Source organism: Desulfoplanes formicivorans, assembly GCF_001748225.1.
Classification (GTDB): Bacteria; Desulfobacterota; Desulfovibrionia; order Desulfovibrionales; family Desulfomicrobiaceae; genus Desulfoplanes; species Desulfoplanes formicivorans.
Window position 1 is genome coordinate 57,672 of the sequence record NZ_BDFE01000004.1, and the last position, 55,827, is coordinate 113,498.

Genomic DNA, 55,827 nt, shown 5'->3' on the forward strand with positions numbered 1-55,827 from the left:
TGCACAAGATTCCTGGCGCTCTCCTCTTTCTGGACCAGCGCCTCGTGCTTGCTGGCCAGGGTCGCCACCCATTTCTTGTTCCCCACAAGGGGGCGCAACTCCTGATCAGCAGCATCCAGGGACATATCTGGACGAACGCTCTTGAGATGCGCTCTGGCCTCATTGCGCAAAAGCCGTTGCTGGGCGGCCAGACCAGGTCGGTCTTCATGAATTTTTTCCACGGCACCCATGGCCTTGAACAGGCGGACAATCTCGGCTTCATGATCCAGCAGATCCTGCCGGACATGAAACGACCTGACCTCCTGTTCAAGCTGATCCAGTTTGGCCAGGGCCTTGTTGCGATCCTTTTCTCCGGTGCTCAGATCTTTTCTGGCCAGGGCGCAGTCTTCTTCAAAATGTTCCGGCAACAGGGGAACATCCCTGAGCTCTTGAAGACGTTGCATAACGGTTCGACGTTCGGCCAGGGCCCCCTTGACCCGGAGAAGACGTTCCAGTCGGCTCTTTTCCTCGCTCAAACCGCGGATAACCTCTTCAACCTCCCGGATCTGCCCAAGGGTTTCATCCCATTGCGCATGCAGCCGTTTCCACTCGGCCACAGGAAACGTGGCCTCCCTGAGCTGCTTTCGAGCCTCCTTGTAGCGGATCAGGGCCTGGTTGATCACCTTGGTCGAAGCCCTGGGCTTGAACAGGTCTTCAGCTTCGGCCCGCAGGTCGGCAACCACCTTTTTGAGTCCTGCCGTGCCTGCAGCAGCACTGAAAAGCGCCTGGCCCACATCCCCCGACTGATCCAAAAGTTCCCGACCTCCGGCAACGAGCCGATCATGATCAATGCCATACAGGTTCTTGAACAGGGTCTCATCAATGCCCTGGGGCAAAAAAGAGGCAAGAAGGCCCTCATCCAGGGCCTCACCACTTGCGGGATCGAGCATGGTTCCCTTGTTGCCCTTCCTGCGCACGAATTCCAGAATCCGGCCATTGGTCAACCGAAGCCGGCCCCCGATACGCAATTGGGCGTTGGAATGGTTAAAATTATCCCTGGTGCGGGCAGGGATACCAAACAACCAGGCAACCAGGGCCCGAAGAGAGGTGCTTTTTCCCGCCTCGTTGTCCCCGTAGATAAGATGGAGTCCCTGCTCGCCCCCGGAGAGATCCAGGGAGGTATCCGAGAATCTGCCAAAGGCGATCAGGTCCAGCCGATCGATCCTCATCCTTTTCCTCCCATGTTCATCAATCGTCCCACAAGGAGCTGCTTGGCCTCATCCACCAGCCGGTGCACGGTTTCGGGATCATGAACATCACATCCCGAATCAGGGTCAACAGCCTCCACGGGAAGTTTCTGCACCAATTCGTCTACAACAGCAGCCACCCCGGGAATGGCTTCAAAATCACAGGGCGTGGCTTCGATTTCATTGAGCATATGCGCGAAACCGGAATCTTCGTCCCGGCGGGTCTCCCGATCGGGTTGCTCAGAAGTTGCCAGTTGCATCCGCTCCACCCAGATATCGCCGTCTCCGATCTCCGCCCCGAGCATCCGGATCCGCTGCAGCCACGTATGGGATCGCGCGGCCAGTTCCTCGGCCATCCGGGTAGCGCCCTGCAAGCAAACCCGCACGGCCAGGGGTCGTCCTTGGGCATGGCGCTGTTCTTCCTGAAGGGCCGTACGAATGCGCTGGCTTATCTCGTTTGCATCATGGGCCTCGTTTAAATCAACAGGGCATACCGCCCAGCGAAAGACGTCCAGGGCAACAGGTTCAACCCCGATAACGGTTGTATCTTCCACCGTGACCAGCATGCACCCCTTGTCGCCGGTTTCCCGTATATGCCGTCCCTGAATGCATCCGGAAAACACCACCCAGGGATCATTGCTCACTATTTCCCGCTTGTGCACGTGTCCCAGTGCCCAGTATTGGTACCCCCTGGCCCGCAGGTCATCCAGGGAACAGGGCGCATACACGCCATGCCCTTCACGCCCATCCAGGCTGGTATGCACAAGGCCGATGTTGAACATGCCGGGCCGGGCAGCGGGATAGTCGCGCACCAGATTGTCCTGAACATGCCGGTCCTTGAAACTCTGGCCGTGGATGGCCACATTGCACTCATCCAACACAACCGTTTGGGGTTTGCGGGAAGCAAGCAGGGTCATGTTGGCCGGAGCGGCCAGGGCCCTGGTCATGGTATTGGCCGCATCATGATTGCCGGCCACACCAATGACCCGGATACCCTTCCGGTCAAGACGCCCCATCTGACGGCTGAAAAAAATGCCCGTGCTGTAGTCCTTCCAATCCCCATCATACAGATCCCCGGCCAGAAGCACGAAAGCAACCTGTTCCTCAATGGCCAGATCAACCAGATTTTCCAATGCCCTTCGACAGGCATTGCGAATGGAGGCAACAGGAGCCGACTCATATCTGGACAGACCTCGAAGAGGGCTGTCCAGATGGATGTCTGCGGCATGAATGAATTTCAACATGATGACCTCATCACCTGCATACTGTTTTCAGGACATGGGGGTTCTTTTCCCTTCAGGCAGCCGTATCGCCACTCGGTGCAACTTGGTCCCAAAAGGATTTTTTTGCAAGACATGCCAGGATGATCCCCTGCACCATTCATGAAGAGCACCTCCCGACCATGACCCGAAAATGCTCCGGAAAGTCAGTGCTCATCTGATTGTGTACGGTCTGTTTGACAAAAGGCGGCCTTTTCGGAGAACCTCTCTTCATGTAATGAGGCACATTCATTGTCCAACAACGGGCCTCACAGATTTTTTGGCATGAAACCAGCTTGGAGCTGCCCATGAGTCGGTCTTTTGTCTTCAAACTCGCATCCATCCTGCAGTATCGTCTCCAGCAGGAAGAGCAGGCCCAGCTGGCCTTTTCCCAAGCCAAGACTCGCTATGAACATCAGGGCCGACTGGTCAGGCAGCTTATGGCCCAACAGCAGACCTGTGATGCCCAGTTCATGCAGCAGCAAAGCATGACCCAGGCCGAATTGTGGCTGTGGGGCAACTACAAGAAACGCATTGAGCAAGACCGTGCACAGGCAGAGACACTTCTGGGGGAATATGCCCGGGACGTGGAAAAAAAACGATCGCACCTCATCGCCTGCGCCAGAGACCGCAAGCTTCTTGAAAAACTCAAAACAAACCAGGCCAGAGAACATGCAAACAAGGAACGAGCCCTTGAACAAAAGGAATTCGACGAAACAGCCACCCTCCGCTTCGACAAAGCGGGTCCCCAGACTGTTTGAAGCGTTGATTGCCGTAGGCCTGATCAAGCTTTTCCTGTTGGGTTGTTACGGGATGAACCACTGGTTCGCCCCCAGCGGATCGTTTCTGCCCCGGATCCAGGCGACCCGGGTGGTGGAGGCCCAGGCGGCCCAGCCCCCCCAGACAACCCAACCGGGCAGCACGGCTTCGTCCAGCAACACGGATTCCAAGTCCGGCAGCCAGCCTGAGACCACCAAGCCAGGCTCAGCCCAGCAGGAAGATCTTGGCAGTGCCCTGCAGAAATGGACGGAACTGCGTGAAAAACAACAGGCCCTCGACCGCAAGGAAGAAGAATTGCGCCGTCTGGAAAAAATCCTGGACGCCAAACTGCGCAAGGCCCAGGAGATTCAGGACAGTATTCGCAAGATGCTTGACGAGGCTGACGTCATGAAAAACAAGAAAATCAAGCACTTGATAGATGTCTATTCCAACATGAAAGCCAAGCAGGCCGCTTTGGTCCTGGAATCCCTTGAAGAAGACATTGCCGTCAAAATTTTGTCGGGCATGCGCGGCCGCAAGGCTGGCGAAATCCTTTCCTATGTCACTCCCAAAAAAGCGGCATTGCTCTCGGAACGGTTGACGGATCTGCGGATTCCCTTTGCCGAGTAGTCAACCTGCCGTACTGGCAGACCAGCACAAACGCCGGGTTGAATGCACACAACAGCATTCAACCCGGCGTTTTCACTGGCACCGGTCACCAAGGTACAAATAAAAGGGGTTATTCCTTTTCCAGAACAAACCCCTTTTGCCGAAAAAGTCGCAAACACGCGGCTGCTGCGTCACGATCATATAACCGCCCTGCATTGGCCTCGATCTCTCCCAGGGCGATATCAAGGCCCAACCCCGCCCGATAGGGCCTGTGGGAGGACATGGCCTCCACCACATCGGCAACAGCTATGATCCTGGCCTCAAGGAGAATCTCATCCCCCTTCAGGCCGTTGGGATACCCGCCGCCATCAAGGCGCTCATGATGCTGCAACACGATGTTGGCAACCGGTTTCAGAAAATCCACCGTTGAAATAATATCATATCCAAGCTGGGGATGATCCTTGATCAGGGCAAATTCAGTGGGCCGCAACCGTGTTGGCTTGGCCAGGATATCCGAAGGAATGGCGATCTTGCCAAGATCATGGATCATTCCGGCAAGACGGATGGTCTCCACCTTTTCATAGGGCAGACCCATTTCCCGGCCAATGGCTGTGGCCAATTCCGACACCCGCTGCTGATGGCCGGCCGTATAGGCATCCTTCATCTCCCCGGTGAGGGAGATGACATGAACGATGTCGTCAAAGGCCCGCCTGAGATCGCTTAGGGTCTTGTTGAGCTTGCGCGTGCGCTCGGCAACCTGGTCCTGCAAGATTTTCTGATGACGCAGGCTTTGCTGCTCAAGGCTTCTTCGCCGCAAGGCATTGCTTACGTTGATCAGCACCTCGTTGACCCGCACCGGCTTGACCAGATATCCATAGGCTCCAAAATCAAGGGCAGTCTCGGCCAAACCGGAATCATCAAGACCCGTGACCATGATAATGGCCGTGTCCGGATAGCTGCTCCGCAGGCTTCTCGCCAACTCCATGCCATTGTCGCCCTTGAGATCAATGTCACACAGAACCAGATCAAAGGCCCTGTGATCACATGCGGCCACGGCTTCATCGGCATTGCTTGCAGCAACGCAGTTATAATGGAATGACTCGAGCAAATCCTTCATGAATGTGCGGATTTGCGGATCATCATCCACCACGAGGATATGCACCAGGGACGGATCCGTTGGCTTCATGTCTAGCTCCTTTTGATTCAATAAACACCGGCTTGGAACACGAGAAGTCAAGGCGGGCCATGAAAATGGCGACCATGCCTGCCAGACATGATGCACTGCCGGGCAGGCACCTCCGACCGGGAAAGCCAGCGCTGATCCTGCCCTGATTGCGTGCTTCCGCCCTTCATCGCGAAAGCCCCTGGAGGTCACGTTCTGCTATCTCTAAGGGGATCACGCAACGCGCTATCATCCCCGCCGTACGTTACGACGTATAGACCCACTCAAGAATGGCCTTTTGCATGTGCAACCGGTTCTCGGCCTGATCCCAGACAAGGGACTGCGGACCTTCGAGAACCTCTTCGATGATCTCTTCCCCGCGATGGGCAGGCAGACAGTGAAGGACCTTGCATGACGCATCTGCCAGGGCAAGCATGTCCCCATTGACCTGAAAACCGGCAAAGGCCTTTTCCCGTTTTTTCTGCTCCTCTTCCTGTCCCATGGACGCCCAGACATCGGTGTTGATGTAATGGGCTCCCTCAACGGCTTCCCTGGGATCATGGGTGATCCAGATCTTGGCTCCCATTTCCGAGGCCCGTTCAAAAATCGCCTGATCGGGCTCGTATCCCTTGGGCACGGCAATGTTCAGCTGAAAGGGAAAGTACACGGCTGCGTTGATCCAGGAATGAGCCATGTTGTTGCCATCTCCCACCCAGGCAACCACCAGGTCGGCAAAATCAGGAGTCCGCTCGTACATGGTCAGCAGATCACTCATGATCTGGCAGGGATGATATTCGTCGGTCAGGGCATTGATCACCGGAATGGAGCCGTATTGCACAAACTCCTCCAGTTTTTCCTGACCAAAGGTCCGGATGACCAGGCCGTCCACAAAACGGGAAAGGACCCGGGCCGTATCCTTGAGAGGTTCGCTGCGACCAAGCTGACTGTCGCGCGGCGTCATGAACATGGTCTGCCCGCCAAGATGGCGGATGGCCACTTCAAAGGAGGTGCGGGTTCGGGTGGAGGCCTTTTCAAAAATGAGGGCCAGGGTCTTGCCGGCCAAAAGATCGCTCCGGAATCCGGATGTTTTCATCTCATGGGCACGGCGAACCAATGCCACAGCCTCGGACTGTTTGAGGTCCCTGATACTTAAAAAATGATTCATAATTAATGGGGTAGACGTAGAAATGTTGAAAAAACAGAAACATGCACAACGACAAAAAGCCAAGAAATGGCCATATACGAGAGCATGGGATATTGTAAAGCAAAGAACTCCTGGTTTCCTGACTCGCCCGGGAACGCACCGGCAAGCACGTTGAGGGGGTTACCCGTGAGCACCTGACGCATGGCCCGAAGATGTCGGAGAGGGCCTTCCCAAACCATGCAGCATCCCCGTGGACTCAGGACCGGACCAGGCTGGATCGGAAGTCCAGGCCTTGAGCAACCGACCCAGATCCTTGGCCAGGGTTTCGACAACCAGATATTCCGGGGCCTGGGGCATGCGGGTCTTGCTGGTCAGCACCATGTAGTCCCGGTCAGGATGGCCTTCCACCCGTCCGGCCAGGGCCACGGACCAGAGGAGCATACCGGTTTCTGCCTCGTACATTCTGAACGTGAAACCCAGGGACGTTGTTCCGGTCGCCCCTCCCTGCATGAACCGGGTGATCTCTCCCATGGCCACAAGATCAACGCCCTGGGCCCGGGCCTGTTCACAGGCATGAGCAACTCCGGTCCAGGGGGATTGCCCATACACCATGAGTCCGAAAACCTGCTGGCCAACGAGATGATCCCAAACCACCCGGCCCAGCTCGGCACCAATACGCCGGGAATTGTCAATTTCTTGTCGGACCTCAAAGGGATAGCAGATGCACCCGAGGGGTCGCGCCGGAGGATTCAGGGGCGCCACCATGACCCGTGGTTCCGCCCGCTCCACCAGGGGATCCACATAAACAATCTGGGGACCCACAACAGGTTCCCAGGCAATGCAACCGCTCATGACCACCAGGAGTGCCAGTGCAACAGCAAAACGTTTCATGGTCTGATCTCCATTCCTGAAATGAAAAAAATGTGTGTACCAGCGAAACAAGCGGAAATCATTGCATACAACCGCTGGCCGACAGGACTCATGCAAAAAAACAACCAACATGTACCACAAACAGATTTTGAGTCCAGCCGGGATTTCTGCTATGCATGGCCTTTATCGAACACTTGTTGTCGAATCTGCCAAAAGGTGCCGCGAACATCATGCCCAAAATCCACTACATTCTCAGTCACGTCCTCAGTCACGCCAGCGTGGCCCTGTTTGCTCCCCGCCCCCTCAAGGAACCGGATACCCAAGAGCTCATGACCCTGCTGGGCCAGCGCCCCCAAGACAGCTTTCTCCATGCGTTTGCGGTCAGGAAACTTTTGCCCCTTTCCCGGAAAGAGATCCTTGCCCTGCACAAAGATTTTGCAGATGACCAGATGGTCATGTCCCTCATGTTCACCGTGAGCCTTCTGAGGACCGATCTAAGCGATCTTCTGGAGACGATACCCAGGGACACCCGCCAGGAACTTGCCCGGCTCTCTCCTCTCAACTACAGCCGCGTTCTTATGCAGGAGGACCACCCGCAGCACCAGATCCTGGTTCAAGCCTTTCGCACAAACATTGACAACCACGTGCCCCTGGATGCCCTTGACATCCAGGCCACAGCCAAAGACCTGGCCCTGGAGTCCAGGGAACCACCACAGGCCCCCTCCATTGCCACCATCAGACAGAGCCTGGACAAGGTCACGCCGATCCCCCCGCCCCCGCGCATGCAGGTTTTCAGGGACGCCATGCACAAACTCTATTCCATCGGGGCCATCTCCGGACAGGAGATGCGACACCAGGCATCCTTGAGTCCCTGGGCCATCCAGCGCAACTGGACCCTGGACGTGAGCACGGCCAGCGGTGCCAACCATTTCCGGCTGTCAGGTCCGCAGACAAGCTACGGCCGGGGGCTGGACCTTGAAGGGGCACGGGTTTCCTGTGCCATGGAAATCGTGGAACGGTTTTCGTCCTACGCAACCGTCAGCGACGGCGTGATCACCGGGTGTGCCCGACGCTATCCCCTTGTACGAGGAAGCTACAAGGAGCTGCGCGACCAGGGCAAACATCCCCTTGATCCGGGCAAGCTCTGTCTTGAAGCGCCCTACGCGGGAGAATCCCTGTACTGGATGGAGGGCCACTCCCACGCCGGACAGGATCACGAAACCGTTCATATTCCTGTCCAATGCGCCTTTTTGTTTTCCAACCTGGACGAACCCGATCTGTTCAGCGGTCTGAGCTCCACAGGCCTGGCCTCGGGAACGGATATGGACCAGGCCAAGACCAATGCCATTGTCGAGGTGATCGAACGGGACTGCAAGGGAACCCAGCTCTTCGATCCTTCCAGGTGTTTCAGGATCACCTCGGACGAACCCGAATTGAACAGACTGCTCAAACGGTACGCCAATCTGGGCATTGAAATCCAGTTCCAGGATATCACCGGCCACCTGGGTGTGCCCTGCTACCGATGCTATGTCATCGCACCGGACGGGCAGATCATCATGGGCACGGCCGCCCATCTTGATGGCAACAAGGCCTTGGTGGCAGCCATGACAGAGACCCCCTACCCCTTCCCGGGCGGACCAGCATCCCGGCGTGATCCCAGGGACCTGCCCGTCAGAAGGGTCGAGGACCTGCCAAGATATTCCACCGGATCACCCACAGGCGACAGGGTACTTCTGGAAACCCTGCTGGAACACCATGGTCTCAAGGCCTATTATGCGGATCTCACCTGCCGCCGACTGGGCTTTCCCGTGGTCCGTGCCATCATCCCCGGCCTTGAAATCATGACCGATTTTGATGATTTCTCAAGGGTCAGCCCACGTCTGTACAATCAGTACCTGCACCTGACCCCAAACCGGTAACAGCCAGATCCCCCCAAAAACCATCAGCCCACCGTCCGCCAGCGACATTGCATTCTGGCAGACGGTGGGCTGTTTTCAGATCGGGTCGGCCTATTTGTCAGGGGAACAGCCGGAACCAGCCGAACCCGCACAGGGGCCATTCCTGTCCCGAACAGATCAGAACCTCGACTCAATCAGCAGGGTTGCAAACGTCCGCAACAACCATTTCCGTGAGGGAATACATGGTTTCCCCGTGATCGTAGCCGGCCAGATGGAGGATACCGTGGGCAAGAAGACGAACAAGATGCTCTCGTGGATCCTGACCATAGAGATGGATTTCCCGGGTCAGGGTATCAATGGACAGGGCAAGCTCGCCGAGAACGGTTGCGCTGTCTTCGGGAGAAACGGGAAAACTGAGGATATTGGTGGGACCGGTACAGCCCAGAAAGGCTTTGTTCAGGGCAGCTATGCGGCGATCATCAACACACTGGAGCACCAAGTCCCGGTCCTGCAGACCAAGGCATGTGAGAATCGAGGTCAGCAGCGGCAACAATTCCGAACGGCAAAGAGGAAGGGTCGGGTTCAACCGTGCTTGGGTTTCAAGATGGATCATGTTCTGGCTCCTCCGGGTCGGTGCGGGCAAACCGGTCGTAGGCATGAACGATGCGGCCTACCAGGGGATGCCGGATGACATCGTCGTCCTTGAAACGGACGAATCCGATGCCTTCTATGCCCTGCAGGATCCTGGCCGCTTGGACCAACCCCGAGGGGGCACGGCCCGGGAGGTCGATCTGGGTCACATCTCCGGTGACAACGGCCCTGGCCCCAAAGCCCATTCTCGTCAGAAACATCTTCATCTGTTCGGGCGTGGTATTCTGGGCCTCGTCAAGGATGATGAATGCGTTGTTCAGGGTTCTCCCACGCATGAAGGCCAGGGGCGCCACCTCGATGAGCCCGGTCTCGAGCATTTCCTGAACCTTGCTCACCTCAAGCATGTCGTGCAAGGCATCGTACAGGGGGCGCAGATACGGAGTGATCTTTTCCACCAGATCCCCGGGCAGATACCCGAGTTTTTCGCCCGCTTCCACGGCCGGGCGGGTCAGAATGACCCGTTTGACCTCCTTCTTCAGAAACGCGGACACGGCCAGGGCAACGGCCAGATAGGTCTTGCCCGTTCCGGCCGGGCCAATGCCGAAGGTCAGATCGTTTGTCCTGATGGAAGCGAGATAATCCCGCTGGGTCACGGTGCGGGGACTGATGGTCTTTTTGGGAGAAACCACAAACAGATTCTTCCGGAAAAACTCCCCAAGGGAGGTGTCAGGTTCCCTGGCCAGGATGCGCATTGCGCAATCCACATCCTGGGTATGGATGCGATGCCCCGTCCGGGCCAGTTCGTACAACTGGATCAGGGTGGAACGGACCAGTTCGCCCTGATCCCTGTCGGTGAACGCGAGGAACACGGATGTCGACCGTGTTTGAATATCCACGCCGGTTTTGTCCCGAAGATAGCGGATATTCTTGTCCCTGGGGCCAAAAAGTTCCCGGGCGCTCTGGGCGTCCTCGAAATGAAGGGTAAAGGATGCTTCCATGAGATCACGTGGTTGAGTTGAGAACAGACAGCAAATACCGCTCAGGTCGCCTTGCTGACCCGTGCCTGGGACGCTGTCTATCCGGTTTGTGCCCACCCGTCCAATGGTCAAATCAATGCTGGCAAGTGCAGATCAAATCCGCTACGAGGACGTTCAATGCGACGTAAACAAGACGCAACCCTTCAAACCTCGACAACCGCTCAATGGATCTCAAACTCTTTCTGACCACATTCCTGACCCTCTTTATCGCAGAAATCGGCGACAAGACCCAGCTGGCCTGCATTTGTCTGGCAGCCAAAACCCACAAACCGTGGACCGTCTGGCTGGGCGCATCAGCTGCACTCATTCTGGTCAGCCTGATAGGCGTACTTCTGGCACAGGTCATCACCGAGTACGTTCCGGAAAACATTGTCAAGAAGGTGGCAGCGACCATGTTCGTGGGTATCGGGTTGCTCATGTTTGCGGACAAGATCTAACCTCCCACTCCTTCCGCATACCACCAGTCAGAGGGAACTCTCCACATGGATATTTACGACATATTTTTTTATCTTTCCCTAGGTGGAGGCTTTCTCATGGCCTTCAATCTTGGCGCCAATGATGTGGCCAATTCCATGGCCTCTGCCGTGGGCGCCAAGGCCATCTCGGTCAGGCAGGCCGTGCTCATCGCGGGCGTTCTCAATTTTGTCGGAGCTGTTTTTCTGGGTTCCCATGTCACGGCCACGGTGAGCAAGGGCATCATCAACCCGGCACAGATCGCCGATCCCAAACTGATCATGATCGGGATGTTCTCGGCCCTGCTTGCGGCCGGGATATGGGTACTCATCGCCACCCTGACGGCATTGCCGGTCTCGTCCACCCACTCCATTGTGGGAGCCATCATGGGATTCGGGCTCGTGGCCGGTGGTCCCGACGTGATCAACTGGCTCAAGATGGGTGGAGTCGTGCTCTCGTGGATCATCTCTCCCTTTGCCGCGGCAACCATCGCCTTTCTCATCTTCAGCCATATCAGACGAACCATTTTTTTCAGCCGGCGATTCATCCACCAGGCCAAGAAATGGGGACCCATATGGATGGGCTTCACCGTGTCCCTGGTAGTCCTTTCCTTTTTGTACAAGACGCCGGTGGGCAAAAAAATGGCCCTTCCCGTTTTCGTGGGCCTGACCATTACCGCCATCGTGACCCTGGGCGTCTGGGCATTGGGCAGGATCTGGGTCAACCGGATCGTGCGCGACGAAAGCGAAGGGGCCGAAGGCGTGGAGCGGATCTTCCGCAAACTCCAGGTAGGCACGTCCTGTTATGTGGCCCTGTCACAGGGGGCCAACGACGTGGCCAATGCCATCGGTCCGGTGGCGGCCATCTATCTCATCGCACGTGAACACCAGCTTCTGGCCATGGCCCAGATACCCATGCCCGTGCTTGTTCTGGGCGGATTCGGCATCGCCACGGGCATTGCCGTACTCGGGCATCGGGTCATGTCCACGGTAGGGGACAAGATCACCCGTTTGACCAATACCCGCGGATTTGCTGTTGATTTTGGAGCGGCCAGCACCGTACTGGCCGCCTCCAACATGGGCCTTCCGGTTTCCACAACCCATGCAACGGTTGGCGCGGTTGTCGGTGTGGGACTGGCCAGAGGATTTTCTGCTGTTGATTTCGGCGTGCTGGGCAGAATTGTTATCTACTGGCTGCTGACCGTTCCCATTGCCGCGTTCACTTCGATCATCATATTCCAGATGCTTCGTTGGACCATTTATTGATAGAGAATCGAGACCTTTTTCCAGCAAGGAGTACAACATATGTCCAAGCTTCCCTTTTTCGGCCTGTTGTCCCCCAAATCCCCCATGGAAGGGCTGGTCGAGCACTACGACAAGATTGCAGAATGCATCTATGTCATCAGCGAATCCCTGGAATGCTACGTTTCCGGCGTGGGCGCCTGCCGTGAATTCACCGAATTAACGAGGGAAATCGACGCCATTGAGAATCATGCCGATTTGATCAAAAGGAATATTCGCAACCACCTTCCCCGACGCCTGTTCATGGCCGTCGACAAGACCCTGTTCCTCAACTACACCAAAAGTCAGGACAATATCCTGGATTCGGCCCAGGAAGCCCTGCAATGGCTTGGCATGCGCCAGGTGGCCATTCCTGAAGGAACCTTCCAGAAAATGCTCATTGACCTTCTGGAAGAAGTCAAAAACACCACCGAACTTTTGGGACCGGCCCTGCGGGACACCATTGGTTTTGTTCACGGCGAAACCGTGGACAGGATGGCCATCAAGCAAAAATTCCAGGCCGTACGCAGGCAGCACCACGATGTGCAAAAACTGAGCAGAAAGCTGACCTCGGCCATCTACAACTCGACCATGGACTTCAAGGACATCTACCAGCTTATCCATTTCGTGGATTGCCTGGTGACCATGAGCCACGACAGCGAAAATTGCGCCGATATCCTGCGGACCATGATAGCTAGGTAAAAGGGAAGACAGAACCAGCAGGGGATTGAGGCGTCTGCCTTACCCCTGGAGCGAGCACAAGATCCTGTCACCCGTGTGTTTCAGGGCCTAATCCTCAAACGTTCTTCCAGGGACGCGTCCATGTCCACCATCAGGCTTTCTTCGACCTGGTCGACAAGGACCTGACCCAGAGCAGCCCCCTTGATCTTGCGAACGTTCTTCACCAGGGCGCACATGACCTGCGCCTTGGCGGCGTTTTTTTGCCAGCTGGACAGGGCCGCGATGATGGCGGCCTGCTCCAGGCTGGTTCGGGGCACTTCCTGGGTACTGAAATCCCGCTTCAGGATGACATGGGCTCCAGGACCATCCTGGGCGTGAAACCATAAATCCTGGGAACCGGCCAGCTGGCTGAGCAGGTGATGATTGGCCTTCTGGTTCCTGCCCCGTATGAGCAAGAAGCCGTCGCTGGTTCTGTAGAGATTGACCGCCAGGGAACGATATTTTTTGGGGATGCCGGGAGCCGGACCCGCAACACGCTGGGCCGCCGGTCGGGCGCTCTCCCCGGTCATGCTGGCAGTCCTTTGCACCTGTTCCATTTCGCGAACCAGCACCTGTTTGCGGGCCTCGACAAGGGGCAGCCCCCGTTCCCCCTTTCTGGCCCGGGTGAAAAACCGGGTCATGTTTTCGCGCACCGTCAGGGAGGGATCAAGATCTAGCCTCACGGTCTTGCCGTTCCCGTCGTCCAGACAGACAGTGTCCAGCCGGGCCGAACCGTCCACATGATACAGATGGGCCTGCAACAGACGCCCCAACTCCTTGCCGGCCACCATTGCTTCAAGCCTAGCCCGATCACGCTGGATCCGTCCCAGGGCCTTTTTGAGATGCCGGAGTCGCTTGGTCACAATCCGCTTCTGCTCCCGGTCTCCATTGATCATCCCGGCAACAACATACGTACCATAGCTCTCGGCCGCAGCAAGGGCGGTCTTGAACGCCCTGCCCTTTGGGAAACCATCGGGCCAGAGACTGAGGCGAGCCGTCTTGGGATCGCCCAGAATCCAATAGGAGGAGGGAGGCACGGCCTTGCGCAGCCGCTCAAGGAACTCCCGGGCATCCTTGTTACCCATATGCTGCAGGCGATGACGAACAGGAGGCGTTATCTGAGGGTACGTCTCCCAGATGCGCTCATGGGATCCGATGGCCTCCACGTCCGGCCAATCAGGCTCCTGCCCAAAATGCGGATCCAGTTCGCTGACCAGCGAGACCCCCTTGCGCAGATCAAGGAGCAGGTACATGGACGGCCGACTGCCCAAAAGCCAGGCCATCCTGCGGGAAGGCCAGTCAACAAGAACCTGTCTGATGCGCCGGGAACGGGTCCGCTTGCGCAGCCACATGACCTGGCCGGAAGGCTGCTGTTTGTTATCGGGTTTGGTCGACGAGAGAAAAAAAAATCCCCGTGAAGGGGAGGCGTGAAGGATGAGATAGCCGGGGGAGCCCAGGTCAATGGTCAGGATGCCCCGAGCGGGATCGAAAATCTTTTCGATGCGCATGCCGGTAATGCGGGGAGCAAGTTCCCTGGCAGCATACCGGAAAAAATTGGCTTCCATAAAAGTGTGTTGTCCTTAGATCCCCAAAGGGGACGACCACGACATGGAGACGGCTCTCCTGCGGACAGCACGTCTCTCTTGTCATGGTTTCATGTTCAAATGCAGACTAATCGCCCCGCATCCTTTCTTCTTCCTCCTGCTTGCTCTTGCACTCGATGCAAAGAGTTGTCACAGGCCGCGCCTTGAGCCGGGCAATGCCAATGGCTTCGCCACACTCTTCACAAATGCCGAAGGTCCCGTCCTCAATGCGCTGCATGGCTTCTTCGATCTTTTTGATCAGCTTGCGGTCACGATCCCTGAGCCGGAGGGTGAAGGTACGGTCGGATTCGGCCGAGGCCCGATCCGCCGGATCGGCATAGGATTCACGGTTTTCAGACATATCCTCCAGGGTATCCTCGCCCTGTCGCAGGATTCCCTGAAGCATCTCATTGAGATGATTGCGGAAAAATTCAATATCTTTTGCATTCATGAACTTGACCTCCCCTATGTTGTAGACGCGAAAACGTTCAATCCGGGCGGGTATATCCCAAGACATTGAAAGAAGTAAAGTAGATGCTCCCTGTAAGACAAAGGGCACAACAACCATTTGCCAGCATCAGGGAGAGGAGACCTTGCCAGACCGCCGCAAACCAACCCCCACTGGCAGCAGTCGCTGTGTGTATACCCGCCAAGACCTGCTGCGTCTACGCCCAATTTGGTGCCCGTCTGTCAGCATGCCTGGTCGGCACCCCAGAAACGATCGTCCTGGTCCCTCCCAAACAGGAAGAACGGTCACCCCAAAAGGCCATGGTCGAACCAGACAAGCTGTATGATCTTGCTGTCATGCTAACGAATTGTGCGTCACTCCCAGGCCAGTCCGGATCCGTCACCCTGTTCCCGCCCCGAGGGATTGGTTCGAACCGGAATCAGGTCGATTTCAGGGCCACGCATACGCTCCGCAGGCCTCCCTTGGCCACAGTGCGTCCCGGAACCCGGCAGTGACCGTATCCAAAAGCTCTCTCTTTACGGATAGTTACCTGCCAGACAACAAATTTACACATTTTTTCATTTTCCCTTGACACCCAATACGCCCTTGGATAGAAGGTCTTCCCTGTTGAGCGGGAATAACTCAGCGGTAGAGTGCAACCTTGCCAAGGTTGAAGTCGCGGGTTCAAATCCCGTTTCCCGCTCCAACATCAGGCGGCATAGCCAAGTGGTAAGGCAGAGGTCTGCAAAACCTTTATTCTCCAGTTCAAATCTGGATGCCGCCTCCAAGCGCGGGAATAACTCAGCGGTAGAGTGCAACCTTGCCAAGGTTGAAGTCGCGGGTTCAAATCCCGTTTCCCGCTCCAGGAAAGCACAAGGCCGGATTGTATCCGGCCTTTTCCTTTTGTCATGTCGGGGACGACCAGTGGAGACGCGCTCTCCACCCCTGACAAGCCCTGCAACAGCCGACACGTCGTACCGGCATTCTTGCACGAGGACACTCCCATGGCCACCACATCCCCCCTGTTTGCCGATGCATCCCTTGAAGACCTGCTGGCCCGAGCCAGACAACGTTTTTCCATTGTCTTCAAACCCGTGCGCATCGGGGAGCATACCCTTGAGATCACCCATATCGAAAATATGACCGACTATCTGGACCGGCTGGCGAATCAGTCCAGACAAGGCGAAACCATTGAACTGCCCTTGTGGGCCAAAATCTGGCCAGCCTCCACGATTCTGGCCCTGTCCATGACCCAGATCCCGGCAACCGCCAGCAAACGGATTTTGGAAATCGGAGCGGGACTGGGCATCCCCGGACTGGTTGCTGCAGCCAGAGGATTCACCACGGTCATTACAGATACCAATGAAGACGCCTTGCTCTTTACCAGGATCAACGTCCTCAAAAACGGTCTTGAAAAAAACGCCACGGTCCAGCACCTGGATATCCTGACCCAGGACACGGACCAACCGTTTGATGCCATCCTGGGCTCTGAAGTGTTTTATCTCAAGGACAGCGCTCCACAAATTGTCCGCTTTCTGCGCAACAGCCTGGTTCCCGGGGGCATGGCCCTGTTTGCCCGGGACGCCGCCCGCCAGAACACCCGTTTCCTTACCCAGGCAGCACCCTTTTTCGAAATCGGCATCAAACAGGTCGGGTACAAGCAAGGCGAGGAAGAACACCCCTTCAAAGCCACGCTCTATCGTCTCACCCCCAAAAACGAGGTCAATGCCCAATGATCACCCTGGGTTCCTGCCCCAAGGCGTATCACAAGGATCTGGACAAAGCCTGCTCGCCGGCACAAACCATTGCCCGGGTGAAACAGGCCCTTGCCCGAAGTGGCCGCAACATCCTGGCCGAAAACAGAAGAATCGATACGGGACGCCTTGGCATTCCCGTATACATGAGCATCTGCGGAACCGATGCCAAGGCGGTCATGCCCGGACGGAAACAAATGGGCAAGGGAACCTCTCCGGAACAGGCCGAGGCCTCCGCGCTCATGGAACTCATGGAACGCTACGACTTCTTCACCTTCTGGAAACAGAAATCGCGGTTTTCCTCCATGACCTGGGGAGAGGCGGCCAAGGCCTTTGGTCAGGACCTCATTCCCATCGAAGAGATCCTGCATTCGGTCGGCGACACCTGCACGCCCCAGCAGGCAGCAGCGGCCCTCGACCTCATTCCCTGGCAGTTCTGCAAAATCCTTGACCTGACATCCGGACGCGAGGTCATGGCTCCCCTGGACTGGTTCAGGCAGCTCAACGAGTACAACGGTTCGTCGGCCGGGAACACGGACGCCGAGTCCATTCTTCAGGCCACCTGCGAACTTGTGGAACGCCATGTCAGCGCCCTGGCCGACAGAGATCACCCCACCCTGCCGACCATCTCCATCCACGAACATGACGATCCCGTGCTTGTGGATCTTGTGAACAAATTCGTGGCCCAAGGCATCAAGGTCATCCTCAAGGACATGACCTGCGGCATGCCGTTGCCCACCGTAGCGGCCCTGGCCTATGATCCGACAACCTTTCCCCAACAAAGTGAAATCGTCTTTACCGCGGGTACGGCCACCTCACCGGCCAAGGCCGCCATTCGTGCCCTGACCGAAGTGGCCCAGCTAGCCGGCGACTTTGAAAGCAAGACAACCTATGAACCCTCCGGGCTTTCCAAATACAACAGTCTCGAGGAGATCGAATGGATCACCAAAGGGCCTTGCTGCACCCTTGCCGACTTGCCCGTCATGGCTTCCGATGACATTGCCCAGGAGCTCGAACATACCGTCAGGGCCCTGGCCCAACAGGGATTCACGGTCTATTCCGTGGCAACAACCCTCAAGGCCCTGGGCATCCCCACCCACTATACATTTATCCCGGGATTTGCCTTCAGGGAACGCACACCCCACGCTTCCGTGGGCATGCTCACAGGCAAAAAGATTATTGCCACCTCGCCCCTGGATGAGGCTGCCGCCAAGCTGGACCGGCTGGAAGAACTTTTTCCCCAAGCCCACTTTCTACCGTTCTACCGGGCGCAACTGTCCCTGAATCAGGGCTTTCCCGACAAGGCCCAAGCCTTGTTCGCCCTTTCCGAGGAAGTCCAGCCCGATGATGAAACCCGGGCCATGTCCGCCTTTTATCAGGGACATTGTCTGACCCTGCAGAACCAATGGACAGAGGCCATTCCTCATTTGAAACGGGCCATCTCATTACAACATGATGTCAAAGAGTACCACAACCTTTACGGTGTTTGCCTTTTCAAGCTGAACGAGTTTGACAAGGCAGCCCTTTGCTTCCAAAAGGCCCTGGCCCTGGATGCCGGTTCTGCCATGGACATGGCCAACCTGGGTCTGTGCCATGTCAAAACAGGGAAGACCGACCAGGCCATTGCCTGTCTCCAAGAGGCGGTGACCATGGATCCGACCATCGAATTTGCCTGGAAACACTTGGTGGACCTGACTTCCCAAAGCTGAGACCCGGCCTTTTTTTATCACGCAATCGAGCCCAAAAGTCGTTGACAAATCACGTCGTTGACATCTATTGGGTTGAAGTCATTTTTATGCGATCTTTTTTCTTTCAGGTGGCATCGGATGACGGAATCCGGCATTATCCTCTTGCAGGAAACAGATTCTTCGTCTATACACCTGAAGCGAAGATGCATGAAGGGCTTGTGAACTGACAGTCCTATTGGACATCCATCACAGGCCTGGCGTTACATAACCTTAAGAGAGGAACTTGTTACAGCAGATTAGCAGTACGGTGATACTCGTTAATCTCACTAATCATTTAAGGAGGTTATTCGTATGGCAATGGTCGAATATGAGGGCAAGCAGTTTGACGTCGATGAAGATGGATTCCTGTTGAACTTCGAACAGTGGTGTCCTGAATGGGTTGATTTTGTAAAGGAAAGCGAAGGCATCAAGGAAATTACCGAGGAACATCAGAAGGTCATCGACTTTCTCCAGGACTACTACAAGAAAAACGGTATCGCTCCCATGGTTCGTATCCTTTCCAAGGTCACCGGCTTCAAGCTGAAACACATCTACGAGCTGTTCCCCTCCGGACCGGGTAAAGGAGCTTGTAAGATGGCTGGTCTCCCCAAACCCACCGGCTGCGTATAATCGCACCTTACGGGTGTTGGAACACAAAAAAAAGGACAATCTTTTGATTGTCCTTTTTTTGTGTTCGCAACAAGGCCTCAAGTCTGCGGTTAAGGAGGGCCACCACCTGCTCCTTTATTTGATATGCTTAGCAAGATATTTATTACGTTTCTTCTCAAAGCTAAGAGTCGTCCAGATGGCCGATCCCCCAATGGCACAAATGGAAACAACAATGACAACAACCTTCTGAATCACCCACTTTTGCGCATCCAAAATATGACCCCACGGCTGACCGGTTTTAAGCCCCCACATGGTCACCAAGGGCACCACTGCAATGGACGAAACCAGGCAAATCAATTCGATCCACAAAAAATTTTTCCCGAACAGGAGCAAATACAACGTGGCGTCCCGGATAAACACCAAACTCTTCAAATGTTCCCGTAACCGTTCAAGGGCCTGAGCAGCCAGAGTCATGGCAGCATGCCCCTTCTTGAAACTTTCCGGGTGATACAAATTCATCCTGCCAACGGCATTTAACTCGCGGATACACAGATTGAAATCCCTGTTGAATCCGCCCATGAACCGGGAAAAGGGAAACCATGCCGCCTCATTCTGAATGGTTGCCAATTCATGATACATGGTTTTGCAGTTTCGGCGCAAGCCCCTGATATCCTTCTCAACCCTTTTCTGAATGTCCTTGCTCAAGACCTCGCATCCCTTGGCAAGGCGGACCAAATGGGCATAATTTTCCTTGTCCTGAAGTTTAAGCATGTCTGCCAAACGCTTTTTGAACTCATCATGGGCGGGATGATCCACGGCAAACCATTGTTCCACGGTTCGAGTCAATCCTGCACTCTCCTCAATACAGGCCTTGGCCGCTTTGCTGGCTTGATTCCAGGGTTTCCAAAGACCAGACATGAGATGCAGATGCCCACGCTCGAGCTCGGGATCAATCAGGATCAAATTCATAAAGCGCGGATCTTCCTCGAGGAGATCCATGAAGATACCCAGCCCCTGTTCAGTAAATCCCATTTTGAGTAGACAGGCTGCTTGACGATACACGGCCTCAAGCATAGCCGGGCTCGTGTCCACGGCAGCTCGGTATAATTTCAGGGCGGCCTCGTATTCCTGCATGACCTCATGCAGCCGAGCGCGGAGGTACAAATGGTAGGAACGATGTAACGAGGTAAAGCAGAACTCCTCGGCCTCCTTCCACAACCCGAGAGCCGTCTTGTACTGCCCCTTTTCCATACTGATGAACCCGCCAAGGGTTTTGGACTTGTAATGCCTCGGGCTTGCCTGAACAAAGCGTTCAAGATGCCGGAGCGCCGTTTCCATATCCCCATTACGGAACCGGTGCAAGGCCGACCAGGAGGCATCTTCTTCCTGGGGCGCTAAATCCCTGAGGCCTCGGGGCCAATCCTTTCCCTTACTCCGCCACACCAGGCGTATGGTCCGTAGCTGACTGGGCGCATTGGTCTCGAACATTGCGGCCAGAACAACAGCTGCATCACCCTGGCCCTGCAACACGGCCCTGATTCCATCAACCCCGTTTTCCCCTATTTTGGCGTCAATATCCCGAAGAGCCTGCTGCATCCTTTCCAGATCCAACTCGGCAAGGGCATCATGAAGCGTTTCATTGAGATTACGTAACACACGTGTGGGACAGGCACTGGGAGGATGGTTCCGCAGGCCACAATAAAAGCAAGGTGAATAGTCTCCATCCAAAACATGATGCGGCAAGAGCACCTTTAGCAGTCCCATGTCACTGCTTGTTGCACCATGTTTCAGGGTTGTTTTCACCAGGCTGTCGATACTGCTTCTTCCCTTGAAGGGAGAAAGGGTGCCAAGGGGCATAAAAGACGCCCCCAGCTGGTAAACAGTTTTCAGGGGAAGATGAATAAAATCAGACTCCAATTGATCCCAAGGAGCGTTGACCTTTTTGGGCAATTCCTTACCAAAATGAAGATGTCCCTTTTCCAGACCAAGATAAATACAAGGCCAGGACGACGCATGTTCGTCCTTGTCAGCCATGAGCCCCATGAGCTCCATACACACGGCCTGAAGCATTTGGTAGGTTTTGCAATACAGTACAATTTCCATATTGTCGGTATACAGGAAATTGACCTTGATTTGTTCAAAAAGCTTTTTCAGGCGTGCGCTGTACATCCTCCAACCTTCGGCAAAAGCTCGGTCCAAAGCATTGCCCACGGGTTTGATGATCAAAAACCAGGACAAGGCGGTGGAATAATCCAATCCGATATCAGCTTGGAGTCTGGTCCACTCTCCCGAGGGCAAGCCCGCGCGTTGCACAGGCTTGAAATGCAAACCCGGCGCACGGCGAAGCCCCTGCCCCACTTGCGGAGCAACCAAGATATCCAACGTTTCGGGAGTGCCGACCTTTTGCTGGACAATTTCCGGATCAATGGCCACGCTAAAAGAAAAATCATGGGCGATCAAAAGGTTGGCTGAAAATACCTGAACCATCATGGCCAGGGGATGGATCTGGGACCAAGTAAATATCTGGGCCAGACTTCGAAGGACATCCTCTCCCGGAAAAAACCACAAAGCCTGTTTTTTTTCACGGGCAAGTTCCCAACCGCCATAGCTGGACAAAGTGAGAGTCACCGTGTCCGAAAGACTTTCGGCCCAAACAATCCACACGGCATGGCCATTGGCAACAACAACGGATTGCTCCGCCTTCTTCAACTGGGAGACAAGGGAGGAAAGCTGATGCACGACCAAGCATCCTTGATTGAAAGTGAAAAAACAGTGTCGGCCGACCGGAGGCTCACCCCGCAGCCAGCCTTGGCCCAAGGAGTTGACGCAAACGTTGGGCTTCGGCAAACCGCCCCCGTTTCAGACACCCCTTGATATAAATCATCGCCTTCATGCGTAACATCCGAACCAGCTCATCCTTGTCCTCGTCGTTGAGGACCCCCTGGTCCAACACATTGCGCATGGCATATATCCGGTACAAATCAAGGCCGATGATCTTGCCTGACAGCTGATCAGCCCGCCCCCCGGTCTTGACCACCAGGGCCTCGGGAACCAGACCCACCGGAACACGCAAACAGGTTTTCAGCCAGAGATCATAATCCTCACACGCGGGCAGGGCTTCATCAAAAGGCCCGACTTCATCCCACAGAGCGCGGGTCAACATGACGCACGACGGACTGATCAGACAAAGGGCCAGGGACGGGGCAAACATCCAACCCGCCACCTTGGTATGAATATGTTTCGGGTTGACCCGCTTGCCCCTGCGTATCCATATTTCCTCGGTCTGGGAAATATGAAATCCGCCTTCGCGCATGAATCGCAATTGACGTTCGAGTTTGGTGGGCAGCCAATAATCATCGGAATCGAGCAAGGCGATATAACGGCCGCAGGCATGAGCCGCCCCCAGATTCCTGGCCGCGCTGACCCCTTTATTTTCCTGGCTGAATACCCTAAGACGTGGGTCCGCGATGCGTGCTGCACGCATGAGGGTATCGTCATCTGACCCGTCATCCACCAGAAGAACTTCCACATCCTTCCATGTCTGGGTGAGCACGGAGGTGACCGCCTTGATACACAGGCCGGACCGGTTATGGGTGGGGATGATGACGGAAACAAGAGGCATGGGGTGTACACGCGTTACAGGCTAACAGGTTTTTTCCATGAAGATCATTCAGGTTGTCAATGTTCGTTTTTTCAACGCCACGGCTTGGTACGGATTGTACCTGAGCAAGTTGCTTCTGGAGGCCGGACATGAGGTTCTCATCCTGGGACTCCAGGATACCGAGTCCTTTGAAAAGGCTCGTTCATGGGACCTTCCCATTAGCCCAATGGATCTCAATACGCAAACGCCCCTGGGAGTGATCAGACTCTATCGCGATCTCGGCAAGGTGATTGACACGTTTTCCCCAGACATTGTCAATTGCCACCGGGGGGAATCCTTTATCCTCTGGGGACTTTTGCGCAAGCACAAGGGGACCTTCAAGCTGGTGCGCACCCGGGGGGACCAGCGTCTGCCCAAGGCCAACATCTTCAACCAGATTCTTCACCGCCATGTGGCCGATGCCGTCATCTCCACCAATACCCGGATGAGCAACCATTTCAAGTCCCGATTCCATCTCGGCCCGGAACGGCTGTTCCAGGTCATTGGCGGAGTGGACAAGGCCAGGTTTACCTATTGTCCCCAGGGACGCGCCAGGATTCGACGGGAGTTCGGCTATGATGATCAGGACCTGGTCATCGGTCTGCTGGGACGATTTGATCTGGTCAAGGGGCAAAAGCAGACCATTGAAGCCGTGGCCAAGGCCAGAAAAATGCTCGGGGATGCTTCACCCATCCGGCTCATGCTTCTGGGATTTGAAACCGATACCAGCGAGGCGCAGGTCAGACAATGGATCAGGGACAACCACATCGAGGATATCACCGTCATCACGGGTAAACGATCCGATGTGACGGACTGCATCAGCGCCCTGGATCTTGGAGTGGTCTCTTCCCTGTGGTCCGAGACCATTGCCCGTGCCGCCCTGGAAATCATGGCCTGTACCATCCCCCTGGTGGGAACCACCGTGGGGGTGATGCCCGATCTGCTGCAACCCCATGCCCTGGTACCTCCCGGCGACGTTGACGCTCTGGCCGCATGTTTTGTCCGCTGCGCCAGCGAACCAGCCTTTCTTGCCCTCCTGCGCAGGGAACAGGCTCAAACCATGAGCCACCTTTCGGGTCAGGATTTTCTTCATCAAACCCTGGACATCTACAAATCCATGCTTGATCAGCACCCCCCACACAACCGGACAACTATTTCCGGCACATAAGCATTTTGCACTGTCCACCGGATCGGCATGCCCGTGATCCCCTCACAGGAATGGACATGAACCTTCGAAACGATACCTTTCGCGCCTACCGGGCAAGCTATGCCCACCAACAAGAACACATGTTCCAGGTGGTGGTGGAACAAACCGATCTGTGCATCATCTGCAACCAGGATCTCCGCGAACCCATTTTCGACCATGTGCACGCATTGCGCGGTCACATCATGGCCTATGCCCAGATGCATCCGACCTTTCTGACCTCCCTGGTTCCCCTGCACGTGACGTCACACCAGTCGACGCTGGTCACGGCCATGCTCAAGGCCGCCCAGGCCATGCACGTCGGGCCCATGGCCGCTGTAGCCGGGGCCATTGCCCAGGACGTGGCTGACACCTTTGGCCCGGAATGCGGGGACATTCTGGTGGAAAATGGCGGGGATATCTATATCCGCTCGGCCGTTCCCCGCACCATCGGCCTGCTCCCGGATCCGACCCAAGCCATGACCCTGGGTCTGTCCCTGCAACCCGAGGACTTTCCCTGCGCCATCTGCGCTTCATCAGCATCCATCGGCCATTCCCTGAGTCTGGGTCAGGGCGATCTGGTCGTAACCCGGGCCCGCTCGGGCGCACTGGCCGATGCCGCGGCAACCCGGCTGTGCAATGAGCTGCGAACGCGCAAGGACCTGCGTAAAATTCTCGAGATGGCAGACGCCTTCCGTGCCCAGGGACTGCTGGGGGTCCTGGCCCAATGCAAGGGCCAGATAGGCATCAGGGGGGAAATGGAACTCATCGGTTTGGGCTAGCCGATCCCGAAAGCCCCCATAGACAGCCCGTTGACACAAAAAAGCGCCAACGCTCGCCCCAAAGGGATGCGTTGACGCCTGCAATCACGGTACAATGGGCAAGGGTTGCAAAGCAGCAAAGCCCTGCCACCACTCTGCCCGCCCCTCTCACCTACACCTGCGCCATGTCCTTGCGAAAGGTCGCGTACACATCATCGAAGACCACCGGAATCCGCTCGTGAAAGCTGGCGAGCATGGGCAGCATGATCTGGCGGATCTGGGGGTGGGCAGCCGAAGCACAACGCAGTTTGAAGATATGCCGCCATTCCCGCAGATTGGCTGTCACCACGATTTCGGTCTTCAAGCTGTTGGGCAGCACGGAGCGCGCCTCCTGAGGTCTGGCACCGGCTTCAAGCAGGGCCATATAGACTTCTTCGGCCTTTTCCATGGCCTCAAGCCACAAGGCGTACTCCCTGGAATCCTCTTCCCAGAAAAAAGGTCGAATTACGGTAATTTCCTTGCCGAATTTCTCCTTGCCATAATTGGCATACCGGGTGGACTCTTGGGAAAAGGAGGCCAGACGATGCCTGACGATCTCATGGGAAATGCCCCGGTCACACACGATGCGCACGCTGACGCTGGCATGCTCGAGCACGCTTTCGTGATTGACCTGCAGGATACGGGCAATCAGTTTTCTGGCCGACCCTTCGGTAATCTTGTCTTCTGATTTGTAGCAGGTCCTGGCCGCCCGCTCCAGATGGGCAAGAATCTGTTCCCCATCGGGCATCTGCAAAATGGTATAGGAAGGTTCAACAATACGCATGGCAATTGGCCTTTGATAAAAGGTGAGTGACTATCCGGGTAATGACGATCCGATCATGTGTTCCCCTGCCAAAACACCGAGGCTCTGCGCGGCAAGGTGTCTGCCAAACACCAGGGGAACATGGACAAAGGCAACCCGGGCATACCGGAGACTTGCGCCCTGCCACCTGCGCCCTATCTTCTCTTCTCCCGGTCACCAAACGGTACGCCCAGATGACGGTACGCCTTTTCCGTCACCACCCGCCCCCTGGGAGTCCTTTTGAGCAGGCCCGACTGGATAAGATAGGGCTCATAAATTTCCTCAATGGTCCGAACCTCTTCGGAACAGGCAACAGCAATGGTTTTGACACCCACAGGCCCCCCGGAAAAATGGGAAATGATGCACGAGAGGATCTTGCGATCCATCTGATCCAACCCGTTGGCATCCACATCCATCATGTCCAGCCCTTGGGCCGCCACCTGAGCATCAATCACCTGGCATCCCTTGACATGGGCGAAATCGCGCACCCTGCGCAACAGTCTGTTGGCAATACGCGGAGTACCCCGAGAACGCCGTCCGATCTCCAAGGCCCCGTCCGGGGTAATGGAGATACCGAAAATGGATGCTGCACGGGTGACAATGCGCGCCAGTTCTTCCGGAGAATAGAATTCCAGACGACAGATAACCCCGAACCGGTCCCGAAGGGGCGAGGTCAGCAGACCGATTCTGGTGGTTGCTCCAACCAGGGTAAAGGGTTCCAGATCGATCTTCACCGTCCTGGCGCCTGGTCCCTGCCCGATGATCAGATCCAGCTTGAAATCCTCCATGCCCGGATAGAGAATTTCCTCCACATTGGCGGGCATGCGGTGGATCTCGTCAATAAACAGCAGGTCGTTCTTCTTCAAGTTGGTGACAATGGCTGCCAGATCGCCCGATCGTTCAAGAACCGGCCCCGACGTGCTCACCAGATTGACGCCGAGTTCCGAAGCCATGATCTGGGCCAGGGTGGTCTTGCCCAGCCCGGGATTGCCATAGAGCAGGACATGGTCCAGTTGCTGTCCCCGTTCCCTGGCGGCTTGCAGGTAAATGCGCAGATTGGCCCGGACATCGTCCTGGCCAATGAAGTCATCCAGACTCCCGGGACGGATATGGTCATCCAAGGGCACGTTTGAAGTAGTCATCAGGCTGATGCAGCTGAAGATAAAAGTTTGAGGGCCGCGCGAATGGCGCCACCCACATCCAAATCGGGCTCCTCTTCAAGAACCTTGCGCACAACGGGCGAAGCCTCCCGCTCACTGTAACCCAGAGCGAACAGACCGCCCAGGGTATCGTCAAAGATTCGATTTGCCGTCACGGGTACGGCCCTTGTAGCCGCCAGGGACGTGAAGCCGGAGAGTTTGTCCTTAAGGTCCAGGACAATTCTTTTGGCCGACTTGGCACCGATCCCCGGCACCCTGGTCAGGGCATGGACATCGTCGGCAGCCACCTTGGCCGCCAGATCGCCGGGCTCGAAACAGGAGAGCATGGCCATGGCCGTCTTGGGACCAAGCTTGGGGACACCGATGAGGATCCTGAACAGTTCACGCTCTTCCCATGTCGCAAATCCGTACAGGGCAAGGGCATCCTCGCGAACAATGGTCTGAACGTACAGGGCAACCTCATCCCCGGCATTCCCCAATCTTGTCACGGCCTGGGCGCTCATTCCGACTTCGTAGCCAACGCCCGAATCGGTCAGGACAACACACCCGCTCTCCATTTTCTGCAGCACTATTCCCTTGAGATAGGCGATCATTCTTCTCTCCGAAGATTCAAACAGAGGTAGCTCCTCAACCGACAGCAAGGGGCATGCAAGTCCTTCTCACGTTGCCGCCCTTTTGTCTTCTGACCGCTATACCCGGCCATCAGTCAGGCGTGGTGTACAGCCGTTGCAACCGCCGGTGGTTGAGGTGACAGATGGCAATGGCCAGGGCATCACTGGCATCCTTTGCCCAGTTTCCCTTGCACCCCAGAAGCCGGGCCACCATGAACGCCACCTGGGATTTATCCGCCCGGCCGGAGCCCACAATGGTTTTCTTGACCAGGGTCGGTTCATAGCTGTGCACGGGAACATCCCGGTAGGCACAGGCCGTGAGGGCAGCTCCCCTGGCCTGCCCGAGCTTGAGAGCGGACGCTGCGTTACGGGCGAAAAAGGCGTCTTCAACCGACGCAACATCCGGCTCGTGCAGCTCGATAAGTCTCACAATGGCAGCAAAGATATGCCCCAACCGGGTGCTCAGCGGCTTGTCCAGGGGAGGACGGATGGTCCCGGTAGCCACAAGGGACAACTGGCCCGAGACTTCCCGGACCACTCCATAACCGCAGCAGCGCGATCCCGGATCTATGCCGAGAACAACCATCTCCTCACCGGCCAAAAACGCCTCCCCGACCCGGACATGCTTCCCCGGAACACATCATGATCAATCCTGCATCTCTGCCAACAGCTCATCCGGCAGATCAAAATTGGCATACACGTTCTGGACATCCTCGTTCTCGTCCAGGGCATCGTAGAGTTTGAGGAGTTTGAGACCGGTCTCCTTGTCCACGGCCACGGTATTTTGGGGGATCATGGTGATTTCACTTTCAGCCGGTTCAATCCCGGCGGAGACAAAGGCCTCGCGCACAGCCGTAAAATCCTCGGGTGCACACTGGATCTGCCAGGTTTCACCGTCATCCACGATATCTTCGGCACCGGCTTCCAAACCGATTTCCAAAAGCTCTTCATCCGAGTGTTCGTCCTTGGGAAAGGCCAAAACGCCCTTCTTGTCAAACATCCAGGCAACACAGCCCGAGGCGCCCATGGAGCCGCCCCCCTTGCTCAGGATATGACGAACCTCGGCAACGGTCCGGTTCTTGTTGTCCGTAGCCGCATCAATCAAAATGGCCACGCCCCCGGGACCGTACCCTTCATACATGACCTCTTCAATGGCCTCGGCAGCCAATTCGCCCGTACCCTTCTTGATGGCGGTCTCGATCTTGTCCTTGGGCAGGTTCACGGCCTTGGCCGCTTCAATGGCACTTTTGAGCCGGTTGTTCCCGGTGGGGTCTCCCCCGCCAGCCTTGGCCGCGAGCATGATCTCCTTGGTCACCTTGGTGAAAATCTTTCCACGCGCAGCGTCCTGCCGACCCTTCCTGTGCTGGATGTTGTGCCATTTACTATGTCCGGACATATACTGCTTCCTCCTTTATTTCGTATTTATTCATAAAACGTCATGCGTTACGCACAAACGCCTGTCAGGGGTTCACATGTTCTCGGGGAACACTCACTCCGACACAGCTGCCGGCAAGGCTCCCGAAAAGGACCCGACAAAAAAGCGCATTCCTGGTTCGTTCTTGTGGTTTCCTGCGGCAGGGAAAAGGCGATTCACCGCGTCCTGCTCCTGCATACCCGGCAGAACATCACTCCTCTGCCCGGGTACCGGGCTTAAATCCCTTGCCCACGATGAAGATCTCCTTGCTTTCGGACCGGGAACTCTTGGGTTTGAAGGTCTTGACCTTGGCAAACCAGGGTCTGATGCTCTGTGTAAATCCGTGGACATCGGGTCCTTCGAAAATCTTGACCACAAAACATCCCCCCTCCGCAAGATAGATCCTGGCCAGGGCAAAGGCCTCTTCCACAAGCTCCAGAGACAGGGCCTGATCCTTGAATTTGATCCCCGAGGTTTTGGGGGCCATATCGCTGATGACATGGTCAAAGGGAGCCCATTGTTCCAAAAGCTTCTGGAACCGGGGAGAACGATTGAAAACATCTTCCTGAAGAAAGGTCACCTGCGGGGGAAAAGAGGTATTTTCCGGGTTGAGATCAACCCCCAGAACCCGGCCTTTGGCCCCGACCTTTTGGGCAGCGTACAAGGTCCATGACCCAGGGCTGGCGCCCAGATCGAGAACCTTTTGCCCGGGCCGCAAGAGGTGAAAATTCTTGTCCATCTCCTGCAACTTGTATACGGATCTGGCTGGATAATTTTCCTGCTTGGCCCGTTTGAAATAGTGATCCCTGTATTTTTTCATATGCGTCCCTAAAAAAGAGCCAAATAATGCCAGCCCGTCCCACGCGTGTAAAGACCCAAAATGAGCTTGGAAAAACCCGGACACTTCCCGATGCTGCCTCCGGATTTTACCGCACGGGTCAGGGGCAGGAACACCTTTTTCTGGGACTGGGCCCCCAACCGGAACAATTGCCCGCCCTTGCCGGTCATCCCCGCAAGGTCTGGTTCGTGGAGTCCGACACGTTTTGGCGCAACATGGATCAAACATGGCACGAAAGCATCCCCCACTCCTGGACACGCATCCCACCTGAAAAACTCACTTTTCAGCGATTGGCCGCATCCACCCTGTGGATTTACACCCCCAATGAACGTCTGTTTCCGTCGTTTTGGGGACCGATCATGGCAAAAGTCCGCCTTGCCCTCAGGCAATATACCCCCACGCGTCCAGAAAACGTTGTCCTGCTTCCCTGGGATGCCAATGCGTTGATCCTTCCGGAATTGGCCAGGGCCTTTAAAAAAGTCGGACTCAGGCCCGTCCCCATACCGGAGCATCTCACCGTTGACCAACTGACCGATATCCTCTCCCGCCTTACCCCCAAATTGTTTGTCAGCCTCAACCTGGCCGGGCTCGACAGCCATGGAAGCCTGTACCATCTTCTGCACGAGGCAGGCACCAGGGTGGTGGCCTGGATGGTGGACAATCCGTTCCATGTCCTGGGAAAATGCAAAAGCCCCTTTTGGAAGGACATTCCCATGGGGGTGACCGACAACTGGTTTATCCGCCCCCTTGAAGCCCTTGGGGGCAAACCCTTTCATCTTCCCCTGGCAACTGATCCGTATTTTTTCACACCTTCCGGTCACCAGGACGGCCAGCAGACACTTTCCGGAGTCACCTTTGCGGGCAGAACTGCTTTTCCCCGCAAACAGGGATTCTTTGCCGGTGCATCCATGGACCAACATCTTCTTGAAATTGCCTGCCAAGACATGGTCAAGGGCAAACGCAGAGATCTTTCCTGGTGGATCGACCAACTCGGCGTGACAGATTTCTGGCCCGGCCACGCAATCCGCAGCGCCGGACTGGGTGCCGAAGAAACATCCCTGGCCTGGCGACGGACCTGCCTTGAGATTGCTGCAGCATCCGCCCATCTGACCATTGTGGGTGATCTGGCCTGGCGCCAGCACCTGACCCATCCCTTTACCCTGCACCCTCCCGTGGACTATTACGGGCCCTTGGCCACCTGGCACGCCCGTTCCCCCATCACCCTCAACATGACCAGCATGCTCCTTCCCCACGGGTTGACCCAGCGGCATTTCGATGTCTGGGCCGCAGGTGGATTCCTCCTCACCGACACCACACCCGGGCAGGCCATCTTTCCCCGGGAGCTCTGTGCACCCATCTCCTTCAAGACCCCGGCAGAACTGGAATCCCTCATCCAGCGATTCACCCCTGAATCCCGTGCCAAACAGGACCTGCGCAAAGCATGGCGCAACGAGATCCTGGCCCATCACACCTATGACCACCGTGTCCAAAAAATTCTTGATATCATCGACAAATGATCGTAAAGGCTCATCTTCACATCCGGGGACGTAGCTCAGCTGGGAGAGCGCAGCGTTCGCAACGCTGAGGTCGAGGGTTCGATCCCCTTCGTCTCCACCACAAGGAATCAAAAGCCTGACGGCGTAGTACACGCCGTCAGGCTTTTTGTCTTTTCTGTGCCATCTGTCCGCCCTGTTGCACTGTCTGCAAACCAGCGCGGTTGCCCCACCATTTCGAATCCTGTACATGGGCTCAGTCTGAACCCCAACAAGCAAGGAGAAATGTATGCTGGAACACCAAACAGAGCTCAAGGAAAACATCGGAAGGGATTTTGACACCTACAAACGATTGCTTCCTGACGTGGCCCGGGCCTACGAAGAGTTACCTGCCGAAGTGTACAAGGACGGTGTGTTGCCGGGAAAGATCAAACGTCTCATGGCCCTGAATGCTGCCCTGGTCAAAGGCTGTCGGGCCTGCATCCTGTATCAGACCGACCTTGCCCTGAAGGCCGGGGCCACCGTGGAAGAGATATTGGAAGCATCTGCCGTGGCCATCTCCCTGGGCGGGACCATGGCCGCCGGAGAGGTCACCCGCGTCGTACGCTTTCTTAAAGAGCAAGGATTGTTGCCTGAATCAGGGAAAGGATGAGAACCAGGGCCAATGTATCCTATGTATCCTGAAGAGGATATGGGGACAGGCTAAAAATCGAAAATTTTGACGGATGGGGCAAGCTCTTCCTCAACTCCTCTCTCAACGAATGTCTCTTGTCTTGCATTTTCATATCCGGAGATGCCAGATGCCCAGAATAGCTCGGTTTGTCCGTTCGGATATTCCTACCATGTACCATGTCATTTCCAGAACAGCGCTCCATGGTTTTCCCCTTGGAAAACCGGAAAAGGATTACCTGCTGGGTCGTACGGACATGTCGGCCAGGATCACGGCAGACGATCTGCTCAAACTCATCAGGGAAGAGGGGTAGGCAGAACCCGCTTCTCCACAGGGATGAAGACAAAAAAAAGGGAGAGGCGGCACCCGTGCAGGTGCCCCCCTCCCTTTTTCTCATGAAACCGGTCTGATAATTTAAAACAATCCTTTGACGCGGCCCGTTGCCGTGTCCACGTCGATCCTTCTGTACGAAGGATTGGACCCGGTCCCCGGCATGAGGGAGATGGACCCGGCCACGGGCACGATGAACCCGGCCCCCCCGTACGTGAGCACGTCGCCGACCTTGAGCCTCCATCCCTTGGGCACCCCCTTGAGAGAGGGATTGTCCGACAGCGAGAGATGGGTCTTCACCATGCACAGGCCGAAATCAGCAAAAGCGGGATCATTTTCGATCTGCTTGAGCCGGGAAGACGCCTCGAAAGAATAGTCCACCCCGTCAGCCCCGTAGATCTCCCGGGCAACGGTTTCGATACGCTTGCGCATGGACATGTCCCATGAGTACAAAGGCGTGAACCGGCTTTTTTCCTCGCAGGCATCCGTAACCGCATCAGCCAGCTCCAGCGCCCCTTCGCCGCCGCATTCCCAATGTCTGGAAAGAGCGACCCGGGCCCCCGCTGCTTCGCAGAGTTCCTTCACCTTCCTGATTTCGTCTTTCGTATCCGAAACAAAGGCATTGATGCACACCACGGGAGAAACCCCGGACTTTTTCACCACCCCGATGTGATGCAGAAGATTGGCGCATCCCTTTTCCACCCATTCCACGTTTTCACGGGTATATTCGTCGGGAAGCTTTTTTCCGGGCCGGGGGACGGGGGCACCACCATGGCACTTGAGGGCGCGGATGGTGGCCACCACAACAGCCGCATCCGGGGCCAGCCCGCTGTAATGGCACTTGAGATTCCAGAATTTTTCATACCCGACATCGGCCCCGAATCCCGATTCCGTCACATGGTAGTCTGAAAGTTTGAGTGCGACCCTGTCAGCGATGATGGAACTCTGGCCGATGGCTATATTGGCAAATGGCCCGGCATGCACCAGTACGGGCTGGCCTTCCAGAGTCTGGATGAGATTGGGCTTGACGGCCTCGACCAGCCACGCGGTCATGGCTCCGGCCACTTCGAGATCCGAGGTGGTGACGGGATTCCCGAACTTGTCGAAGGCCACGATGATCCTGCCGATGCGGGCACGCAGATCGGCCAGATCGGCGGCTATGGCCAGGATGGCCATGACTTCGGAGGAAACGGTGATGTCGAAGCGCGAACGCATCATGTACCCGTCGCGCGAGCCGTTGCCCCCGTCGATGCCGATGATGATGTTGCGCAGGGCCTGGCAGCAGTAATCCATGGTCCAGCCCATCTCCACCCGTGTGGGATCGATGTTCAGGCGATCCATACCCGACATGGCCAGCAGCTTCTCGTCGCTGTAGTTGCGTTCATGCTGCATGCGTGCCGTAAGAGCCACCATGGCCAGATTGTGGGCGTTTTGAACGGCATTGATATCTCCGGTGAAACCGAGGGAATATTGAGAAAGGGGAATGCACTGGGAACGTCCCCCTCCTGCTGCAGAGCCTTTGATCCCCATGGTGGGACCGCCCGAAGGCTGGCGGATGGCCGCGGAACAGCGTTTTCCCCGTCTGCCCAGTCCCTGCACCAGGCCGATAGTAGTCGTGGACTTGCCTTCTCCCAGGGGGGTGGGGGTGATGGCGGTCACGTCGATATATTTTCCGTCAGGCTTTTTTCCCAGCCGATTGAGAACAGGAGCCGCATCGATCTTGCCCATGTAGTGACCGTAGGGAAGCAATTCCCGACTTTCCAGCCCCATCTGATCGGCAAGTTCGTACACGGTTTTCATCCGCTTTTCCGCATCCATGGCGATATCACCGTCCGGATACTTTGTGGGGTCAAGGGTTTTGATTCCGGCTTCCTCAAGGACAACCTTCCTCTCCCGAAGGGAACAGCGATCAGAACGACTCATACAGCCTCACGTTTCAGCATGAAAATATGAAAGACAAAGCCCGTCTCGGGCAGAAAAAACAAGATTACCAATATATTGAGCGCGAATTTTCCAGGGACAGGGGGCAGCCCCGCTCGAGAAACATCCTGACCATGTCAGGGCTCACCTGGGTGCTCCAGTGGCCTCGGGATGGACGGACGGGGCAGAAAACCTTCGCCCAACCGGAAAAGACCGTCGGAAAAAAGGCCTATGGGGCAGATGTAGCCGCAGAAAGCCCTGCGAAGCAGCAACGCGGAACCCACGGCGGCCAGAAGGATCACCAAACCCGCAGGATGGATGGAATCGAAGACGCCGGTTACCAGAAAGGATTTGAATCCCAGAAGAGCGCTGATGGGGAGAAATGCCTCCACCGAAGGAGGTCTTACGGCCGCAACCGTGGACGCCCCGGTGAGCCAGAGAGAGTACCTATAAAAACGCCAGCCCGTGAAAAGACAGAACAGGGCGAATACGACCTGCACACTGCGTCGGACACAAGAAAAGGAAATACGCATAGTTACTCTTTGAAAAATTCACAATCCCCGAGATATGCACAGAAGCTGTTCTCCCGCGCCGGGGAGTGAGGCTGTATCGCTCTCCCTTCCGAAAGGCCAGAAAAAAAAGGACCGAATTTCGTCGGTCCCAGCTTTGTTATTCCTGCGCACCTGCATGACGAGAATGAAACGCGAACCCTCCTGTGGTCATGACAGGGCAAAGAGAAACGTTTCAGCGACCCTTCCATATTTCCCGCACCACTTCCCGAAACTCCCGCATGGGTGAACCGTACTCCTTGCCCACGGTATAGGGCAGGAAAGGCGGCACGCTGAGCTGTTCCGACCAGAGCACCCCGAGACAGGGAGAATACGGGGACAAGCTATAAGTTGCTTCAGGCCCGGCTGGTGAATCCGGGCATCACCTCCCTGTCGGGCATATGGTCACAGCTTCAGACCGTATGAACATTCTGATTGGAAATAACGGCTCACAATGACCCCCTTGAGTTGTCAAACATATCGTTCAACTGAGCGGATTCTTCCTTTGTTGACAAGGAATCCACGCTGGTTATCATCCTTAATTCTCCTGTGATATGAAGGCACGGGAAGGATGATGACCGTTTGCCGGAGGTCAACGCTCACGACAGTTCTCATCTCGAATCGACCATGTGTAAAACATCATCGCTGGAACGCAATATCAGGACCGGATCATCTCCTCAGCAATGCCTTTATGCATCCTCTTCCCAAAAGAAAATATATGAAAACAACAGACCATCTCAAAAAAGTTCTCCTTTTGTCTCTCCTTGCAACATTCCCACCCCTCTCCACCGACATGTACCTTCCCGCCCTGCCCTTTCTGCAAAAAATCTGGCAGCAGCCCATGTCGACCATGAACCTCACGTTGGTGGTTTTCTTCGTTAGCTATTGCTTGACTCTTGTCATGTACGGCCCTCTCTCCGACAGGTTCGGTCGTCGCAAACCCCTGTTGCTCGGTATCGCAATCTATATCCTCGCAAGCCTGTTTTGTGCTTTTTCCGGGAATATATACAGTCTGATCATATTCAGAATATTGCAGGCGGCCGGAGCGTCATCGGCATCGGTGATCTCCATGGCAATTACAAAAGACCTTTATGAAGGATACGAGCGTCAGAGATTACTGGGATACATGGGAGTCATCATGGCTCTGGCCCCCATGCTGGCTCCTGTTTTGGGAGCATGGATCATGACATATTTTTCCTGGCCGTGGATCTTTATCTGTCAGGGAGCCATCGGTTTTGTGGCATGGGCCGGGGTCTTTTTCATGGAAGAGCCCCTCAAGGAACTGTCCGTCAGTGGCGTACGAGCCACCGCAGGGATGTATCTGCAGCTTCTGCATAATAAAAGCTATCTTGGCATGGTTGTACTTTTTTCTCTCATTGTTTTCCCTCACTTCTCCTTCATTGGATCCGCCGCCGACATTTACATCAATACCTTTGGTACTTCAGAGCAGGTGTTTGGCTACTTCTTTGCTTTCAATGCGTTTTCAATCATGGCCGGTTCATTTGCCTTTACTCGTCTGCATAAACGCATTGAGAGCAGAAAACTGCTGACCATAAGCTTTGCAGGGATTCTACTGGGAGGCTTGCTCATGCGCTCCGCTCTCTTTTCCGGTCCCTGGACCCTGGCTCTACCCATGGCCCTTGTATCCTTCTTCTTTGGTTGCAGTCGCCCCCCCAGCAACAACCTGATTCTCGAACAAGTGGACCATGGCGCCGGAACCGCCTCCTCTTTCATGATTCTCGTCTACTTCATGATCGGGGCATTCTCCATGTGGTTCATTGCTCTTGACTGGATAAACAAAGTCCATGTGATTTCCCTTCTTGCCATTTTCAGTGGAGGGATAGTCCTGAGTTTCTGGCTCCTCGTGTCCACAAGGAGCCACCCTGACACGAACCCAACGAAAAGCGGACGAGAAAACCGGTGAAGTTACCGAGCAAATCGTCAGCCCTAACGCTCCCGGAGTATCGTGCATGAACCGCTCTGAATCACAAAAACGCCCCCCAAAGGAACGCCAAAGTCTTTATCTGTGGGGCAAACGCTATCCGATGCATATGGATGAAACAGGCAGGGTCCTGCATGTGGAGAGGGGACATTCCATCCTCACGTTGGAGCTTCCACCGGATGCACCGATTCCCAAACCAGAGGAAGGGTTGGACGCCTGGTATCGGGAGGAACTCAGGAACCGGGCCATGGGGTTGATCCCGAAATGGGAGAAAATTATCGGCGTGAAGGTGAAGCGGCTGGTCATCACAGCAATGGAAAAGCAGCGAAGCAGCAAACCCGAATCCGGTACCATTCGGCTGAACACGGATCTGGCCAAAAACCCTCTGGACTGTCTGGAATATGCCCTGGTTCGCGAGATGGTCCGGCTGCTGGAACCGATACGCAGCGTCTGTTTCGAGGAACTGATGGACAGGTTCATGCCCGGATGGAGAGCGCATCGTGACCGGCTGAACACATTGCCCGTGGGGCACGAGATGGGGCATGAGAGGAATTTGTACAAAAAAGCACAAAGTCGTTGACACCCGACCCGAAACGTGTTTGCCAGCAGGCATCACGAACCCATGTTGTGTATGAAAATATATTTAAGGAGGATGCGGACATGCTGGTACCGTCTGTTTTTGCCATGGCCCTTGTGGTCACCTACTCAGCCATTGTCTGGGCGTTCAGCCCCAACGGGGACGTCTTTTTTTAGCCCATTGCAGGCTGCTGTTTCTTTTTGCGACAAGGGCCCGGTGCGGATTTTCTGCGCCGGGCCCTTGTCCTTTGCATGATCTCCCGAAGGATTATCAGAAGGTGCATTTTCTGCCTCCCCCGGCAGGTCGGGAATCCCGTAGCCCAGGGCCATACATCCCATGATAACGAGTACCGCGATACACACCATGCGCATGTCCATTCCTTCATCCTGATTGTTGAGGAGAAAAGGCGGATATGGAATCCCCCCTCCATTCCCAAAATAGCGACATTGAAAATACAATGGTAACACACGGGCAACCCGTTCGTCACCGGGGTTGGTTTACATGGAATGAATTCCACGTAACAAACCAATTTCCGGAGGACATGTATGAAACCCGCGCTCAAGCACGATCTTCACGTTCATTCCAGACACTCTTCCCGCCCCTCCCAATGGTTGCTGCAGAAAATCGGATGTCCGGAAAGCTTCACCGATCCCCTGGCCCTTTACCAACGAGCCCGGGAGCGGGGCATGGATCTGGTGACCATAACAGATCACAATTCCATTGCCGGATGCCTGGAAATCGCCCACCTGCCCCATACTTTCATCAGTGAGGAGATCACCACCTATTTGCCCGACGACAAGTGCAAACTGCACATTCTGGCCTATGACATATCCCAGGAAGATCATCGGGAGTTCCAGAGATTGCGGTCCAATGTCTTTGATCTGGTGGCCTATCTTCGGGCCCAGTCCATTGTCCATGTGCTGGCGCACCCCCTGTTTGCAGTCAACGAACGGCTGACTGTCGAACATGTGGAACAATGTCTGATCCTGTTCAACCTTTTTGAACTGAACGGATGTCGGGACCGGACCCAGAACCGTTCCATACAGGCCATTCTGGCCGCCCTGACCAAGGAGGGATTCTACGATCTTGTTCAGAAACACGCTCTGCCCCCGTGGGGCAAAACACCGTGGATCAAGGGACTGACAGCGGGATCGGACGACCACTCCTGCCTGAACATCGCCAGCATGTACACAAGGGTGGAAGACGTCACGGACGTACACGGCTTTCTTCAAAAAATCGCGGACAAAAAAGGATGCCCCCAGGGAGAGCCGGCCACTCCGGAAACCATGGCCCGCAAATCAGTGTTCCTGCGCTTCGTGCACGGGTGCCTGGCCCCCCAAGGCAACGGCACGACATCGCTCATGGAACGCGTGCACCGGTTGTTCGCTTCTTCCACAACACGCATGACCACCCGGCTGCTGGACTCGAAAACCGTACAGGATTATCTCCTGCGCGAGGCCAGCGCGATTGTCATGAACCACAGGGAATTCCTGGATGTGGCCGAAGGGTGCCCCAAAGACCAGAAAGATCTCGACAGGATCTGGGCGACCTTTGTGAACAGGGGAGCGGACAACATGATCCCGGGAAAAACCGGGCTCGTGTGTACGGCCGGGGATGCCGACGAGCTCTGCCAGGCCATGATCCGGCTGGCCAATGATCCCCATCTTCTCAAAACCATGGGCGCACAGGCCAGGGAATACATTCAGACCCGGGATTTTGACGCCGCCTTTTTGGACATGTGGGAGATGTTCAAGAAAGGGGTGCGGGGTAGCGCGGCCTGATGAACAGCCTGCACCCGGATGCTTCAAAACAAAACGCCCCGGAACCGATCGGTTCCGGGGCGTTTTGCGTGGCTGGCATGTTTACGCTCAGAACGTTTCCACCAGGTTCATTTTGGCAGGAACGCGCTGGACCGTGCGGTGATACTTTACGGCAGGCCGACCAAAAACCATGCAATAGCCGATCTTGTGGGCCTTGGGTACACCGAGCCGTTCGGCCAGATCAGGAAAGAATTCGGCCAGACACCAGGTGAGCATGCCGTCCCATACCGCACCAACGCCCATAGTCTGCGCCATGAGCTCGAAATGGGTCAGGGCGATGACGCAATCGACCATGGGAACGGCGATCTTGCCCGGTGCGCTGGCAATGAGAATATGCGGAGCTCCACGCAGGATGACGTCCGCGCCGTGTTCGGTGTACGCCCCATAAGCCATGCGCATGTACTTGTGGGCCAATGTATCCTGTTGGGGATCCAACTCGGGAAGCATCTTGCCCAACCGGGCATAGATCTCCTTGCCCAGGGCCTCGGTGGCCTCCCGGGTCATGGTGGCGGTAAAGAGCACGCCCTGGGCGTTGGTGCCGGTGGGCGCGTGCCAGGCGATCTCCAGAAGCTTTTTGATGGTTGCCGCTTCCAGAGACTGTTTCCTGTAGTGCCGCACGGACCGACGCCCCTTGATGAGGGTCTCCAGAGAATGTGCCGTGGGCATCTCGTACTGCAGGTCCATGCTCTCATCCGGATCAACTCCCAGGATGGAAATGGCCCCGGTGGGACATACGGCCAGACAATGCTGGCAGCCGATACACTTCTTTTCATCGGGGATGACAGGCAATGCGCCCTTTTCCATGACAATACATCCGGCCGGACAATCGGCCACGCAATGGCCGCATGCGATGCAGCGGTCTTCATGTACTTTGAAATCAATCATAGTGTATCCTGTTGCTCATTCATATTAAAAATCCCGGCAGGCAGACCCGTGTCTGCCCGTCATGATCCCGGGTTCATCTGTCAGCCTTTATCGAAAATTTCGGACCCAAGTCGGTTGCCAACACGCTGACGAGCTATACCACCAGTACCTGCTTGCCCACCATGGCCCCGCTTTCCTGCCTGATGTGCATGGCCCGAATGTTCTCCACGGTCAGCCCGGTCAGGGTCTCGCTGAGGGTGGAAACAAGGGTGCCGTCCTCGAGCAGTCCGGACACCCGGGTCAGCAGTTTGCCCTGCTCAGCCATGTCCGGAGTCTGGAACATGGAACGGGTGTACATGAATTCCCAGACCAGGGTAACGCTCTTCATCTTGAACACCGTGAGATCCAGGGGATGTTCAGGATCATCGATAAAAACCACTTTTCCCTGCGGCCGGATGCTGTCAGCCATGGCCTGCCAATGACGCTCCAGGTGGGTCGTGCAAAAAATCGCGTCCACCTGCCCGGCTCCGGCAGCCGCCAGTTCCTCGGCCAGATTCTTGCGATGATTGACGATACCGTCAGCACCGAGTTTCTTGCACCATGCGGCCGTTTCCGGGCGAGAGGCAGTGGCATAGACCGTCAGTCCGGCCCAATGCGCGAGCTGGGTGGCAATGGAACCCACGCCTCCGGCCCCGCCGATGATCATGATGCTTTGTCCCCTGTTGGCCCCAGGTTCGGGTACGAATTGCAGACGTTCGAAAAGGGCTTCCCAGGCAGTGATGGACGTAAGGGGCATGGCTGCAACCTGTGCGTCTGAAAGGGAAGCCGGAGCCTTGGCAACAATACGTTCGTCCACAAGATGGTATTCAGTGTTCGTGCCGGGGCGGGTGAGATCGCCAGCATAGAAGACACGATCCCCTATGGCAAAACCCGCCACCTCGCTCCCCACGGCTTCCACAATGCCGCAAGCGTCCCAGCCCAGTACCCTTTCTCCTTCCATGCCTGTGCGGACCTTGGTATCCACCGGGTTCATACCCATGGCGTTGATGCCAACAAGTATATCCCGCCCCTGGGGCTCGGGAACGGGCTGATCCTGAAGAACAAATGCCCTGGGGCTGTCAGCAGCCTCTCCACATGTGGCTACGATCATTTTCATGGTCGTTCCTTGCGTTGTACGCGGATTAAGGGTGTTTTTGAAATCATTATTGCGTACCACCATACACATGAAATCCCGTTTTGCAAAAGGCCCCACAGATCGTCCCTATCAAAAGCAAGAGGCGAACACTCAAATCCGTCTCAGATTGCCGTCACATGTTCGGACTCTGGGTATAAAAAGAGAAACTTGAGCACCGCCAAGACCGCCCGTTTCACATGGTTTCCGATACCTCGATGGCCTCCACCGGACAGACCTGGATGCAGCTGCCGCATTCATCACACCACTCACCCTGTACGCGAAAGACATTCCCGTCCTCTTCAATGGCCTTGAAGGTACAGGTCTCGAAGCATGCACCGCAGCCGATACATGCGGTTGGATCGATGTGCACCCCTGCCTCACTCACGCTTTCCCCTCCAAAAGCAAAGCGGGTTCGCAACAATTTGTGGTCGCGATTCTCCATCTCAAAATCGTAATCAAATATTTCGCCTTTGCCCTTGAAAATACAAAAAAGACGCATGGCCGGATAACGTTCGGCGTCTTCTAGTGCGTACTGATGGGGTTCACTGCCTGCCTGGGCCTTTTTCCTGACTTCCTCGTCAGTAACTTCACGCGCCTCGCCCGTAAGTCGTAGAAAAAAGCCAGGTTCCAAGTAGGGCTGCCCATCCTTGTTCTTTCCTTCTTTGCGGCCGGAAGGATAGATGCCGCACAGGGCCACCTGGGGATTGGCTTTGAGCTGGCGGTAGAACGGCTTCACGTTCATGGTCAGAAAATAGATCCCCTCGTCATCACCACCGCACACGCTGATAATCCGGCTGTGCATGGTGTCCCCGTCAAGGGTGGTGAAGGTGGGGCAGCCGATCTTGGCAATGGCTTCATGAATCTCTGCAAGTGGTATTGATTGCATACTCATCTCTGGCTTATTGTTGATCCTACACTGAAAACACAACACCGGACAAAACCCAATTTTCAAGGCACTCCCTGCCGGGGATATAGTTCTTTTGGCCATGGGCTGCCCATAAATCAAGGGAGCCAAGACGCCCAAGCAACGTGACCATGCTCCCTGCCGATCAGACTAAAACCGAGAAAGCCCTTTCCATAGTGAAAAGGGCTTTCTCGGTTTTTTGTCTCAATTCAATACGAAGGAACCGAATCTACTCCCCGCACCCGCAGTCACCGCAGCAGCTGGAACAGCCTCCGCTGGAGCACGAGGATGCCTGCTGGGTTGCCGATTCATTGGAAATACCCACCACCTCGATGGCAAAGGTCAGGGACTTGCCAGCCAGGGGGTGATTGAGATCCAGGGTCACCTTTTCGTCGTCCACATGGGTGATGAGCGCCGGCATCTGCTGGCCTTCGGACGTGGACACACCGATGGTCTGGCCCACCTGCGGATCCATGTCTTCAGGGATCTGCTCGGCCGGGAAATCCATGATCCGTTCTTCCATGTGTTCGCCATAGGCTTCGTCAGGGGCCAGGGTGAAGGTCTTCTTCTCCCCCAACTCCATTCCCACCAAAGCGGCCTCGAATCCGGGAATCATCTGGCCTGCACCCATGGCCACTTCCAGCGGTGCTCTTCCCTTGCTGGTGTCGAACACCTGCCCGTCTTCGAGTGTTCCCGTGTACTCCACCTGCACGAACAAACCGTTTTCTACCTTTTGCATACGTCTCCCTTTCTGACTGCTTGCGATGAACCGAACATGACGACCCGCTCAAGAAAGGGGACGGTTCGGGAACACCGAGTGTTCATGAGTACGGGTTCCCTATTCCCCCGTTTCGGCATGACGCCGTCTTCGGGGAATAACAAACCATAAGCCCCGTAACCGGAATCGGTTTCGAAGCGCCGAATGCACAAATTACGAACGAATCGGAAAGTGTCAACCCGTTCGGATCAAAAACAGTCCATCCAGGGACATCATCCTCGATAAAAATGCGTGATCACATATTCCAGATACCGGGACTTGACCTGTTTCAAAGCCATGACCTGCTTGACCCCGGGCAGCTTGAGCACCACCCCGAGGACCGCTGCCAGGGCGCGATGGCTCCAGAGGACCTGATTGTCAAAGATCAAATTCTGGAGCTGGCCACGCTCAATGGCCATGACCACGCACCGGTGGGTCGAGTTAAGGGGAGTGATAACCCGTTTTTCCCGGGATCGCATGGTAATGGCCTGCTCGGGACAATTCCTGGCACAAACGCCGCACCCCAGGCAGATATCCGCATGCACATGAGTCTTCTTGCGTTTGGGATTGTTGGGATCATTGGCCGAAACCAACCCCATGGCCTCAACCGGACAGGCAATCACACATTGGCCGCAGGTGGTACAACGATCATAATCAATAACAGGCATGAAATTGGTCGTGTGAATGGGATGGAGCAGACCAAACCGCTTGGCAGCCAAAAGGGCTTCACAGCAACATCCGCAGCAATTGCAAATAAAATTAACGCCTTGCCTGCAATTCTCCCCAAACTGAACCAGATTGTGCTCATAGGCCTGATCCAGAAGATCAAGCCCCTCGGCCACATCCACAGACCGGGCAAAACCGTGCTTGATGAGTGAACCCGCTGTAGCGTTAAAGGTCATGCAGATGTCCAGGGGGGCGTCACAGGCACGGTCCATGTGCTGCATCTTGGACCGGCAATAACAGGTTGATACCCCCATTTGCGGAGAGGTCCGGATAACTTCGGAAGCCCGCTCGTAATCCAGGACATGGCTATCATCCTCCTTGGCCAGGACGGACTCATTCACAAAGACCCTGCCAAGCTGGGTTTCCCCCTTGACGAACAGGTTCTTGATGAAATCCTCTTCCTCATTGCAATACTGGTAGAACAACTGGGCCAGCAAATGCTGGTCAATATCCCCACGGGTGCGCATCATGGAGAATTCGAAAAAACCAGCCATGGGCGGTGGAAGGACATACACGGACTTGCCGTTCTCGTCTTCGATATCCACCAGCAGGGCCCGACCGGCAAGCTCGTCCAGAATGTTTTGGGTCTCGGCCAATGGCTTTTGCCAGACCTGGGCGGCCCGGTGAACATCAAAAGGCTTGATGGGCAGCTTGGCCACCAGTTCGGCCTCCTTTTCCGAAAACAGAATATTCAGGATCTTGTACAGCAAGGGTGAAGGAGGCGCCCCCTGGGGAAAACGATTAATGCGGTCCACAAGACTATCATAGCCAGGTCGTAGAGTTTGATGTGCCATGCTGCAGAGCCCCTTTTTTGTATGACATTTTTTTCATGAAATGCGTTGACTTATACAAAATTCCATGTATGTTTTCAAGCATTGTTAGTAAACGTTTCACAGTGTGACACTACCGTATACCATCATGATCACCATTCCCATCAACAATCCCCTGCGCATTTCCGTCCCGCGCATTGAAGGGTGCTGGCTGCAAACCGATGCCCAGGGTCTCAACCTGAACCTCAATTTTCCAGGAACCACCCTGGAAGAAATGCACGCCTTCACCCAGGGTGTCCGATCCGTCGGACTGTTTGCCGCCGACACCTGCCCGCCCATCCCCTTTCTCATCCTCACCTTCAACGACAAAGTCTTTGGCCCGGTTGAAGGGAGCTTTGATGCCCGTTCCCAGTACGGAGAATATCTCAAGCATTTCATGAATCTTCCCCTCCCCGTACGCATGGGTATCTTTCTGTCGGACATGGGCCGAATCAAGGGCATATGCCATGTGCCCCTGCCCCCCAAGGTGACATTGGCCTTGAGAACGATCATCCGACGTCAGCTTGAGACCGAGTACACGACCATGGACTTCGCCCGGGTCAAACTCAATGTGCAGACGGCCTACACCACCAGACAGCTTCTCGAAAACGCTGCCTATATTGACGAATAATCAACGGGCACACCAGCACACATACGAATCCGGGCCACCTTCTTGCGAAAGTGGCCCGGATTTTTGTATGGACTTCACCGCGTGCCCCAGGCGGATGAACCGGCGTGCAACGCGGCATGCTCCAGGATGTATCACGTCGGACTACTCGGTTCTCTCGGTCACCTCGATAAGGTGAAACCCGAACTGGGTCTGCACGGGTCCGTGAACAACTCCCACATCGCCGGTAAAAACCACCTCTTCGAATTCCGGAACCATTTCTTCCTTGCCAAAGGTACCCAGATCGCCACCCCGCCTGCCCGACGGACACGTGGAATGGGCTGCAGCCACTTCGGCAAAATCCTGACCGTTCATAATATCCTGTTTGAGTTGTTCACAGGTTTCACGCGTGGGCACGAGGATGTGCCTGGCCCTTGCTCTCATCATGGGTCTACTCCCTGTTGCTGGATGCTGGTTGCTGATTTCGTGGGGCCTGATTCGATCCTGAGGCCGAACCGGAACCTTCTTTTCTGGCGGCCGGGCGCTTTTTTCTGGGGCGACGCCGCGGACGCTTGCGGGATTCGGACTTCACCGGATCCTTGCCCTTTTTCCCGGTATCCGCAGGTACTGCAACGGGCTTGGACACGCAGCTCTGATAAAACTCATCCAGAAGCATGGCCATGAGGGGACGCAGTTCCTCGTCCTCTCCAAGGGCCTTGGCCAATGGACCGAACCGTTCCTGGCGTTCCTTCTGGAGCAGATCCCTGGTACGCATTTTGGCCTCAAGCAGGGCGATGGCCCGTTCGGACATGAGTTCCTGGACATCATCATCTCCGGGCAGATCCCGCTCCTCAATGGGAACGCCGAACTGCCTAGCAATGGATCGCATCTTGAGTTCCTCGATCACGTCCACCAGAATGATGGCCTGACCACTGGCACCGGCCCGGCCGGTTCGCCCGGCACGATGGATATACACTTCCGGATCTTCAGGGGGCTCGTACTGGATGACATGGGACAGCTCGGGAATGTCGATCCCCCGGGCAGCCACATCCGTGGCCACCAGAAAACGGAGGTCTCCCTTGCGCACCCGCCCCAGAACCCGATCCCGGGCTCCCTGGGAAAGATCGGAGCTGAGTTCGTCGGCGTCATAGCCGAATCGTTTCAGAACAACCGTGACATAATGCACGTTGGCTTTGGTGTTGCAAAAAATGATCGCCGAGGCCGGGTTTTCCATTTCCAGGATGCGGATGAGGGCCCTGTCCCGCTTCATCCCCGGAACCTTGTAATAGACATGCTCGACTTCGGTGACGTGCATGTGGTCGCTGCTCAGACTGAGCACCTGGGGCTTGTGCAGGAACTCGCCTGCCAGGCGTTTGACATGGGGGGGGTAGGTGGCGGAAAAAAGCGCTGTCGTGATCTTTTTGCGGGGAAGATACCCCTGTACGGCCTTCATGTCCGGATAAAATCCCATGGAAAGCATCCGGTCGGCCTCGTCCAGAACCAGAAAGGACAGGTGGTCCAGATTCAGGGCTCCCTTGAGAAGGTGGTCAAGGACCCTTCCCGGCGTACCGACCACGAACTGGGCCCCTGCACGCAAATCCGTCAACTGGGTCGTGTACGAAGCCCCACCGTACAACGAGGCTGTTTTGATCTTCCCGCCATGGCCAATGGCTTGAGCCTCGGCAATGACCTGGCGGGCCAATTCCCTGGTAGGAACAAGAACCAGGGCCTGACACCCGGGACGGGTGACATCAATCTTTTCAAACAGGGGCAGTACATAGGCCCCGGTCTTGCCGGTTCCAGTCCGGGACTGGACCATGACATCCCGACCGGAAATCAGATAGGGAAGAGTCCGGGCCTGGACAGGAGTCAGGGATGTCCACCCCATTCGGGCGCATGCTTCCTGGAGAAACTCCGGAAGATCGTTCAGACCGGCTTCCGGAATCCGGGGTGTTGCTGATTCCGGCTCGTCCGCTTGTGTTGTTTCGTTCATGTGTTCGTCGTGTTCCACGTATTTTTTCCTTATCAAAGTGACATCACCCGGGAACATGCTCCGGGCATGGTTGGATTATTATTTTCCAGAAGGATACAGACATGCTGCGTTCTCCACAATCAAGGGCCTACGGGTTCGGCCTGGCCTCGGTTCTTATCTGGTCCACAGTGGCCTCGGCCTTCAAGCTCACCTTACGGCACATGGATCATGTCCAGCTTCTGGCCTTTGCCTCCATGACTTCGGTGGGCGTACTCTTTGTCATGCTCGCCTTGCAGAAGAAGCTGCCCCTTCTTGCAACGCTTACCCCACGCGACATCCTTGTATCCCTGGGCATGGGCCTGCTCAATCCCCTGCTCTATTACCTGATCCTGTTCAAGGCCTATGAGCTGCTTCCGGCCCAGGAGGCCCAGGCCCTCAATTACACGTGGGCCATCACCATGACCCTGCTGTCCATTCCCCTTCTGGGACAACGGGTGGGCCTGCGCCAATGGATGGCCATCCTCATCAGCTATCTCGGGGTTCTGGTCATTGCCACCCACGGCCATGTGCTTGAACTCCGGTTCACCGATCCCCTGGGAACGGGATTGGCCCTTGGCAGCACCCTCATATGGGCCCTGTACTGGATTCTGAACACCCGTGACCGACTCGACCCCTGCGTCCGTCTGTTTGTGAACTTCTGCTTCGGGACCCTTTACATTCTGGTCCTGACCCCCATGACATCTGGTTTTGCCGTGGATTCACCGGCAGGCCTTGCAGGCGCCATCTATATCGGCGTCTTTGAAATGGGCATCACCTTTGTTCTCTGGCTCCTGGCCCTCAAGCACGCCACCAATGCGGGCAAAATCAGCCACCTCATCTATCTTTCCCCGGTCATCTCCCTGGGACTCATCAAGGTCCTGGTGGGCGAACCCATTCTCCCCTCCACCGTGGTCGGATTGGTGTTGATCCTCGGAGGCGTAGCCCTGCAGGGGAAAGCGACAACGACCTGAGGAAGCCGACTCATGCCAGGCTCCATGCTCCGAGATGCCCAAACGGTCAGCACGGGATTCTCGGAACATGCCTGCCATGAGCACGCCGGCCGTTTCTCCCCTATCCGGTTGTCTTGTGCAAAAGGGATCGGCCAGTCATCTCCGCAGGCTGCTTTATACCGAGCAAGCCAAGGAGCGTCGGGGCCACGTCGCATAACGCCCCGCCACTTCGCAGGGAATATTCCGTTGCCTCCGAACCCACCAGCACGCAGGGGACCGGATTGAGACTGTGAGAGGTCTTGGTCCCGCCGCCTGCGTCAAGCATGTCCTCGGCATTGCCGTGATCCGCTGTAATCAGACCCGTACCGCCAGTCTTGTCCAACGCCTTCAAAACCCGGCCCACGCATTGGTCCACGGCCTCACAGGCGGCAACAGCCGCCGGGATGACCCCCGTATGCCCCACCATATCCAGATTGGCGAAATTGCAGACAATGAGCCGATATTTTCTGCGATGAATCGCTTCACACAGGACATCGGTCACCGCGTTCACGCTCATTTCGGGTTTTTGATCATAGGTTGCCACTTCACGGGGTGAAGGCACGAGCAACCGCTCCTCGCCTTCAAAAGGCTCTTCACGGCCGCCGTTGAAAAAATAGGTTACATGGGCGTATTTCTCGGTTTCAGCAACCCGAAACTGGCTGGCCCCGTTGCTGGCCACCACCTCGCCCAGGATATTGGTCATGCTGACAGGTGGAAAGGCCGCCGGAAGTCCGAAATGATGGTCATATTGCGTCATGGTGGCCATGGCGCAAAGACGGGGGATCTTTGTGCGCGTAAATTCCTTGAAATGCGGATCAAACAGGGCCTGGGTCAGCTGCCTGGCCCGATCCGCCCGAAAATTGAAGAAAAAGACCGCATCCCCGTCTTGGATCGTTCCCACGGGGCCACCAGGTGTCCGAATCACCTGCGGCTTGACGAACTCGTCGTTATCCCCCTGATCATAGGCGGCCTGGATGGCAGCCAGAGGATCGTCGGCAGCAACGCCCTCGCCCTGGGTCATGGCGTCATACGCCAGTTTAATGCGATCCCACCGTTTGTCCCGATCCATGGCATAAAAACGTCCGCTGACCGTGGCAATGCGGCCCACACCCAGGGCGTCCATATCTGCCATCAATTTGCGGACATAAGCAAGCCCGCCCTTGGGAGGGGTATCCCGCCCATCCAGAAAAACATGGATCAGAACATCCTTGAAATGCTTCTCCTTGCACAGGGCCAAAAGGGCCGCAAGATGGGCCTGATCACTGTGCACGCCGCCATCCGAGACCAAGCCCATGAAATGAATGCGCCCCCCCCGCGCCCGGGCCGATTCAATAAGGTCCTCAAGCACCGAGTTGCTGCGCAGGGAACCATCCCGGACAGCCAGGTTGATGCGCATGATGTCCTGATACACGACCCGACCGGCCCCCAGATTGAGATGCCCCACCTCGGAATTGCCCATCTGCCCAGGGGGGAGGCCAACGGACTCGCCCATGCATTGAAGTTCCGTGTTCGGGCAGGTAGCAAGCAAAGCATCCAGATGCGGGGTTTTGGCCAGGGAAATGGCATTTCCCGGTCCGGGAGCACCCTTGCCCCATCCGTCCAGAATCAACAGGAGTACGGGATGATCAACCATCAGCTTCCTCTCCTGGAGTTACAGCAACCCGGGGCACATCCGCGAACAATCCTTCAAGGTTGTAAAGTTCCCTGACATCTTCCTGAAAAATGTGGACCACCACATCGTTGAAATCCACCAGAATCCATTGCCCGATGTCCATACCTTCGGATCCCATGGCCGGAGCACCGTGCTGCTTGCCCTGTTCCAGAAGCCACGCACCCAACGACTTGGCCTGACGTGCGCTGTTGGCCGTGGCAATGATCATTCCCTCGGTCACCGAGGAAAAATTCCGTACATCCAGGCCAACGACATCCCGGGCCTTTTTTTCATGAAGCCATGCGATGATTTGTTCCAAACGATCGTGTATAGAGGTACTGCTCTCTTCGGACATGCTTTCTCCTTAAGCGGGCCGCACGGGGCCCAAATGAAATCAGTAACGAAAACGGGATATCCCGACATGCGGAATCTGTCCCGCGCTGGTCGCTGCTGTCAACCAGATATGCATACGTCAAAGTTACCTGCAGAGCAAATCATTCTCCCGGCAAGCACCAATGATTCCGGGGCCCCATGGTTTCAGGCCCAAAAAACAGCTTGACACCGCGTCCGGACTTTGCAACATGTTTTCCCACCATGAACCAGACTTTCACCACTTTTTCCCTGTTTTATTTTTATTTTTTTACCTTTGCGCACAAAGGGGAATCCGTGGTGTCGGCCTAGGCACATACAATAGCAAATCAAGCAACCAAACCGCGGACAGCCTCATCTGACCGCGGTTTTTTTATTGTTTTCAGCCACCGGGGCGGAGCCTTTATTCAGCCGCCCCTTCATTCAAGATTCCAGGGAGACGGACCATGATGTACGATGTTGCACGCGAAACCATGCCGCGGGAAGAACTTGAAGCCTTGCAGACAAGTCGCCTTACCTATCTTGTGGACAAGCTGTACCACAACGTTCCCTTTTACCGGGAAAAATTCAGGGAACTGGGGGTGAGGCCCGAACAGATCAAATCCCTCAATGACCTCAAATACCTCCCGTTCACGGAAAAGCAGGACCTGCGCAACAACTACCCGTACGGCCTCTTTGCCACCCCCAAGGAGAACATCGTCCGCATCCATGCCTCTTCGGGAACAACAGGCAAGGCCACGGTAGTCGGATATACCCAGCGTGACGTGGAAACCTGGGCCAAGCTCATGGCCCGTTGCCTCATGGCCACGGGCGGCTCCCGCCGGGATATGGTCCATAACGCCTACGGATACGGACTGTTCACCGGCGGTCTCGGCATGCACTATGGTGCGGAAAAACTCGGGGCAACCATCATGCCCTTTTCCGGAGGCGGAACCAGGCGCCAGGTCATGCTCATGAAGGATTTCGGGTCGACCATTTTGTGCAGCACGCCGTCCTATGCCGTCAAATTGTATGAAACCATCATTGCCGCCGGCATGGCTCCCGAGGATCTCAAACTCAGAATAGGCGTCTTTGGTGCGGAGCCCTGGAGTGAAGGCATGCGCCAGGAAATCCAATCCAAACTGGGAGTCAAGGCCTTTGACATCTACGGCCTTTCGGAAATCATGGGCCCGGGCGTGGCCATTGAATGCGATACGGCCCAAAACGGTCTGCACATCTGGGAAGACCATTTCATTCCGGAAATCATTGATCCTGCCACAGGCGAGGTTCTACCCATGGGCGAAACCGGCGAGCTGGTCATCACCACCATCACCAAGGAGGGTATCCCCCTCATCCGCTACAGGACCCGGGACATCACGGCCCTGAATCCGGTTCCCTGCAAATGCGGCCGGACCCATGTACGCATGAGCAGGATCAAGGGGCGCAGTGACGACATGCTCATCATCCGCGGCGTCAATGTCTTCCCCACCCAGATCGAATCCATTCTTCTGGATACCCACGGCCTGACGTCCCACTATCAACTGATCATCCGCCGTGAAGGGGCCATGGATACCCTGGAGGCCCGGGTGGAAATCGACGAAAAACTCTTCTCTGACAAAATCAAACATTTACAGAAAATTGAAGCCAAGCTACAACGGGACATCAAGGAATTTCTGGGTGTCACCGCCAAGGTATCGCTGGTCGAGCCGCAAACCATTGAACGTTCCCAGGGCAAGGCCAAAAGGATCGTTGATCTGCGTTCGTAATCCAGTCAGGCGAGAGACGTCGGCCCCTTCGATCCAAACCGAACAACCTACGAGGGAATAGTCATGAAAGTCGAACAAATATCCGTATTCCTGGAAAACAGAGCCGGAAGACTGAGCGAGGTCACCCGGGTTCTGGCCGATTCCGGCATCAACATCAGGGCCCTGTCCCTGGCCGACACGTCGGATTTCGGCATCCTCAGGCTCATTGTCACCAATCACGAAAAGGCCAAGCAGGTTCTCAAGGAAAACGGCTTTACCGTAGGCCGGACCAATGTGGTGGCTGCAGAAATGGAAGACAAACCGGGTGGACTGCACCACATCCTGAACATCCTGGGCCAACAGGGGGTCAATGTGGAATACATGTACGCCTTTGTGCAGCAAAGCGGCAAGAACGCCGTGCTCATCTTCCGCTTTGATCGCACGGATCAGGCCATCGAGATTCTTCAGGACAACGGCGTCCGGATCCTGTCGGGCGAAGAAGTCTACAACATCTGATACACGGGGCAGGCTGCGGTAGCCCAGACAAAGGTACTGCAGCCTGCCGGAACAGCCTGTTTTCCGGAAATTTCACGCGGACACCCAAGCCACTTCAGGGCCACGGCCAGGCACCCATGTATTTCCTTGATCCGTCTTCGAAGACCTTGAGTTGCCCTTCTTCGTGACTTTCGCGTCCTTGCCCACCGCCCATGCAAACCTCTTTGCGCCCAGCATTACGGTGATTCCCGTACACACCTTCAGGAGATTTTCATGAGCCACATGTTACGCCTTTTTTGTCTCTGTCTTGTTCTTGTCGCAACCACGGCCTGCGGAACCAGCGACCAGGAATCCGCCTCCAGCACACAAGATACCTCCTCCAGTGAGGCAACCATTAAAATCGGGGCGGTACTGCGTCTTTCACGCGGGGCCTCGGACGGCCTGCCCGCCCGACACGGCATGGAAATCGCCGTGAACCAGATCAACGCGGCCGGCGGGATCAACGGCAAGCAACTGGAAATCATCTTTTATGACAGCAAGGACGACTCGACCACAGCCGTCAATGCCGTGCAAAAACTCATTTCCGTGGACAAGGTCCAGGCCATTATCGGTCCCATGATGAGCGGCAACGTCCTGGCTTCGGCCCCCCTGTGCAACCGCAACAAGGTGGTTATGATCACTCCGTCGGGGACTTCGCCCAAGATTTCCCAGGCTGGCCCCTATGTCTTTCGCCTGTGTACCCCCATTCATACCCAGGCAAAGGCGCTGGTTGCCAAAGCCGTGGCCCTGAGCGGCAAAAGCAATCCCAGCGCGGCCATCGTGTACAGCAATGATCCCTATGGCAAAGGCTGCAAGAACCTGTTCACCAGCTATCTTGGGGAACTGGGCATCATCCCGGTGGGCGTGGAGGCCTTTCAGCGCGGGGACAAGGATTTTCAGGCCCAGCTGACAAATATTGCAGGCAAAAATCCCGATCTCCTCTTTTTCCCCGGCTATCTCCAGGAAACAGCCCCCCTCATGAGCCAGGCCAGGCAGATGGGTCTTACGGGTCTCAGTGTGGGTGTATTCGGGGACATGGCCCCCCTGTACATCGAACTTGCGGGCAAGGCGGCCGAAGGCCATCTGAACGCCAGCGAATACGACGAAGCCAACCCCTCGGCAACCAACAAGAAATTCGTTGCCGCCTACAGGAAGATCCTGGCCGAAAATCCCCAGGCTTCCAACAACATCATGTTCGCCTCGCTGACGTATGACGCAGTCCAGCTCCTGGCAGATGCCTTTTCCCGGGGAGCCTTTACCGGGGAAGCCATCAGAAACCACCTGGCAACCGTAAACGCCTTTCCGGGCGTGACCGGCTCCCTGTCCTTTGATGCCAACGGCGATGTCCAGAAGGGAGATGTCTATCTCTTCCAGGTCAAACAAGGAACCTACCAAAGGATATGAAACACGACTGAAGGACGCAGGACCTGCAGGAATCATCCCGGATTGCATATTCTGCGTCCCGATGCCTTGAAAAAACCATGCTCACCCAACAAATCGTCAACGGTCTTGTCTCCGGTTCGGCCTATGCATTGGTGGCCCTTGGCTACACCCTCATCTACGGGGTGCTCGGTCTGATCAACCTGGCCCAGGGAGAATTGTACATGGCCGGAGCCTTTGGCCTGTGGGCCGGCATGGCCTGGCTCGGGCTGCCCTTTCCCGTGGCCGTACTCTTCGGCCTGCTCCTGACCGGGATCGTGGGCGTGTCCATGGATCGGTTCGTGTTCCGCCCCTTGCGCAACCGACACCCGCTCATTCCCATGCTCGCGGCCATTGGCCTGTCCATCATGCTCCAATCCCTGGCCCTGCTCTGTTTCGGTCCGGAAACCAAACCCTTTGCCCTGGAACTTCCGCCTGCCCATCTGAGCCTGGGGCCTGTGCGCATCTCCCTTATCCAGATCATGCTCATGGGAAGCGCCCTTGTGGTCATGATGGGACTCATCTGGTTTGTGCACTTCTCCAGAAACGGCAAGGCCCTGCAGGCCGTGGCCCTGTCACCGGAAGCGGCCAGAATCGTGGGGATCAAGCCGGATGCCTGCATCGGCATGGCCTTTTTTGCCAGCGCCCTCATGAGCGGGGCCGCCGGCATGATGATGGCCGCCTATTACAACGCCACCTATCCCTACATGGGCGTGCTTCCCGGACTGAAAGGATTCTGCGCGGCCGTTCTGGGCGGTGCCGGGTCCATTCCCGGAGCCATCCTGGGCGGCCTGCTCCTTGGTCTGGCGGAAAACCTGGGGGCAGCCTATGTTGCCTCGGGATTCAAGGACGCCTTTGCCTTTGGCATCCTCATCGTCATTTTGCTTGTCCGCCCCTCCGGTATCCTGGGCCGTCGAAAAAAATGAACCTGCCGGTCTTGCCCTTTGAACGGGAGATCTTTATGTGCAGGGTTTCGTGTTGGTTCACTCCCCATGTCGGACTTCCAGGATGAATGGGTAATTCATGCACCCCAAGCGATATTCGACTCCCATTGCATCAGCTCTCAGCCGTTTCTTCAAGGATCAAAACGGTTCGGACAACCTTTCCCTGGCCCGCCTCTGGGAGCAATGGGACACCCTTTTGGGTCCGGACATCACCGATCTGATCTGTCCATTGGGACACACCAGGGACACCCTGCTCCTGGGGGCCGAGGATGCCATTGTCATCCATGAATTCACCTATTTTTCCGACCAGATACTGGAACGGGTCAATGGTTTTCTGGGCCGAGAGGTTTTCAAGCACATTCACATAGAATTGCTCAGGGGACGAACCCCGTTAAACAAAAAATTGCTGACCGAATCAGGTTCCTACCCCCATCCAGACAAACCCGAAAATCTGGGTCAGCCAGGGGCCCTTCCTGACGACGGATCACCCGTTGCCAGGGCCTACAAAGCCTATGTCAGACATTTTCAGGACCAGTCCAAGTCTGAGTCTGCCCCTGACTCAACCACCAACAAGCCAACCCCATCATAAGATAAGGAGGATCTTTACATGAGTGACACATTCAATCCCGAAGCAGTACTGTCCGGACTCAAAAAGCCTCTGGACAAGATGACGGTCAAGGAACTCAAGGAACTGGCCATTTCCAGCTTTCCCCAGATTGTTGGTGCCTCGGGCAAACAAAAGGAAGAGCTGCTGGCAGAAATCAAACAGGCCCTGGGCATTGTCGAGGAAGAGGGGGGAGCTTCTCCGTATGCTCCGCAAATAAGATCTCTCAAAAAAACCATTGCCCAACTCAAGACCAGAAAGAACCAGATTCCCAAAAGCCAGCGCACGGAACGGGAAAAGCTGCGCAAACAGATCCACGAGCTGAAGAAAAAAACCCGCCGTCTGGCTGCTGTCTAAAAAATTTGCCCTCAATGAAAAAAACCTGTTGACAGCAGCATACTGTTTCCCTAAATAGGGCTCTCTCTTGCTGGGCGATCGTTCAACGGCAGGACAGCGGACTCTGACTCCGTCAATCAAGGTTCGAATCCTTGTCGCCCAGCCACAGGCTGTCCCCATCGTCTAGCCCGGTCCAGGACACCAGATTTTCATTCTGGGTACAGGGGTTCAAATCCCCTTGGGGACGCCAAACGGCACCAAGCCCCGTTCATCTTTTGATGAACGGGGCTTTTTTGCGTCAATGGACCTGGCTACATCCACTTCTTTGTCCATGCGTGCCGTGCAGGAACAGCAGTCACCAGCCACATCATCCCCGAACAACCCGGGCCCCAACCTCTCCCCTTTCCTCAACATGGCCATTGCCGCGGTTTCCCCCTGCCAGGAGAGATGTTCAACAGGATCACCACAAATACGTATTCTCCTGCCGACACCCTGATCCCCCTTTCCCCGTGCTCCACGCCCCCTTGT

General features: G+C 55.8%; 54 protein-coding genes and 6 tRNA genes (1 of these 60 cut by a window edge). 31 read left to right on the forward strand and 29 right to left on the reverse strand.

The genetic code is table 11. The features are described from left to right. Positions 1 to 1,208, reverse strand: the start of a protein-coding gene (locus DPF_RS00530) for a YhaN family protein (protein WP_069856868.1). Its footprint begins 2,305 nt before the window's first position; the window shows 1,208 of its 3,513 coding nt (coding positions 1-1,208); the start codon lies at positions 1,206 to 1,208; its stop codon lies beyond the left edge, outside the window. Continuing rightward, on the reverse strand, positions 1,205 to 2,470 hold the full coding sequence (locus tag DPF_RS00535) for a metallophosphoesterase family protein (protein ID WP_069856870.1): 1,266 nt from the start codon (positions 2,468 to 2,470) through the stop codon (positions 1,205 to 1,207). Before DPF_RS00535 ends, DPF_RS00530 begins: the two co-directional genes overlap by 4 nt. Before the next feature lie 323 nt (positions 2,471 to 2,793). On the opposite strand from DPF_RS00535, the gene fliJ reads away from it, so the two are divergent. Together fliJ and DPF_RS00545 are read left to right on the forward strand one after the other, a co-directional pair. Further along, positions 2,794 to 3,246 carry a flagellar export protein FliJ gene (gene fliJ, locus DPF_RS00540; protein ID WP_069857117.1) on the forward strand — a complete coding sequence of 151 codons (453 nt, stop codon included), beginning with the start codon at positions 2,794 to 2,796 and terminating at the stop codon, positions 3,244 to 3,246. Between the two features lie 52 nt (positions 3,247 to 3,298). Further along, entirely contained in the window at positions 3,299 to 3,874 is a 576-nt protein-coding gene (locus DPF_RS00545; protein WP_141721029.1) for a MotE family protein, read from the forward strand. Between the two features lie 109 nt (positions 3,875 to 3,983). Here DPF_RS00545 and DPF_RS00550 read toward each other — a convergent pair whose 3' ends face one another. The 3 genes from DPF_RS00550 to DPF_RS00560 all read right to left on the reverse strand — a co-directional run bounded on the left by DPF_RS00550 (position 3,984) and on the right by DPF_RS00560 (position 7,050). Continuing rightward, positions 3,984 to 5,039, reverse strand: a complete 1,056-nt coding sequence (locus DPF_RS00550; RefSeq protein WP_069856872.1) for a response regulator — start codon at positions 5,037 to 5,039, stop codon at positions 3,984 to 3,986. Positions 5,040 to 5,280: 241 nt separating this feature from the next. Next, positions 5,281 to 6,183 carry an ornithine carbamoyltransferase gene (gene argF, locus DPF_RS00555; RefSeq protein ID WP_088178296.1) on the reverse strand — a complete coding sequence of 301 codons (903 nt, stop codon included), beginning with the start codon at positions 6,181 to 6,183 and terminating at the stop codon, positions 5,281 to 5,283. Positions 6,184 to 6,339: 156 nt separating this feature from the next. Beyond that, a complete protein-coding gene (locus tag DPF_RS00560) occupies positions 6,340 to 7,050 on the reverse strand; it encodes a hypothetical protein (RefSeq protein WP_069856876.1) in 711 nt (236 codons plus the stop codon). Positions 7,051 to 7,259: 209 nt separating this feature from the next. Here DPF_RS00560 and DPF_RS00565 point away from each other — a divergent pair, with 209 nt between their 5' ends. Beyond that, positions 7,260 to 8,948, forward strand: coding sequence for a YcaO-like family protein (locus tag DPF_RS00565; protein ID WP_069856879.1), 1,689 nt, complete (start codon positions 7,260 to 7,262; stop codon positions 8,946 to 8,948). A 169-nt stretch (positions 8,949 to 9,117) separates the two neighbouring features. On the opposite strand, the gene ybeY is transcribed toward DPF_RS00565, so the two are convergent. Together ybeY and DPF_RS00575 are read right to left on the reverse strand one after the other, a co-directional pair. Next, entirely contained in the window at positions 9,118 to 9,540 is a 423-nt protein-coding gene (gene ybeY, locus DPF_RS00570; RefSeq protein WP_069856881.1) for an rRNA maturation RNase YbeY, read from the reverse strand. After that, positions 9,527 to 10,516: a PhoH family protein gene (locus DPF_RS00575; protein WP_069856883.1), complete on the reverse strand. Its 990-nt coding sequence runs from the start codon at positions 10,514 to 10,516 to the stop codon at positions 9,527 to 9,529. The genes ybeY and DPF_RS00575 overlap by 14 nt, the downstream gene beginning before the upstream one ends. A gap of 203 nt (positions 10,517 to 10,719) precedes the next feature. Between DPF_RS00575 and DPF_RS00580 the strand changes: the two genes are divergently transcribed. The 3 genes from DPF_RS00580 to DPF_RS00590 are packed head-to-tail and all read left to right on the forward strand — an operon-like array spanning position 10,720 to position 12,990. Then, positions 10,720 to 10,992, forward strand: a complete 273-nt coding sequence (locus DPF_RS00580) for a TMEM165/GDT1 family protein (RefSeq protein WP_069856885.1) — start codon at positions 10,720 to 10,722, stop codon at positions 10,990 to 10,992. Positions 10,993 to 11,037: 45 nt separating this feature from the next. Continuing rightward, a complete protein-coding gene (locus DPF_RS00585; protein WP_069856889.1) occupies positions 11,038 to 12,273 on the forward strand; it encodes an inorganic phosphate transporter in 1,236 nt (411 codons plus the stop codon). Between the two features lie 39 nt (positions 12,274 to 12,312). Further along, the gene (locus DPF_RS00590) at positions 12,313 to 12,990 is read left to right on the forward strand and encodes a DUF47 domain-containing protein (RefSeq protein ID WP_069856892.1); all 678 of its coding nucleotides are present in this window, start codon (positions 12,313 to 12,315) and stop codon (positions 12,988 to 12,990) included. Between the two features lie 80 nt (positions 12,991 to 13,070). On the opposite strand, the gene DPF_RS00595 is transcribed toward DPF_RS00590, so the two are convergent. After that, positions 13,071 to 14,573 carry an NFACT RNA binding domain-containing protein gene (locus tag DPF_RS00595; RefSeq protein ID WP_069856894.1) on the reverse strand — a complete coding sequence of 501 codons (1,503 nt, stop codon included), beginning with the start codon at positions 14,571 to 14,573 and terminating at the stop codon, positions 13,071 to 13,073. A gap of 106 nt (positions 14,574 to 14,679) precedes the next feature. Next, the gene (gene dksA, locus DPF_RS00600; protein ID WP_069857119.1) at positions 14,680 to 15,042 is read right to left on the reverse strand and encodes an RNA polymerase-binding protein DksA; all 363 of its coding nucleotides are present in this window, start codon (positions 15,040 to 15,042) and stop codon (positions 14,680 to 14,682) included. A 628-nt stretch (positions 15,043 to 15,670) separates the two neighbouring features. On the opposite strand from dksA, the gene DPF_RS00610 reads away from it, so the two are divergent. From DPF_RS00610 to DPF_RS00635, 6 genes are all read left to right on the forward strand, one after another. Further along, positions 15,671 to 15,745 (forward strand) — tRNA-Gly (locus DPF_RS00610). Positions 15,746 to 15,751: 6 nt separating this feature from the next. After that, positions 15,752 to 15,826 (forward strand) — tRNA-Cys (locus DPF_RS00615). Positions 15,827 to 15,829: 3 nt separating this feature from the next. Then, a tRNA-Gly gene (locus DPF_RS00620) sits at positions 15,830 to 15,904 on the forward strand. A 139-nt stretch (positions 15,905 to 16,043) separates the two neighbouring features. Then, the gene (locus tag DPF_RS00625; protein ID WP_069856897.1) at positions 16,044 to 16,775 is read left to right on the forward strand and encodes a class I SAM-dependent methyltransferase; all 732 of its coding nucleotides are present in this window, start codon (positions 16,044 to 16,046) and stop codon (positions 16,773 to 16,775) included. Further along, positions 16,772 to 18,502 (forward strand): YcaO-like family protein, encoded by a 1,731-nt coding sequence (locus DPF_RS00630; protein WP_069856898.1) that lies wholly within the window; start codon positions 16,772 to 16,774, stop codon positions 18,500 to 18,502. The genes DPF_RS00625 and DPF_RS00630 overlap by 4 nt, the downstream gene beginning before the upstream one ends. A gap of 330 nt (positions 18,503 to 18,832) precedes the next feature. Beyond that, positions 18,833 to 19,150 carry a TusE/DsrC/DsvC family sulfur relay protein gene (locus DPF_RS00635; RefSeq protein WP_069856899.1) on the forward strand — a complete coding sequence of 106 codons (318 nt, stop codon included), beginning with the start codon at positions 18,833 to 18,835 and terminating at the stop codon, positions 19,148 to 19,150. A 114-nt stretch (positions 19,151 to 19,264) separates the two neighbouring features. Here DPF_RS00635 and DPF_RS00640 read toward each other — a convergent pair whose 3' ends face one another. Beyond that, on the reverse strand, positions 19,265 to 21,868 hold the full coding sequence (locus tag DPF_RS00640) for a tetratricopeptide repeat protein (protein WP_069856901.1): 2,604 nt from the start codon (positions 21,866 to 21,868) through the stop codon (positions 19,265 to 19,267). Positions 21,869 to 21,920: 52 nt separating this feature from the next. Beyond that, on the reverse strand, positions 21,921 to 22,751 hold the full coding sequence (locus DPF_RS00645; protein WP_069856904.1) for a glycosyltransferase family 2 protein: 831 nt from the start codon (positions 22,749 to 22,751) through the stop codon (positions 21,921 to 21,923). 37 nt (positions 22,752 to 22,788) lie between these two features. Here DPF_RS00645 and DPF_RS00650 point away from each other — a divergent pair, with 37 nt between their 5' ends. Continuing rightward, positions 22,789 to 23,937, forward strand: coding sequence for a glycosyltransferase family 4 protein (locus DPF_RS00650; RefSeq protein ID WP_069856907.1), 1,149 nt, complete (start codon positions 22,789 to 22,791; stop codon positions 23,935 to 23,937). Positions 23,938 to 23,993: 56 nt separating this feature from the next. After that, positions 23,994 to 24,734: a UPF0280 family protein gene (locus DPF_RS00655; RefSeq protein ID WP_083254373.1), complete on the forward strand. Its 741-nt coding sequence runs from the start codon at positions 23,994 to 23,996 to the stop codon at positions 24,732 to 24,734. A 151-nt stretch (positions 24,735 to 24,885) separates the two neighbouring features. On the opposite strand, the gene thyX is transcribed toward DPF_RS00655, so the two are convergent. The 6 genes from thyX to DPF_RS00685 form a co-directional block, all read right to left on the reverse strand. Beyond that, complete coding sequence (gene thyX / locus DPF_RS00660; RefSeq protein ID WP_069856912.1) at positions 24,886 to 25,536, reverse strand: FAD-dependent thymidylate synthase; 651 nt, start codon at positions 25,534 to 25,536, stop codon at positions 24,886 to 24,888. 173 nt (positions 25,537 to 25,709) lie between these two features. Next, positions 25,710 to 26,696 (reverse strand): Holliday junction branch migration DNA helicase RuvB, encoded by a 987-nt coding sequence (gene ruvB, locus DPF_RS00665; protein ID WP_069856915.1) that lies wholly within the window; start codon positions 26,694 to 26,696, stop codon positions 25,710 to 25,712. Beyond that, on the reverse strand, positions 26,696 to 27,307 hold the full coding sequence (gene ruvA, locus DPF_RS00670; protein ID WP_069856917.1) for a Holliday junction branch migration protein RuvA: 612 nt from the start codon (positions 27,305 to 27,307) through the stop codon (positions 26,696 to 26,698). The genes ruvB and ruvA overlap by 1 nt, the downstream gene beginning before the upstream one ends. A gap of 109 nt (positions 27,308 to 27,416) precedes the next feature. Further along, positions 27,417 to 27,926 (reverse strand): crossover junction endodeoxyribonuclease RuvC, encoded by a 510-nt coding sequence (gene ruvC, locus DPF_RS00675; protein WP_231702100.1) that lies wholly within the window; start codon positions 27,924 to 27,926, stop codon positions 27,417 to 27,419. A 45-nt stretch (positions 27,927 to 27,971) separates the two neighbouring features. Continuing rightward, positions 27,972 to 28,721, reverse strand: coding sequence for a YebC/PmpR family DNA-binding transcriptional regulator (locus tag DPF_RS00680; RefSeq protein WP_069856919.1), 750 nt, complete (start codon positions 28,719 to 28,721; stop codon positions 27,972 to 27,974). A 229-nt stretch (positions 28,722 to 28,950) separates the two neighbouring features. Then, on the reverse strand, positions 28,951 to 29,559 hold the full coding sequence (locus DPF_RS00685; RefSeq protein ID WP_069856922.1) for an RlmE family RNA methyltransferase: 609 nt from the start codon (positions 29,557 to 29,559) through the stop codon (positions 28,951 to 28,953). Positions 29,560 to 29,585: 26 nt separating this feature from the next. Here DPF_RS00685 and DPF_RS00690 point away from each other — a divergent pair, with 26 nt between their 5' ends. The 4 genes from DPF_RS00690 to DPF_RS00705 all read left to right on the forward strand — a co-directional run bounded on the left by DPF_RS00690 (position 29,586) and on the right by DPF_RS00705 (position 32,053). Further along, the gene (locus DPF_RS00690) at positions 29,586 to 31,094 is read left to right on the forward strand and encodes a glycosyltransferase family protein (RefSeq protein WP_069856923.1); all 1,509 of its coding nucleotides are present in this window, start codon (positions 29,586 to 29,588) and stop codon (positions 31,092 to 31,094) included. Positions 31,095 to 31,118: 24 nt separating this feature from the next. Then, a tRNA-Ala gene (locus DPF_RS00695) sits at positions 31,119 to 31,194 on the forward strand. A gap of 165 nt (positions 31,195 to 31,359) precedes the next feature. Then, positions 31,360 to 31,722, forward strand: a complete 363-nt coding sequence (locus tag DPF_RS00700; RefSeq protein ID WP_069856925.1) for a carboxymuconolactone decarboxylase family protein — start codon at positions 31,360 to 31,362, stop codon at positions 31,720 to 31,722. Positions 31,723 to 31,870: 148 nt separating this feature from the next. Beyond that, positions 31,871 to 32,053 carry a hypothetical protein gene (locus DPF_RS00705; protein WP_069856927.1) on the forward strand — a complete coding sequence of 61 codons (183 nt, stop codon included), beginning with the start codon at positions 31,871 to 31,873 and terminating at the stop codon, positions 32,051 to 32,053. A gap of 101 nt (positions 32,054 to 32,154) precedes the next feature. On the opposite strand, the gene DPF_RS00710 is transcribed toward DPF_RS00705, so the two are convergent. The 3 genes from DPF_RS00710 to DPF_RS13945 form a co-directional block, all read right to left on the reverse strand. Further along, positions 32,155 to 33,993, reverse strand: coding sequence for a formate--tetrahydrofolate ligase (locus tag DPF_RS00710; protein ID WP_083254374.1), 1,839 nt, complete (start codon positions 33,991 to 33,993; stop codon positions 32,155 to 32,157). 134 nt (positions 33,994 to 34,127) lie between these two features. Beyond that, positions 34,128 to 34,523 carry a 4Fe-4S binding protein gene (locus DPF_RS00715; RefSeq protein ID WP_069856930.1) on the reverse strand — a complete coding sequence of 132 codons (396 nt, stop codon included), beginning with the start codon at positions 34,521 to 34,523 and terminating at the stop codon, positions 34,128 to 34,130. Between the two features lie 211 nt (positions 34,524 to 34,734). Then, on the reverse strand, positions 34,735 to 34,881 hold the full coding sequence (locus tag DPF_RS13945; protein WP_176724129.1) for a hypothetical protein: 147 nt from the start codon (positions 34,879 to 34,881) through the stop codon (positions 34,735 to 34,737). Between the two features lie 375 nt (positions 34,882 to 35,256). Between DPF_RS13945 and DPF_RS00720 the strand changes: the two genes are divergently transcribed. From DPF_RS00720 to DPF_RS00730, 3 genes are all read left to right on the forward strand, one after another. Continuing rightward, entirely contained in the window at positions 35,257 to 36,462 is a 1,206-nt protein-coding gene (locus tag DPF_RS00720; protein WP_218069948.1) for a multidrug effflux MFS transporter, read from the forward strand. Positions 36,463 to 36,508: 46 nt separating this feature from the next. Beyond that, positions 36,509 to 37,060, forward strand: coding sequence for a YgjP-like metallopeptidase domain-containing protein (locus DPF_RS00725; protein WP_069856941.1), 552 nt, complete (start codon positions 36,509 to 36,511; stop codon positions 37,058 to 37,060). A 542-nt stretch (positions 37,061 to 37,602) separates the two neighbouring features. Next, on the forward strand, positions 37,603 to 38,838 hold the full coding sequence (locus DPF_RS00730) for a hypothetical protein (protein ID WP_069856943.1): 1,236 nt from the start codon (positions 37,603 to 37,605) through the stop codon (positions 38,836 to 38,838). A gap of 87 nt (positions 38,839 to 38,925) precedes the next feature. On the opposite strand, the gene DPF_RS00735 is transcribed toward DPF_RS00730, so the two are convergent. The 5 genes from DPF_RS00735 to DPF_RS00755 form a co-directional block, all read right to left on the reverse strand. Continuing rightward, positions 38,926 to 39,762 carry a nitroreductase family protein gene (locus DPF_RS00735; protein WP_069856945.1) on the reverse strand — a complete coding sequence of 279 codons (837 nt, stop codon included), beginning with the start codon at positions 39,760 to 39,762 and terminating at the stop codon, positions 38,926 to 38,928. 133 nt (positions 39,763 to 39,895) lie between these two features. After that, a complete protein-coding gene (locus tag DPF_RS00740; protein WP_069856947.1) occupies positions 39,896 to 40,897 on the reverse strand; it encodes a zinc-binding alcohol dehydrogenase family protein in 1,002 nt (333 codons plus the stop codon). A gap of 211 nt (positions 40,898 to 41,108) precedes the next feature. Next, positions 41,109 to 41,801 carry a 4Fe-4S binding protein gene (locus DPF_RS00745; protein ID WP_069856949.1) on the reverse strand — a complete coding sequence of 231 codons (693 nt, stop codon included), beginning with the start codon at positions 41,799 to 41,801 and terminating at the stop codon, positions 41,109 to 41,111. Positions 41,802 to 42,048: 247 nt separating this feature from the next. Further along, entirely contained in the window at positions 42,049 to 42,558 is a 510-nt protein-coding gene (locus DPF_RS00750; protein WP_069856952.1) for an FKBP-type peptidyl-prolyl cis-trans isomerase, read from the reverse strand. A 251-nt stretch (positions 42,559 to 42,809) separates the two neighbouring features. Beyond that, a complete protein-coding gene (locus tag DPF_RS00755) occupies positions 42,810 to 44,096 on the reverse strand; it encodes a 4Fe-4S dicluster domain-containing protein (protein ID WP_069856954.1) in 1,287 nt (428 codons plus the stop codon). A 103-nt stretch (positions 44,097 to 44,199) separates the two neighbouring features. Between DPF_RS00755 and DPF_RS00760 the strand changes: the two genes are divergently transcribed. Then, positions 44,200 to 44,742: a hypothetical protein gene (locus tag DPF_RS00760; RefSeq protein WP_141721031.1), complete on the forward strand. Its 543-nt coding sequence runs from the start codon at positions 44,200 to 44,202 to the stop codon at positions 44,740 to 44,742. Between the two features lie 141 nt (positions 44,743 to 44,883). Here DPF_RS00760 and DPF_RS00765 read toward each other — a convergent pair whose 3' ends face one another. Both DPF_RS00765 and DPF_RS00770 read right to left on the reverse strand, forming a co-directional pair. Beyond that, the gene (locus tag DPF_RS00765; protein ID WP_069856959.1) at positions 44,884 to 45,165 is read right to left on the reverse strand and encodes a peptidylprolyl isomerase; all 282 of its coding nucleotides are present in this window, start codon (positions 45,163 to 45,165) and stop codon (positions 44,884 to 44,886) included. Between the two features lie 4 nt (positions 45,166 to 45,169). Then, positions 45,170 to 46,711 (reverse strand): DEAD/DEAH box helicase, encoded by a 1,542-nt coding sequence (locus tag DPF_RS00770; RefSeq protein WP_231702101.1) that lies wholly within the window; start codon positions 46,709 to 46,711, stop codon positions 45,170 to 45,172. Positions 46,712 to 46,812: 101 nt separating this feature from the next. On the opposite strand from DPF_RS00770, the gene DPF_RS00775 reads away from it, so the two are divergent. Continuing rightward, positions 46,813 to 47,700 carry a DMT family transporter gene (locus tag DPF_RS00775; protein ID WP_069856967.1) on the forward strand — a complete coding sequence of 296 codons (888 nt, stop codon included), beginning with the start codon at positions 46,813 to 46,815 and terminating at the stop codon, positions 47,698 to 47,700. 100 nt (positions 47,701 to 47,800) lie between these two features. Here the strand turns inward: DPF_RS00775 and gpmI are convergent, their stop codons facing one another. Both gpmI and rsfS read right to left on the reverse strand, forming a co-directional pair. Beyond that, positions 47,801 to 49,351: a 2,3-bisphosphoglycerate-independent phosphoglycerate mutase gene (gene gpmI, locus DPF_RS00780; protein ID WP_069856968.1), complete on the reverse strand. Its 1,551-nt coding sequence runs from the start codon at positions 49,349 to 49,351 to the stop codon at positions 47,801 to 47,803. Beyond that, the gene (gene rsfS / locus DPF_RS00785; RefSeq protein WP_069856969.1) at positions 49,344 to 49,724 is read right to left on the reverse strand and encodes a ribosome silencing factor; all 381 of its coding nucleotides are present in this window, start codon (positions 49,722 to 49,724) and stop codon (positions 49,344 to 49,346) included. Before rsfS ends, gpmI begins: the two co-directional genes overlap by 8 nt. Positions 49,725 to 50,184: 460 nt before the next feature. Here rsfS and DPF_RS00790 point away from each other — a divergent pair, with 460 nt between their 5' ends. The 8 genes from DPF_RS00790 to DPF_RS00830 all read left to right on the forward strand — a co-directional run bounded on the left by DPF_RS00790 (position 50,185) and on the right by DPF_RS00830 (position 55,549). After that, positions 50,185 to 51,483: a phenylacetate--CoA ligase family protein gene (locus DPF_RS00790; RefSeq protein WP_069856970.1), complete on the forward strand. Its 1,299-nt coding sequence runs from the start codon at positions 50,185 to 50,187 to the stop codon at positions 51,481 to 51,483. Positions 51,484 to 51,546: 63 nt separating this feature from the next. Further along, positions 51,547 to 51,978, forward strand: coding sequence for an ACT domain-containing protein (locus DPF_RS00795; RefSeq protein WP_069856971.1), 432 nt, complete (start codon positions 51,547 to 51,549; stop codon positions 51,976 to 51,978). A 252-nt stretch (positions 51,979 to 52,230) separates the two neighbouring features. After that, on the forward strand, positions 52,231 to 53,400 hold the full coding sequence (locus DPF_RS00805; RefSeq protein ID WP_088178293.1) for an ABC transporter substrate-binding protein: 1,170 nt from the start codon (positions 52,231 to 52,233) through the stop codon (positions 53,398 to 53,400). Positions 53,401 to 53,477: 77 nt separating this feature from the next. Beyond that, positions 53,478 to 54,341, forward strand: coding sequence for a branched-chain amino acid ABC transporter permease (locus tag DPF_RS00810; RefSeq protein ID WP_069856973.1), 864 nt, complete (start codon positions 53,478 to 53,480; stop codon positions 54,339 to 54,341). Positions 54,342 to 54,438: 97 nt separating this feature from the next. After that, positions 54,439 to 54,948, forward strand: a complete 510-nt coding sequence (locus DPF_RS00815; RefSeq protein ID WP_069856974.1) for a DciA family protein — start codon at positions 54,439 to 54,441, stop codon at positions 54,946 to 54,948. A gap of 18 nt (positions 54,949 to 54,966) precedes the next feature. After that, positions 54,967 to 55,320: a hypothetical protein gene (locus DPF_RS00820; RefSeq protein WP_069856975.1), complete on the forward strand. Its 354-nt coding sequence runs from the start codon at positions 54,967 to 54,969 to the stop codon at positions 55,318 to 55,320. A 71-nt stretch (positions 55,321 to 55,391) separates the two neighbouring features. Then, positions 55,392 to 55,465, forward strand: a tRNA-Gln gene (locus DPF_RS00825). Between the two features lie 6 nt (positions 55,466 to 55,471). After that, a tRNA-Glu gene (locus DPF_RS00830) sits at positions 55,472 to 55,549 on the forward strand. Positions 55,550 to 55,827: the final 278 nt, after the last annotated feature.

What these genes read in the sequence shown, in the direction of transcription:
- dksA (WP_069857119.1), bottom strand. Translation starts at nt 15,042, where the DNA reads ATGAATGCAAAAGATATTGAATTTTTCCGCAATCATCTCAATGAGATG.
- DPF_RS00810 (WP_069856973.1), top strand. Translation starts at nt 53,478, where the DNA reads ATGCTCACCCAACAAATCGTCAACGGTCTTGTCTCCGGTTCGGCCTAT.
- ruvA (WP_069856917.1), bottom strand. Translation starts at nt 27,307, where the DNA reads ATGATCGCCTATCTCAAGGGAATAGTGCTGCAGAAAATGGAGAGCGGG.
- DPF_RS00715 (WP_069856930.1), bottom strand. Translation starts at nt 34,523, where the DNA reads ATGCGTATTTCCTTTTCTTGTGTCCGACGCAGTGTGCAGGTCGTATTC.
- DPF_RS00575 (WP_069856883.1), bottom strand. Translation starts at nt 10,516, where the DNA reads ATGGAAGCATCCTTTACCCTTCATTTCGAGGACGCCCAGAGCGCCCGG.
- DPF_RS00755 (WP_069856954.1), bottom strand. Translation starts at nt 44,096, where the DNA reads ATGGCACATCAAACTCTACGACCTGGCTATGATAGTCTTGTGGACCGC.
- DPF_RS00805 (WP_088178293.1), top strand. Translation starts at nt 52,231, where the DNA reads ATGAGCCACATGTTACGCCTTTTTTGTCTCTGTCTTGTTCTTGTCGCA.
- DPF_RS00730 (WP_069856943.1), top strand. Translation starts at nt 37,603, where the DNA reads ATGAAACCCGCGCTCAAGCACGATCTTCACGTTCATTCCAGACACTCT.
- DPF_RS00740 (WP_069856947.1), bottom strand. Translation starts at nt 40,897, where the DNA reads ATGAAAATGATCGTAGCCACATGTGGAGAGGCTGCTGACAGCCCCAGG.
- rsfS (WP_069856969.1), bottom strand. Translation starts at nt 49,724, where the DNA reads ATGTCCGAAGAGAGCAGTACCTCTATACACGATCGTTTGGAACAAATC.
- DPF_RS00635 (WP_069856899.1), top strand. Translation starts at nt 18,833, where the DNA reads ATGGCAATGGTCGAATATGAGGGCAAGCAGTTTGACGTCGATGAAGAT.
- DPF_RS00705 (WP_069856927.1), top strand. Translation starts at nt 31,871, where the DNA reads ATGCCCAGAATAGCTCGGTTTGTCCGTTCGGATATTCCTACCATGTAC.
- DPF_RS00590 (WP_069856892.1), top strand. Translation starts at nt 12,313, where the DNA reads ATGTCCAAGCTTCCCTTTTTCGGCCTGTTGTCCCCCAAATCCCCCATG.
- DPF_RS00655 (WP_083254373.1), top strand. Translation starts at nt 23,994, where the DNA reads ATGAACCTTCGAAACGATACCTTTCGCGCCTACCGGGCAAGCTATGCC.
- DPF_RS00795 (WP_069856971.1), top strand. Translation starts at nt 51,547, where the DNA reads ATGAAAGTCGAACAAATATCCGTATTCCTGGAAAACAGAGCCGGAAGA.
- DPF_RS00560 (WP_069856876.1), bottom strand. Translation starts at nt 7,050, where the DNA reads ATGAAACGTTTTGCTGTTGCACTGGCACTCCTGGTGGTCATGAGCGGT.
- DPF_RS00690 (WP_069856923.1), top strand. Translation starts at nt 29,586, where the DNA reads ATGCCAGCCCGTCCCACGCGTGTAAAGACCCAAAATGAGCTTGGAAAA.
- DPF_RS00550 (WP_069856872.1), bottom strand. Translation starts at nt 5,039, where the DNA reads ATGAAGCCAACGGATCCGTCCCTGGTGCATATCCTCGTGGTGGATGAT.
- fliJ (WP_069857117.1), top strand. Translation starts at nt 2,794, where the DNA reads ATGAGTCGGTCTTTTGTCTTCAAACTCGCATCCATCCTGCAGTATCGT.
- DPF_RS00700 (WP_069856925.1), top strand. Translation starts at nt 31,360, where the DNA reads ATGCTGGAACACCAAACAGAGCTCAAGGAAAACATCGGAAGGGATTTT.
- DPF_RS00710 (WP_083254374.1), bottom strand. Translation starts at nt 33,993, where the DNA reads ATGAGTCGTTCTGATCGCTGTTCCCTTCGGGAGAGGAAGGTTGTCCTT.
- DPF_RS00815 (WP_069856974.1), top strand. Translation starts at nt 54,439, where the DNA reads ATGCACCCCAAGCGATATTCGACTCCCATTGCATCAGCTCTCAGCCGT.
- DPF_RS00595 (WP_069856894.1), bottom strand. Translation starts at nt 14,573, where the DNA reads ATGGAAGCCAATTTTTTCCGGTATGCTGCCAGGGAACTTGCTCCCCGC.
- ruvB (WP_069856915.1), bottom strand. Translation starts at nt 26,696, where the DNA reads ATGACTACTTCAAACGTGCCCTTGGATGACCATATCCGTCCCGGGAGT.
- DPF_RS00790 (WP_069856970.1), top strand. Translation starts at nt 50,185, where the DNA reads ATGATGTACGATGTTGCACGCGAAACCATGCCGCGGGAAGAACTTGAA.
- DPF_RS00645 (WP_069856904.1), bottom strand. Translation starts at nt 22,751, where the DNA reads ATGCCTCTTGTTTCCGTCATCATCCCCACCCATAACCGGTCCGGCCTG.
- DPF_RS00580 (WP_069856885.1), top strand. Translation starts at nt 10,720, where the DNA reads ATGGATCTCAAACTCTTTCTGACCACATTCCTGACCCTCTTTATCGCA.
- DPF_RS00750 (WP_069856952.1), bottom strand. Translation starts at nt 42,558, where the DNA reads ATGCAAAAGGTAGAAAACGGTTTGTTCGTGCAGGTGGAGTACACGGGA.
- DPF_RS00585 (WP_069856889.1), top strand. Translation starts at nt 11,038, where the DNA reads ATGGATATTTACGACATATTTTTTTATCTTTCCCTAGGTGGAGGCTTT.
- DPF_RS00775 (WP_069856967.1), top strand. Translation starts at nt 46,813, where the DNA reads ATGCTGCGTTCTCCACAATCAAGGGCCTACGGGTTCGGCCTGGCCTCG.
- DPF_RS00745 (WP_069856949.1), bottom strand. Translation starts at nt 41,801, where the DNA reads ATGCAATCAATACCACTTGCAGAGATTCATGAAGCCATTGCCAAGATC.
- DPF_RS00765 (WP_069856959.1), bottom strand. Translation starts at nt 45,165, where the DNA reads ATGATGAGAGCAAGGGCCAGGCACATCCTCGTGCCCACGCGTGAAACC.
- DPF_RS00725 (WP_069856941.1), top strand. Translation starts at nt 36,509, where the DNA reads ATGAACCGCTCTGAATCACAAAAACGCCCCCCAAAGGAACGCCAAAGT.
- DPF_RS00770 (WP_231702101.1), bottom strand. Translation starts at nt 46,711, where the DNA reads ATGAACGAAACAACACAAGCGGACGAGCCGGAATCAGCAACACCCCGG.
- ybeY (WP_069856881.1), bottom strand. Translation starts at nt 9,540, where the DNA reads ATGATCCATCTTGAAACCCAAGCACGGTTGAACCCGACCCTTCCTCTT.
- thyX (WP_069856912.1), bottom strand. Translation starts at nt 25,536, where the DNA reads ATGCGTATTGTTGAACCTTCCTATACCATTTTGCAGATGCCCGATGGG.
- DPF_RS00685 (WP_069856922.1), bottom strand. Translation starts at nt 29,559, where the DNA reads ATGAAAAAATACAGGGATCACTATTTCAAACGGGCCAAGCAGGAAAAT.
- DPF_RS00565 (WP_069856879.1), top strand. Translation starts at nt 7,260, where the DNA reads ATGCCCAAAATCCACTACATTCTCAGTCACGTCCTCAGTCACGCCAGC.
- DPF_RS00535 (WP_069856870.1), bottom strand. Translation starts at nt 2,470, where the DNA reads ATGTTGAAATTCATTCATGCCGCAGACATCCATCTGGACAGCCCTCTT.
- DPF_RS00625 (WP_069856897.1), top strand. Translation starts at nt 16,044, where the DNA reads ATGGCCACCACATCCCCCCTGTTTGCCGATGCATCCCTTGAAGACCTG.
- DPF_RS00545 (WP_141721029.1), top strand. Translation starts at nt 3,299, where the DNA reads ATGAACCACTGGTTCGCCCCCAGCGGATCGTTTCTGCCCCGGATCCAG.
- DPF_RS00720 (WP_218069948.1), top strand. Translation starts at nt 35,257, where the DNA reads ATGAAAACAACAGACCATCTCAAAAAAGTTCTCCTTTTGTCTCTCCTT.
- DPF_RS00630 (WP_069856898.1), top strand. Translation starts at nt 16,772, where the DNA reads ATGATCACCCTGGGTTCCTGCCCCAAGGCGTATCACAAGGATCTGGAC.
- DPF_RS00820 (WP_069856975.1), top strand. Translation starts at nt 54,967, where the DNA reads ATGAGTGACACATTCAATCCCGAAGCAGTACTGTCCGGACTCAAAAAG.
- DPF_RS00650 (WP_069856907.1), top strand. Translation starts at nt 22,789, where the DNA reads ATGAAGATCATTCAGGTTGTCAATGTTCGTTTTTTCAACGCCACGGCT.
- gpmI (WP_069856968.1), bottom strand. Translation starts at nt 49,351, where the DNA reads ATGGTTGATCATCCCGTACTCCTGTTGATTCTGGACGGATGGGGCAAG.
- DPF_RS00735 (WP_069856945.1), bottom strand. Translation starts at nt 39,762, where the DNA reads ATGATTGATTTCAAAGTACATGAAGACCGCTGCATCGCATGCGGCCAT.
- DPF_RS00680 (WP_069856919.1), bottom strand. Translation starts at nt 28,721, where the DNA reads ATGTCCGGACATAGTAAATGGCACAACATCCAGCACAGGAAGGGTCGG.